This window comes from Erysipelatoclostridium sp. An173 (assembly GCF_002160495.1).
Classification (GTDB): domain Bacteria; phylum Bacillota_I; class Bacilli_A; order Erysipelotrichales; family Coprobacillaceae; genus Thomasclavelia; species Thomasclavelia merdavium.
Window position 1 is genome coordinate 1 of sequence record NZ_NFKR01000011.1, and the last position, 52,207, is coordinate 52,207.

The 52,207-nt window shown below is 30.2% G+C and carries 88 protein-coding genes and 1 tRNA gene (1 of these 89 cut by a window edge); 75 read left to right on the plus strand and 14 right to left on the minus strand.

Features of this window, described 5'->3' with window-relative positions:
• Positions 1–227: aldo/keto reductase (locus B5F09_RS06405; protein WP_204215244.1), on the plus strand; the 227-nt coding region annotated here is incomplete at its 5' end.
• Positions 228–246: 19 nt separating this feature from the next.
• Positions 247–1,221, plus strand: coding sequence for an aldo/keto reductase (locus tag B5F09_RS06410; RefSeq protein WP_087372801.1), 975 nt, complete (start codon positions 247–249; stop codon positions 1,219–1,221).
• 29 nt (positions 1,222–1,250) lie between these two features.
• On the opposite strand, the gene B5F09_RS06415 is transcribed toward B5F09_RS06410, so the two are convergent.
• Entirely contained in the window at positions 1,251–1,637 is a 387-nt protein-coding gene (locus B5F09_RS06415; RefSeq protein ID WP_087372804.1) for a DUF3783 domain-containing protein, read from the minus strand.
• A 223-nt stretch (positions 1,638–1,860) separates the two neighbouring features.
• Here B5F09_RS06415 and B5F09_RS06420 point away from each other — a divergent pair, with 223 nt between their 5' ends.
• The 6 genes from B5F09_RS06420 to B5F09_RS06445 are packed head-to-tail and all read left to right on the plus strand — an operon-like array spanning position 1,861 to position 8,468.
• On the plus strand, positions 1,861–2,682 hold the full coding sequence (locus B5F09_RS06420; protein WP_087372808.1) for an ABC transporter permease: 822 nt from the start codon (positions 1,861–1,863) through the stop codon (positions 2,680–2,682).
• An 8-nt stretch (positions 2,683–2,690) separates the two neighbouring features.
• Positions 2,691–3,518, plus strand: a complete 828-nt coding sequence (locus tag B5F09_RS06425; RefSeq protein WP_087372811.1) for an ABC transporter ATP-binding protein — start codon at positions 2,691–2,693, stop codon at positions 3,516–3,518.
• 10 nt (positions 3,519–3,528) lie between these two features.
• Positions 3,529–3,915 carry a glycerol-3-phosphate cytidylyltransferase gene (tagD, locus tag B5F09_RS06430; protein ID WP_087302917.1) on the plus strand — a complete coding sequence of 129 codons (387 nt, stop codon included), beginning with the start codon at positions 3,529–3,531 and terminating at the stop codon, positions 3,913–3,915.
• Positions 3,916–3,923: 8 nt separating this feature from the next.
• A complete protein-coding gene (locus B5F09_RS06435) occupies positions 3,924–6,140 on the plus strand; it encodes a bifunctional glycosyltransferase family 2 protein/CDP-glycerol:glycerophosphate glycerophosphotransferase (RefSeq protein ID WP_087372814.1) in 2,217 nt (738 codons plus the stop codon).
• Between the two features lie 34 nt (positions 6,141–6,174).
• Positions 6,175–7,353 (plus strand): CDP-glycerol glycerophosphotransferase family protein, encoded by a 1,179-nt coding sequence (locus B5F09_RS06440; protein WP_087372817.1) that lies wholly within the window; start codon positions 6,175–6,177, stop codon positions 7,351–7,353.
• 8 nt (positions 7,354–7,361) lie between these two features.
• Positions 7,362–8,468, plus strand: coding sequence for a CDP-glycerol glycerophosphotransferase family protein (locus tag B5F09_RS06445; RefSeq protein ID WP_087372820.1), 1,107 nt, complete (start codon positions 7,362–7,364; stop codon positions 8,466–8,468).
• A gap of 160 nt (positions 8,469–8,628) precedes the next feature.
• Here the strand turns inward: B5F09_RS06445 and B5F09_RS06450 are convergent, their stop codons facing one another.
• The gene (locus tag B5F09_RS06450) at positions 8,629–9,285 is read right to left on the minus strand and encodes an HAD family phosphatase (protein WP_087372823.1); all 657 of its coding nucleotides are present in this window, start codon (positions 9,283–9,285) and stop codon (positions 8,629–8,631) included.
• A gap of 102 nt (positions 9,286–9,387) precedes the next feature.
• Here B5F09_RS06450 and B5F09_RS06455 point away from each other — a divergent pair, with 102 nt between their 5' ends.
• From B5F09_RS06455 to B5F09_RS06465, 3 genes are read left to right on the plus strand one after another with little or no spacing between them, the layout of a single operon-like run.
• Positions 9,388–9,723, plus strand: a complete 336-nt coding sequence (locus B5F09_RS06455; RefSeq protein ID WP_087302926.1) for a type II toxin-antitoxin system PemK/MazF family toxin — start codon at positions 9,388–9,390, stop codon at positions 9,721–9,723.
• Positions 9,724–9,772: 49 nt separating this feature from the next.
• Positions 9,773–10,624: a DUF975 family protein gene (locus B5F09_RS06460; RefSeq protein ID WP_087372826.1), complete on the plus strand. Its 852-nt coding sequence runs from the start codon at positions 9,773–9,775 to the stop codon at positions 10,622–10,624.
• 12 nt (positions 10,625–10,636) lie between these two features.
• A complete protein-coding gene (locus tag B5F09_RS06465; protein ID WP_087302930.1) occupies positions 10,637–11,371 on the plus strand; it encodes a CPBP family intramembrane glutamic endopeptidase in 735 nt (244 codons plus the stop codon).
• A 22-nt stretch (positions 11,372–11,393) separates the two neighbouring features.
• On the opposite strand, the gene B5F09_RS06470 is transcribed toward B5F09_RS06465, so the two are convergent.
• A complete protein-coding gene (locus B5F09_RS06470; protein WP_087372830.1) occupies positions 11,394–11,912 on the minus strand; it encodes a phosphatase PAP2 family protein in 519 nt (172 codons plus the stop codon).
• A complete protein-coding gene (locus tag B5F09_RS06475) occupies positions 11,899–13,362 on the minus strand; it encodes an HAD family phosphatase (protein ID WP_087372833.1) in 1,464 nt (487 codons plus the stop codon). Before B5F09_RS06475 ends, B5F09_RS06470 begins: the two co-directional genes overlap by 14 nt.
• Before the next feature lie 106 nt (positions 13,363–13,468).
• Between B5F09_RS06475 and B5F09_RS06480 the strand changes: the two genes are divergently transcribed.
• Positions 13,469–13,544 (plus strand) — tRNA-Lys (locus B5F09_RS06480).
• Positions 13,545–13,690: 146 nt separating this feature from the next.
• On the opposite strand, the gene B5F09_RS06485 is transcribed toward B5F09_RS06480, so the two are convergent.
• The 3 genes from B5F09_RS06485 to B5F09_RS06495 form a co-directional block, all read right to left on the minus strand.
• Entirely contained in the window at positions 13,691–14,830 is a 1,140-nt protein-coding gene (locus B5F09_RS06485; protein WP_087372836.1) for a site-specific integrase, read from the minus strand.
• Positions 14,831–14,968: 138 nt separating this feature from the next.
• The gene (locus B5F09_RS06490; RefSeq protein WP_087372840.1) at positions 14,969–15,208 is read right to left on the minus strand and encodes a helix-turn-helix domain-containing protein; all 240 of its coding nucleotides are present in this window, start codon (positions 15,206–15,208) and stop codon (positions 14,969–14,971) included.
• Positions 15,205–15,441, minus strand: coding sequence for a helix-turn-helix domain-containing protein (locus B5F09_RS06495; protein ID WP_087372844.1), 237 nt, complete (start codon positions 15,439–15,441; stop codon positions 15,205–15,207). Before B5F09_RS06495 ends, B5F09_RS06490 begins: the two co-directional genes overlap by 4 nt.
• Before the next feature lie 150 nt (positions 15,442–15,591).
• Between B5F09_RS06495 and B5F09_RS06500 the strand changes: the two genes are divergently transcribed.
• From B5F09_RS06500 to B5F09_RS06510, 4 genes are all read left to right on the plus strand, one after another.
• Positions 15,592–15,777 carry a helix-turn-helix transcriptional regulator gene (locus B5F09_RS06500; protein WP_087372847.1) on the plus strand — a complete coding sequence of 62 codons (186 nt, stop codon included), beginning with the start codon at positions 15,592–15,594 and terminating at the stop codon, positions 15,775–15,777.
• A gap of 56 nt (positions 15,778–15,833) precedes the next feature.
• The gene (locus B5F09_RS06505) at positions 15,834–16,190 is read left to right on the plus strand and encodes a hypothetical protein (RefSeq protein WP_087372850.1); all 357 of its coding nucleotides are present in this window, start codon (positions 15,834–15,836) and stop codon (positions 16,188–16,190) included.
• Positions 16,191–16,284: 94 nt separating this feature from the next.
• Positions 16,285–16,449, plus strand: coding sequence for a hypothetical protein (locus B5F09_RS14830; RefSeq protein ID WP_158095810.1), 165 nt, complete (start codon positions 16,285–16,287; stop codon positions 16,447–16,449).
• Positions 16,450–16,462: 13 nt separating this feature from the next.
• Positions 16,463–16,705: a hypothetical protein gene (locus tag B5F09_RS06510; RefSeq protein WP_087372853.1), complete on the plus strand. Its 243-nt coding sequence runs from the start codon at positions 16,463–16,465 to the stop codon at positions 16,703–16,705.
• On the opposite strand, the gene B5F09_RS06515 is transcribed toward B5F09_RS06510, so the two are convergent.
• Positions 16,686–17,150 (minus strand): hypothetical protein, encoded by a 465-nt coding sequence (locus B5F09_RS06515; protein WP_087372856.1) that lies wholly within the window; start codon positions 17,148–17,150, stop codon positions 16,686–16,688. The genes B5F09_RS06510 and B5F09_RS06515 overlap by 20 nt on opposite strands.
• Before the next feature lie 96 nt (positions 17,151–17,246).
• On the opposite strand from B5F09_RS06515, the gene B5F09_RS14835 reads away from it, so the two are divergent.
• From B5F09_RS14835 to B5F09_RS06540, 6 genes are all read left to right on the plus strand, one after another.
• Positions 17,247–17,384, plus strand: a complete 138-nt coding sequence (locus B5F09_RS14835) for a hypothetical protein (RefSeq protein ID WP_158095811.1) — start codon at positions 17,247–17,249, stop codon at positions 17,382–17,384.
• A gap of 3 nt (positions 17,385–17,387) precedes the next feature.
• The gene (locus B5F09_RS06520) at positions 17,388–18,089 is read left to right on the plus strand and encodes a BRO family protein (RefSeq protein ID WP_087372859.1); all 702 of its coding nucleotides are present in this window, start codon (positions 17,388–17,390) and stop codon (positions 18,087–18,089) included.
• A 2-nt stretch (positions 18,090–18,091) separates the two neighbouring features.
• Complete coding sequence (locus B5F09_RS06525) at positions 18,092–18,289, plus strand: hypothetical protein (RefSeq protein WP_087372860.1); 198 nt, start codon at positions 18,092–18,094, stop codon at positions 18,287–18,289.
• An 82-nt stretch (positions 18,290–18,371) separates the two neighbouring features.
• Positions 18,372–18,572 carry a hypothetical protein gene (locus tag B5F09_RS06530; RefSeq protein WP_087372863.1) on the plus strand — a complete coding sequence of 67 codons (201 nt, stop codon included), beginning with the start codon at positions 18,372–18,374 and terminating at the stop codon, positions 18,570–18,572.
• Positions 18,573–18,893: 321 nt separating this feature from the next.
• Positions 18,894–19,403 (plus strand): HNH endonuclease, encoded by a 510-nt coding sequence (locus B5F09_RS06535; RefSeq protein WP_087372865.1) that lies wholly within the window; start codon positions 18,894–18,896, stop codon positions 19,401–19,403.
• Between the two features lie 2 nt (positions 19,404–19,405).
• Positions 19,406–19,594: a hypothetical protein gene (locus tag B5F09_RS06540; protein ID WP_087372868.1), complete on the plus strand. Its 189-nt coding sequence runs from the start codon at positions 19,406–19,408 to the stop codon at positions 19,592–19,594.
• A 20-nt stretch (positions 19,595–19,614) separates the two neighbouring features.
• On the opposite strand, the gene B5F09_RS06545 is transcribed toward B5F09_RS06540, so the two are convergent.
• Complete coding sequence (locus tag B5F09_RS06545; protein ID WP_087372870.1) at positions 19,615–19,944, minus strand: hypothetical protein; 330 nt, start codon at positions 19,942–19,944, stop codon at positions 19,615–19,617.
• Between the two features lie 52 nt (positions 19,945–19,996).
• Between B5F09_RS06545 and B5F09_RS06550 the strand changes: the two genes are divergently transcribed.
• The 46 genes from B5F09_RS06550 to B5F09_RS14850 all read left to right on the plus strand — a co-directional run bounded on the left by B5F09_RS06550 (position 19,997) and on the right by B5F09_RS14850 (position 46,731).
• A complete protein-coding gene (locus B5F09_RS06550; RefSeq protein ID WP_239404273.1) occupies positions 19,997–20,647 on the plus strand; it encodes a tyrosine-type recombinase/integrase in 651 nt (216 codons plus the stop codon).
• A 93-nt stretch (positions 20,648–20,740) separates the two neighbouring features.
• Positions 20,741–20,902, plus strand: coding sequence for a hypothetical protein (locus tag B5F09_RS14840; RefSeq protein ID WP_158095812.1), 162 nt, complete (start codon positions 20,741–20,743; stop codon positions 20,900–20,902).
• Positions 20,871–21,320 (plus strand): hypothetical protein, encoded by a 450-nt coding sequence (locus B5F09_RS15005; RefSeq protein ID WP_204215245.1) that lies wholly within the window; start codon positions 20,871–20,873, stop codon positions 21,318–21,320. Before B5F09_RS14840 ends, B5F09_RS15005 begins: the two co-directional genes overlap by 32 nt.
• A gap of 284 nt (positions 21,321–21,604) precedes the next feature.
• Positions 21,605–21,964: a hypothetical protein gene (locus tag B5F09_RS06560; protein WP_087372875.1), complete on the plus strand. Its 360-nt coding sequence runs from the start codon at positions 21,605–21,607 to the stop codon at positions 21,962–21,964.
• Positions 21,965–22,128: 164 nt separating this feature from the next.
• Positions 22,129–22,440 carry a hypothetical protein gene (locus B5F09_RS06570; protein WP_087372881.1) on the plus strand — a complete coding sequence of 104 codons (312 nt, stop codon included), beginning with the start codon at positions 22,129–22,131 and terminating at the stop codon, positions 22,438–22,440.
• On the plus strand, positions 22,437–22,640 hold the full coding sequence (locus tag B5F09_RS06575) for a Lar family restriction alleviation protein (protein WP_087372884.1): 204 nt from the start codon (positions 22,437–22,439) through the stop codon (positions 22,638–22,640). Before B5F09_RS06570 ends, B5F09_RS06575 begins: the two co-directional genes overlap by 4 nt.
• Positions 22,630–23,088, plus strand: coding sequence for a hypothetical protein (locus B5F09_RS06580; RefSeq protein WP_087372888.1), 459 nt, complete (start codon positions 22,630–22,632; stop codon positions 23,086–23,088). The genes B5F09_RS06575 and B5F09_RS06580 overlap by 11 nt, the downstream gene beginning before the upstream one ends.
• Positions 23,085–23,249 (plus strand): hypothetical protein, encoded by a 165-nt coding sequence (locus B5F09_RS14845; RefSeq protein WP_158095813.1) that lies wholly within the window; start codon positions 23,085–23,087, stop codon positions 23,247–23,249. The genes B5F09_RS06580 and B5F09_RS14845 overlap by 4 nt, the downstream gene beginning before the upstream one ends.
• Positions 23,250–23,492: 243 nt before the next feature.
• Entirely contained in the window at positions 23,493–23,795 is a 303-nt protein-coding gene (locus B5F09_RS06585) for a hypothetical protein (protein WP_087372892.1), read from the plus strand.
• Between the two features lie 200 nt (positions 23,796–23,995).
• Entirely contained in the window at positions 23,996–24,301 is a 306-nt protein-coding gene (locus B5F09_RS06590; protein ID WP_087372895.1) for a MazG nucleotide pyrophosphohydrolase domain-containing protein, read from the plus strand.
• 96 nt (positions 24,302–24,397) lie between these two features.
• Positions 24,398–25,099 carry a helix-turn-helix domain-containing protein gene (locus tag B5F09_RS06595; RefSeq protein WP_087372898.1) on the plus strand — a complete coding sequence of 234 codons (702 nt, stop codon included), beginning with the start codon at positions 24,398–24,400 and terminating at the stop codon, positions 25,097–25,099.
• Positions 25,092–25,316 carry a replicative helicase loader/inhibitor gene (locus B5F09_RS06600; RefSeq protein WP_158095814.1) on the plus strand — a complete coding sequence of 75 codons (225 nt, stop codon included), beginning with the start codon at positions 25,092–25,094 and terminating at the stop codon, positions 25,314–25,316. The genes B5F09_RS06595 and B5F09_RS06600 overlap by 8 nt, the downstream gene beginning before the upstream one ends.
• The gene (locus B5F09_RS06605) at positions 25,309–26,496 is read left to right on the plus strand and encodes a DnaB-like helicase C-terminal domain-containing protein (protein ID WP_158095815.1); all 1,188 of its coding nucleotides are present in this window, start codon (positions 25,309–25,311) and stop codon (positions 26,494–26,496) included. Before B5F09_RS06600 ends, B5F09_RS06605 begins: the two co-directional genes overlap by 8 nt.
• A gap of 2 nt (positions 26,497–26,498) precedes the next feature.
• Positions 26,499–26,852: a hypothetical protein gene (locus B5F09_RS06610; RefSeq protein ID WP_087372908.1), complete on the plus strand. Its 354-nt coding sequence runs from the start codon at positions 26,499–26,501 to the stop codon at positions 26,850–26,852.
• Complete coding sequence (locus B5F09_RS06615) at positions 26,839–27,078, plus strand: hypothetical protein (RefSeq protein ID WP_087372911.1); 240 nt, start codon at positions 26,839–26,841, stop codon at positions 27,076–27,078. Before B5F09_RS06610 ends, B5F09_RS06615 begins: the two co-directional genes overlap by 14 nt.
• On the plus strand, positions 27,042–27,467 hold the full coding sequence (locus B5F09_RS06620) for a hypothetical protein (protein WP_087372913.1): 426 nt from the start codon (positions 27,042–27,044) through the stop codon (positions 27,465–27,467). The genes B5F09_RS06615 and B5F09_RS06620 overlap by 37 nt, the downstream gene beginning before the upstream one ends.
• 335 nt (positions 27,468–27,802) lie before the next feature.
• Positions 27,803–28,315: a TetR/AcrR family transcriptional regulator gene (locus B5F09_RS06625; RefSeq protein ID WP_087372916.1), complete on the plus strand. Its 513-nt coding sequence runs from the start codon at positions 27,803–27,805 to the stop codon at positions 28,313–28,315.
• On the plus strand, positions 28,305–30,269 hold the full coding sequence (locus B5F09_RS06630; protein ID WP_158095816.1) for a terminase large subunit domain-containing protein: 1,965 nt from the start codon (positions 28,305–28,307) through the stop codon (positions 30,267–30,269). Before B5F09_RS06625 ends, B5F09_RS06630 begins: the two co-directional genes overlap by 11 nt.
• Positions 30,205–30,531 carry an HNH endonuclease gene (locus B5F09_RS06635; RefSeq protein WP_087372922.1) on the plus strand — a complete coding sequence of 109 codons (327 nt, stop codon included), beginning with the start codon at positions 30,205–30,207 and terminating at the stop codon, positions 30,529–30,531. The genes B5F09_RS06630 and B5F09_RS06635 overlap by 65 nt, the downstream gene beginning before the upstream one ends.
• A 38-nt stretch (positions 30,532–30,569) precedes the next feature.
• The gene (locus tag B5F09_RS06640; RefSeq protein ID WP_158095817.1) at positions 30,570–31,757 is read left to right on the plus strand and encodes a phage portal protein; all 1,188 of its coding nucleotides are present in this window, start codon (positions 30,570–30,572) and stop codon (positions 31,755–31,757) included.
• Positions 31,750–32,361, plus strand: a complete 612-nt coding sequence (locus B5F09_RS06645; protein ID WP_087372927.1) for an HK97 family phage prohead protease — start codon at positions 31,750–31,752, stop codon at positions 32,359–32,361. Before B5F09_RS06640 ends, B5F09_RS06645 begins: the two co-directional genes overlap by 8 nt.
• Positions 32,354–33,532: a phage major capsid protein gene (locus B5F09_RS06650; RefSeq protein WP_158095818.1), complete on the plus strand. Its 1,179-nt coding sequence runs from the start codon at positions 32,354–32,356 to the stop codon at positions 33,530–33,532. Before B5F09_RS06645 ends, B5F09_RS06650 begins: the two co-directional genes overlap by 8 nt.
• A 13-nt stretch (positions 33,533–33,545) precedes the next feature.
• Positions 33,546–33,842, plus strand: a complete 297-nt coding sequence (locus B5F09_RS06655; protein ID WP_087372934.1) for a hypothetical protein — start codon at positions 33,546–33,548, stop codon at positions 33,840–33,842.
• The gene (locus B5F09_RS06660; protein ID WP_087372938.1) at positions 33,832–34,143 is read left to right on the plus strand and encodes a hypothetical protein; all 312 of its coding nucleotides are present in this window, start codon (positions 33,832–33,834) and stop codon (positions 34,141–34,143) included. Before B5F09_RS06655 ends, B5F09_RS06660 begins: the two co-directional genes overlap by 11 nt.
• Positions 34,140–34,478, plus strand: a complete 339-nt coding sequence (locus tag B5F09_RS06665) for a hypothetical protein (RefSeq protein ID WP_087372941.1) — start codon at positions 34,140–34,142, stop codon at positions 34,476–34,478. Before B5F09_RS06660 ends, B5F09_RS06665 begins: the two co-directional genes overlap by 4 nt.
• Positions 34,465–34,785 carry a hypothetical protein gene (locus B5F09_RS06670; RefSeq protein ID WP_087372944.1) on the plus strand — a complete coding sequence of 107 codons (321 nt, stop codon included), beginning with the start codon at positions 34,465–34,467 and terminating at the stop codon, positions 34,783–34,785. Before B5F09_RS06665 ends, B5F09_RS06670 begins: the two co-directional genes overlap by 14 nt.
• Before the next feature lie 9 nt (positions 34,786–34,794).
• Positions 34,795–35,406: a major tail protein gene (locus tag B5F09_RS06675; RefSeq protein ID WP_087372947.1), complete on the plus strand. Its 612-nt coding sequence runs from the start codon at positions 34,795–34,797 to the stop codon at positions 35,404–35,406.
• A gap of 1 nt (position 35,407) precedes the next feature.
• Positions 35,408–35,872: a hypothetical protein gene (locus B5F09_RS06680; protein WP_087372949.1), complete on the plus strand. Its 465-nt coding sequence runs from the start codon at positions 35,408–35,410 to the stop codon at positions 35,870–35,872.
• A gap of 187 nt (positions 35,873–36,059) precedes the next feature.
• Positions 36,060–38,057: a hypothetical protein gene (locus B5F09_RS06685; RefSeq protein ID WP_087372952.1), complete on the plus strand. Its 1,998-nt coding sequence runs from the start codon at positions 36,060–36,062 to the stop codon at positions 38,055–38,057.
• Positions 38,058–38,059: 2 nt separating this feature from the next.
• Entirely contained in the window at positions 38,060–38,944 is an 885-nt protein-coding gene (locus B5F09_RS06690; protein ID WP_087372955.1) for a phage distal tail protein domain-containing protein, read from the plus strand.
• Positions 38,931–39,992 (plus strand): hypothetical protein, encoded by a 1,062-nt coding sequence (locus B5F09_RS06695; RefSeq protein WP_087372958.1) that lies wholly within the window; start codon positions 38,931–38,933, stop codon positions 39,990–39,992. The genes B5F09_RS06690 and B5F09_RS06695 overlap by 14 nt, the downstream gene beginning before the upstream one ends.
• Before the next feature lie 38 nt (positions 39,993–40,030).
• Entirely contained in the window at positions 40,031–40,444 is a 414-nt protein-coding gene (locus B5F09_RS06700; RefSeq protein WP_158095819.1) for a peptidoglycan recognition family protein, read from the plus strand.
• Positions 40,434–40,883, plus strand: coding sequence for a hypothetical protein (locus tag B5F09_RS06705; protein WP_087372964.1), 450 nt, complete (start codon positions 40,434–40,436; stop codon positions 40,881–40,883). Before B5F09_RS06700 ends, B5F09_RS06705 begins: the two co-directional genes overlap by 11 nt.
• 14 nt (positions 40,884–40,897) lie before the next feature.
• Entirely contained in the window at positions 40,898–41,788 is an 891-nt protein-coding gene (locus tag B5F09_RS06710; protein ID WP_087372967.1) for an Ig-like domain-containing protein, read from the plus strand.
• A 2-nt stretch (positions 41,789–41,790) separates the two neighbouring features.
• On the plus strand, positions 41,791–42,108 hold the full coding sequence (locus B5F09_RS06715) for a PF13754 domain-containing protein (protein ID WP_087372970.1): 318 nt from the start codon (positions 41,791–41,793) through the stop codon (positions 42,106–42,108).
• Positions 42,093–42,377: a hypothetical protein gene (locus B5F09_RS06720; RefSeq protein WP_087372973.1), complete on the plus strand. Its 285-nt coding sequence runs from the start codon at positions 42,093–42,095 to the stop codon at positions 42,375–42,377. Before B5F09_RS06715 ends, B5F09_RS06720 begins: the two co-directional genes overlap by 16 nt.
• A 169-nt stretch (positions 42,378–42,546) precedes the next feature.
• Positions 42,547–42,729, plus strand: coding sequence for a hypothetical protein (locus B5F09_RS06730; RefSeq protein WP_087372977.1), 183 nt, complete (start codon positions 42,547–42,549; stop codon positions 42,727–42,729).
• 155 nt (positions 42,730–42,884) lie between these two features.
• Complete coding sequence (locus tag B5F09_RS06735) at positions 42,885–43,205, plus strand: hypothetical protein (protein WP_087372980.1); 321 nt, start codon at positions 42,885–42,887, stop codon at positions 43,203–43,205.
• 20 nt (positions 43,206–43,225) lie between these two features.
• Positions 43,226–43,576, plus strand: a complete 351-nt coding sequence (locus B5F09_RS06740) for a hypothetical protein (protein WP_087372983.1) — start codon at positions 43,226–43,228, stop codon at positions 43,574–43,576.
• Between the two features lie 176 nt (positions 43,577–43,752).
• A complete protein-coding gene (locus tag B5F09_RS06745; protein ID WP_087372986.1) occupies positions 43,753–44,046 on the plus strand; it encodes a hypothetical protein in 294 nt (97 codons plus the stop codon).
• A 24-nt stretch (positions 44,047–44,070) separates the two neighbouring features.
• Positions 44,071–44,388 (plus strand): hypothetical protein, encoded by a 318-nt coding sequence (locus B5F09_RS06750; protein ID WP_087372989.1) that lies wholly within the window; start codon positions 44,071–44,073, stop codon positions 44,386–44,388.
• A gap of 19 nt (positions 44,389–44,407) precedes the next feature.
• The gene (locus tag B5F09_RS06755) at positions 44,408–44,764 is read left to right on the plus strand and encodes a hypothetical protein (RefSeq protein ID WP_087372992.1); all 357 of its coding nucleotides are present in this window, start codon (positions 44,408–44,410) and stop codon (positions 44,762–44,764) included.
• A 47-nt stretch (positions 44,765–44,811) separates the two neighbouring features.
• Positions 44,812–45,291: a phage holin family protein gene (locus B5F09_RS06760; protein ID WP_087372995.1), complete on the plus strand. Its 480-nt coding sequence runs from the start codon at positions 44,812–44,814 to the stop codon at positions 45,289–45,291.
• 1 nt (position 45,292) lies between these two features.
• Positions 45,293–46,276, plus strand: coding sequence for an N-acetylmuramoyl-L-alanine amidase (locus B5F09_RS15010; RefSeq protein ID WP_204215247.1), 984 nt, complete (start codon positions 45,293–45,295; stop codon positions 46,274–46,276).
• Positions 46,277–46,283: 7 nt separating this feature from the next.
• Positions 46,284–46,565 carry a hypothetical protein gene (locus B5F09_RS06770; RefSeq protein WP_087372998.1) on the plus strand — a complete coding sequence of 94 codons (282 nt, stop codon included), beginning with the start codon at positions 46,284–46,286 and terminating at the stop codon, positions 46,563–46,565.
• Positions 46,558–46,731, plus strand: a complete 174-nt coding sequence (locus B5F09_RS14850; RefSeq protein ID WP_158095820.1) for a hypothetical protein — start codon at positions 46,558–46,560, stop codon at positions 46,729–46,731. The genes B5F09_RS06770 and B5F09_RS14850 overlap by 8 nt, the downstream gene beginning before the upstream one ends.
• Here B5F09_RS14850 and B5F09_RS06775 read toward each other — a convergent pair.
• Both B5F09_RS06775 and B5F09_RS06780 read right to left on the minus strand, forming a co-directional pair.
• A complete protein-coding gene (locus tag B5F09_RS06775; protein ID WP_087373001.1) occupies positions 46,728–47,024 on the minus strand; it encodes a hypothetical protein in 297 nt (98 codons plus the stop codon). The genes B5F09_RS14850 and B5F09_RS06775 overlap by 4 nt on opposite strands.
• A 103-nt stretch (positions 47,025–47,127) precedes the next feature.
• Positions 47,128–47,385: a hypothetical protein gene (locus B5F09_RS06780; protein ID WP_087373004.1), complete on the minus strand. Its 258-nt coding sequence runs from the start codon at positions 47,383–47,385 to the stop codon at positions 47,128–47,130.
• Positions 47,386–47,583: 198 nt separating this feature from the next.
• Between B5F09_RS06780 and B5F09_RS06785 the strand changes: the two genes are divergently transcribed.
• On the plus strand, positions 47,584–47,820 hold the full coding sequence (locus tag B5F09_RS06785; RefSeq protein ID WP_087373007.1) for a hypothetical protein: 237 nt from the start codon (positions 47,584–47,586) through the stop codon (positions 47,818–47,820).
• A 242-nt stretch (positions 47,821–48,062) separates the two neighbouring features.
• On the opposite strand, the gene B5F09_RS15415 is transcribed toward B5F09_RS06785, so the two are convergent.
• A complete protein-coding gene (locus B5F09_RS15415) occupies positions 48,063–48,230 on the minus strand; it encodes a tyrosine-type recombinase/integrase (RefSeq protein ID WP_158095821.1) in 168 nt (55 codons plus the stop codon).
• 503 nt (positions 48,231–48,733) lie between these two features.
• On the opposite strand from B5F09_RS15415, the gene B5F09_RS15300 reads away from it, so the two are divergent.
• Together B5F09_RS15300 and B5F09_RS14855 are read left to right on the plus strand one after the other, a co-directional pair.
• Positions 48,734–48,862 carry a hypothetical protein gene (locus tag B5F09_RS15300; RefSeq protein WP_255375664.1) on the plus strand — a complete coding sequence of 43 codons (129 nt, stop codon included), beginning with the start codon at positions 48,734–48,736 and terminating at the stop codon, positions 48,860–48,862.
• A 124-nt stretch (positions 48,863–48,986) separates the two neighbouring features.
• On the plus strand, positions 48,987–49,139 hold the full coding sequence (locus B5F09_RS14855; RefSeq protein WP_158095822.1) for a hypothetical protein: 153 nt from the start codon (positions 48,987–48,989) through the stop codon (positions 49,137–49,139).
• 368 nt (positions 49,140–49,507) lie between these two features.
• Here the strand turns inward: B5F09_RS14855 and B5F09_RS15420 are convergent, their stop codons facing one another.
• The gene (locus B5F09_RS15420; RefSeq protein WP_394335296.1) at positions 49,508–49,969 is read right to left on the minus strand and encodes a site-specific integrase; all 462 of its coding nucleotides are present in this window, start codon (positions 49,967–49,969) and stop codon (positions 49,508–49,510) included.
• Positions 49,970–49,975: 6 nt separating this feature from the next.
• Positions 49,976–50,440 carry a hypothetical protein gene (locus B5F09_RS06800; RefSeq protein ID WP_087373016.1) on the minus strand — a complete coding sequence of 155 codons (465 nt, stop codon included), beginning with the start codon at positions 50,438–50,440 and terminating at the stop codon, positions 49,976–49,978.
• 198 nt (positions 50,441–50,638) lie between these two features.
• Here B5F09_RS06800 and B5F09_RS06805 point away from each other — a divergent pair, with 198 nt between their 5' ends.
• The 4 genes from B5F09_RS06805 to B5F09_RS06815 all read left to right on the plus strand — a co-directional run.
• Complete coding sequence (locus tag B5F09_RS06805; RefSeq protein WP_087373019.1) at positions 50,639–51,142, plus strand: transcription termination/antitermination NusG family protein; 504 nt, start codon at positions 50,639–50,641, stop codon at positions 51,140–51,142.
• A 13-nt stretch (positions 51,143–51,155) separates the two neighbouring features.
• Positions 51,156–51,329, plus strand: coding sequence for a hypothetical protein (locus B5F09_RS14860; RefSeq protein WP_158095823.1), 174 nt, complete (start codon positions 51,156–51,158; stop codon positions 51,327–51,329).
• Positions 51,330–51,388: 59 nt separating this feature from the next.
• Positions 51,389–51,889 carry a transcription termination/antitermination NusG family protein gene (locus B5F09_RS06810; protein ID WP_087373022.1) on the plus strand — a complete coding sequence of 167 codons (501 nt, stop codon included), beginning with the start codon at positions 51,389–51,391 and terminating at the stop codon, positions 51,887–51,889.
• A 261-nt stretch (positions 51,890–52,150) separates the two neighbouring features.
• A protein-coding gene (locus tag B5F09_RS06815) for a polysaccharide biosynthesis protein (protein WP_394335295.1) crosses the window boundary here: on the plus strand, positions 52,151–52,207 show its beginning. Its footprint extends 1,758 nt past the window's final position; only the first 57 of its 1,815 coding nucleotides appear in the window; its start codon is at positions 52,151–52,153; its stop codon lies beyond the right edge, outside the window.

Consider the following 52,207-nt stretch of genomic DNA (forward strand, 5'->3'; position numbering starts at 1 on the left):
GTAAATCTATTGCGCAAGTAATTTTAAGATGGTTAGTACAAAGAGGAATTGTACCACTAGCAAAATCAGTTAAAAAAGAAAGAATGCAAGAAAATATTAATATCTTTGATTTTGAATTAAATTATGAAGATATGGAAATAATTGAAAGTATGAATCGTAATAAAAGCTGTTTCTTTGATCATTATAATGCAGCAACTGTAGAAATGATTGCTGGACTAGATCGTTAATTATAAAAGGAGAATTTTAATGAGAAAACAAAAATTAGGTAAAGATTTAGAAGTGTCTGCAGTTGGTTTAGGATGTATGGGAATGACTCATGCATATGGTAAACCAGCCAACAAAGAGGAAATGAAAAAATTAATTATTCAAGCAGTTGAACAAGGATGTAATTTCTTTGATACTGCTGAATGTTATGTAGCAGAAAATGAAGATGGTACTATTGAATATAATGAAGAATTAGTTGGTGAAGCATTAGCACCTTATCGTGATCAAGTTATTATTGCAACAAAATGTGGGGTTCATCATCAAGGTACAAATCTTGTAATGGATGCTCGTCCAGAAACAATAAAAAAAGCAATTGAAGGAAGTTTGAAACGATTAAAAACTGATTATATTGATTTATATTATTTACATCGTATTGATCCTAATGTACCAATTGAAACAGTAGCTAAAACAATGAAAGAGCTAATGGAAGCTGGAAAAATTAGATATTGGGGTATTTCTGAAGCTGATGAAGATACAATTAGAAGAGCTCATGCAATTTGTCCATTAACAGCAATTCAAAACCGTTATTCTATGATGTATCGTGATTATGAAACACTATTCCCAGTTCTTGAAGAATTAAATATTTCTTTAGTTGCTTTTTCACCACTAGCCAATGGTTTATTATCTGATGCTTATAATAAAGATGTTAAATTTACTGATAAAGATGACTTTAGAACAAGAATGCCTCAATTTACACCTGAAGCATATGATGCTAATCAAGAATTAATGGAAATGATTAGAGCAATTTCTAAAGAAAAAAATTGTACCCCAGCTCAACTTTCATTAGCATGGATGATCAATAAAAAACCATATATTATCCCAATTCCAGGGACTCGTAAAAGTAACCGTTTAAAAGAAAACTTAGAATCAGCTAATGTTTATTTAACTGAAGAAGAAGTTGCTAAAATTGATTCTCTATTAGATAAAGTGCCAATGTCTGATTTATATGGACGTTAAAAAAAGCCAAAATAATTTTGGCTTTTTTGTTAATTAGTTTGTTTCATACCTGTAAATTCTAAATATTCTTTTTTAACATTTTCTAAAAGCTGTTTAAAAGTCCAGTCTATATTAGTTTTTGTAACAATAGCCTTTAAAGGAATAAATGGAATATTTGCTTCTTTGAAGATTTGTAATAAAATATCAACTTGCCCATCTTCAAAACCAGCTAAAACCATCATATCATCATGAGGAATAGACGTTAAAGCTTCAGTTCCTCGCTGGTAATCTTCAATACCTAAAATATAACCAATAGGACTCATTAAATCACTAGTTTTAACAATTATTACTTCAACATTTAATTTTTCTAATATTGAAATAATGGCTTTTCCCGCTTCAGTCTTATCAATATTATATAATAATACAGTTTCTTGCATAATTATTGCCTCTCTTTCGTAAATAAGATTATCATATTTTATTTATAGATTCAACTAAGATGATTTATTTGCAAAATAGTGCTAATAAAAGTAATGATTTCAATGCAAAAAATCTGAAAATATCTTTTATTTTTGTAAAAAATTATGTTATTTTATATTGTAATATAATTGTGCTATAATTATAATGATATTGTTGTAAATTAAAGTAGCTTGGAGGTATAAGATGCTAAAAAGTATAAAATATGTTCTAAAAGAGAATTTTAGTAATTTATTTAGAATATATTCTATTTCTAAATATGAACTACTATCAGATATGCGAGATTCAAAACTTGGAATCTTTTGGAATTTTGCAAATCCTTTTATTCAAATTTTAACTTATTATTTTGTTTTTGGATTTGTAATGAATCGAAATGCTGTTGATGGCTTTCCATTTATTCAATGGATGTTAGCCGGGATGGTAGTCTGGTTTTTTATTAATCCATGCATAACTCATGGAGCTAATGCGATTTTTTCAAAAATTGGAGTTATTACTAAAATGAAATTTCCAGTTAGCGTTTTGCCGGCTACTGTGGTCTTAAAAGAATTATTTAATCATGCTTGTATCTTGATTTTATTAGTATTGTTTTATTTTACACAAGGTATATATCCTTCTATACACTGGTTGGGTTTAATATATTATTGTTTTGCAGCATGTTGTTTTGCAATCAGTCTAGCAATGGTAACATCGGTTTTAAATATGATTGCTCGTGATACTAGAAAGTTAATTCTTGCTTGTATGCGTTTGATTTTATATTTAACACCAATCTTGTGGCCAATTTCTCGTTTTAGTGGACAAACACCTTTATTTAATTTTATTCGTTTTATAATGAATATTAATCCAATCTATTATATTGTTTGTGGATATCGTGATTGCTTTTTATATCATTATGGATTTATGCATTATTGGAAACAAATGGGTGTGTTCTGGTTGATTACAATTGTTTTATTTGTAATTGGATGCATGATGATGTATAAATTTAAACATAAGATTATTGATTTGATTTAGGTGATAAAATGGAAAATTATGCTATTAAATTTGAACATGTTTCAAAAATATATAAATTAAAAAAGAAAAATACTGGTAAAGGGAAAAGTAATGAAGCAAAACGCTTCTATGCTTTAAAAGATATTAGTTTTGAAATTCCTAAAGGTGAGGTTGTTGGGATTTTAGGAACTAATGGTTCTGGAAAGTCAACTTTATCACTTATTTTAGCTGGTATTAGTGAGATAGATGAGGGTGTTATGCATATAAATGGTGAACAGTCTTTAGTTGCAATCAATACTGGTTTAAATAAGCAGCTTACTGGTTTGGAAAATATTAATGTTAAAGGTGCTTTATTAGGACTTTCGAAAAAGAAAATTCAAGAAATCATCGATGGTGTTATTGAATTTGCAGAACTTGGTGATTTTTTGTATCAGCCTGTAAAGAAATATTCTAGTGGTATGAAATCCCGACTTGGATTTTCTATTTCAATTTATTTGGATCCTGATATTATTATTGTTGATGAGGCTTTATCAGTAGGTGATAAAGGTTTTGCTCAAAAATGTTTGAATAAAATGAATGAGCTAAAAGATAAGGGAAAAACAATTATATTTATTTCCCATTCATTACCTCAAGTAAGAAAGTTTTGCCAAAGTGCCATGTGGATAGAAGGTGGCATGCTTAAAGAATATGGGGAAGTTAACGAAGTATGTGATCATTATGGTGAATATGTAGACTATTACAATAGTCTTTCTAATAAAGAAAAAGCAAAAATCAGAGATAAAAAATTTGAAAAAAGAATTGTCCAAAACCCACAGATTAGTTTTTGGGAAAAAGTTATAGATCGCATAAAAGGATAGGTGAATTAAAATGAAGAAGGTAATTACATATGGAACATTTGATCTATTTCATGTAGGTCATTTGAATATTTTAAAAAGAGCTAAAGAGTTAGGTGATTATTTAATTGTTGCTGTAAGCAGTGATGCATTTAACGCTCAAAAAGGAAAAAAAGCATATCATAGTGAACAAGATCGTAAGTTAATTTTAGAGGCTATTAGATATGTTGATGAAGTAATTCTTGAAGAATCTTGGGATCAAAAGATAAGAGATATTCAAGAACATGATGTTGATGTATTTGTTATGGGTGACGATTGGAAAGGAAAATTTGATTTCTTAAAAGATTATTGTGAAGTTGTTTATTTACCACGTACAGAAGGTATTTCTACAACTAAAATAAAAGATGATTTACATAAGTAGGTAAAAAGATGAAGTTAAGTATAATTATTCCTTACGATCGTTATGAACAATATTTATATGATTGTTTAGAAAGTATTAGTGAACAAAATCTAGATGATTTTGAAACATTATTAATAGCTAGTAAAAGCGCTAAAATTGATCAACAAATTCAAGAATATCCTGTTAATTTAAAAATTATTACGGTAGAAGATGGCTTAAATGTCGCTAAAAAACGTAATATTGGATTAGAAAATGCTTGTGGTGAATATATTTATTTTATTGATTGGGATGATTATTTAATGCCAGGATCATTAAATACTTTATTAACACGAGCAAGTCAGGATAATTTAGATTTAGTTGCTGGAATTCGAAAAGTTACCTGGTTTAAAAAGAAAGTTTTTGAAACTATGGGTGATGAAAAGAACAATGAGTTGAATCTAAAAGATAAAGATCATGATCTTGATAATAAATTTCTTGAAAAGGAATATAATGAAGATAATTATAGTGAATATGCTACTGATATTTTAATAAGAACTAGACATGCAATTAGAAATATATCAGTTTTGAATATTTTAATTAAAGCACAATTAATCAAAGAACATCAATTGCGATTCAATGAAGATTTTAATTATTATTGTGATGCACCATTTGTAGTGCAGTTATTAAATTTTGCTCGCAGTTTTGATCGTGTTGATCAAGCTATTTATGTAAAAAGAAAGCACAATGATCCAATTAATAATCCAGCATTATCTCAGATAAAAGATTCAGAAAATAAATTTGATGAATTTATAGCTGCTTATCGTTATTGTGCGGCTATTATTCCACCAGAAAGCTATATTCGTTATTATCTGGATTCAAAAATGTTGCGTTATTATACTAAATTTTTTGCTCGAAAGATTCGTCGTAGTAAAAATGATTTATGGCGCACAGAGCGTTTTGAAGTGATGTCTGAAGTTCTAAAGAATATTCAACCAAGACTATTGTCTAGATGCTCTCGTTACAGTAAAAAAATTGTTAATGCTTGTATCAATAAAGATTTAGCGACTGTAAAAAGAGCGGTGAATCGTCATCTTGCAAAAATCAAATTTAAGAAAATTCTTAAAAATAAAAACGAGATGAACAAATATCTTTATCAACATAAATATATTAATAAACCAATTAAAGAAAATTTAATTATGTTTGAAACATTTATGGGAAAAAGTTATGCTGATTCACCTAAATATATCTATGAATATCTAGGGAAAAATTATCCAGGTAAATATGAATTTGTTTGGGTTTTAAATGATCCTCATGAAAAATTACCATATGGTGGTAAAATTGTAAAAAGATTTACACGTGAATATGCTTATTATTTAGGGGTTAGTAAATATTTTGTTTTTAATATTCGTCAGCCATTATGGTTTAGAAAACGTGAAGAACAAGTATTTTTAGAAACCTGGCATGGAACACCGCTAAAACGATTAGCATTTGATCAAGAAGAAGTAACTGCTGCTTCACCAACTTATAAAGCACAGTTTTATCGTCAAAAGAAAGAATGGGATTATTTGATTGCCCCAAATAAATTTTCTAGTGATATTTTTAAAAGCTGTTTTATGTACGATGGTAATATGTTAGAAACTGGATATCCTCGTAATGATTTATTATCTGCTAGTAATCGTGATGAAATAGCATTAAATTTAAAGAAAAAACTTGGAATTCCTTTAGATAAGAAAACTATTTTATATGCACCAACCTGGCGTGACGATGAATATTATGGAAATGGTAGATATAAGTTTAAATTGAAGTTAGATTTAGATTTATTGAAAAAAGAATTAGGAGATCAATATGTTGTGTTGTTAAGAACACATCATTACATTGCTGATAATTTAGATGTAACAGGTTTAGAAGATTTTGCATTTAATTTAAGTAAATATGATGATATTACTGAAATATATTTAATTAGTGATATTTGTATTACTGATTATTCTAGTGTTTTCTTTGATTATGCTAATTTAAAAAGACCGTTATTATTTTATACCTATGATTTAGATAAATATCGTGATGTATTACGAGGTTTTTATATTGATATGGAAACTGAATTACCAGGTCCATTAGTATTTTCTAGTGAAGAAGTGGTTGACAAAATTAAAAATATTGATCAGTTAAATGCTGATTATCAAGAAAAATATCAACAATTTTATCAACGCTTTTGTTCATGGGAAGATGGCAATGCTAGTAAACGTGTTGTTGAAGAAGTGTTTAAATAAGGGGCAATACCCCTTATTTTTATAGGAGGAAAAAATGAAGCTGATAAAAAAATTTTTAGGAAAAATGATACGTATAATTTATCGCTTAGGATATCGTTTTATTCCTTGTGATAAAAACACGATTTTGTTTATTTCTTTTCATGGTCGTGGTTATTCTGATAATCCGATGGCCTTACATCAATATATGACGGCACATCAAGAATATCAAAAATATCGTTGCATTTTTGCAATAAAACATCATCGAAAAAAGAATATCCAGATACCAAATGCTAAGATTATTGAATATTTTAGTATACCATATTTCTTTTATTTAGCCCGCAGTAAATATTGGATTTCTAATTGTAAATTACCAAAGTATGTCTTAAAGAAAAAAAATCAAATATATTTACAAACTTGGCATGGTACACCGCTAAAAAAATTAGCTCATGATATTGAAGTTCCTGAAGGAACAACTTTTTATCGTAGTGAAATGTCAGTTGAAGAAATGCGTTCAACTTATGATAATGATGTAAGTAAATATAATTATATGATTAGCCCTAGTAGTTTTACTACTGAAGTATTTCAAAGTGCGTTTGCTATTAATAAAGAAAGATTAATTGAAACAGGCTATCCTCGTAATGATATTTTATCTAATTATACTGAGGATGATGTTATGAAAATTAAAGCTAAATTGAACTTGCCTAAAGATAAAAAAATTATTTTATATGCGCCAACCTGGCGTGATAATTCATATAATTTAAAAGGTTATACTTTTAAGCTTGAAGTTGATTTTAAAAAATGGCAGCAAGTTTTACAAGATGAATATATTGTATTATTTAAGCCGCATTATTTAATTGTAAATGATTTTGATTTAGAAGCCGTTAAGGATTTTGTTTATTTTATCGATCCTCAATCAGATATTAGTTCATTATATCTAATTGCTGATGTTTTAATAACTGATTATTCAAGTGTTTTCTTTGATTATGCAATTTTAAAAAGACCAATTTATTTCTATATGTATGATTTAGATAGTTATCGTGATGAATTAAGAGGTTTTTATTTAGATATTTATAATGATCTTCCTGGTGAAGTTATTGAAAATGAAGATGATCTTTTATATAAAGTTGCCAATCATTGTTATGATTATTCAAAACTAGAAGTATTTAACCAGCGGTTTAATAATCATGAAGATGGAAATGCAAGTAAACGTGTTGTTGAAATATTATTTAAGTAGGTGAGAAAATGGGAATAAAAAAGATTATAATTTATATTATTCTTAAAATAAGTAATATTTTTGTAAGTCGTTTTTCTATTAAGCAAAATCAAATTGCATTTGTTTCGCTAGAATCTAATCATTTAGAAAGTGATTTAAAGATTATTTATGATGGTCTTAAAAATAAAAAAGATTATGATTTAAAAACAGTATTAATAAATTATAATAAGAAATCATTGATAAATAATTTTTTGTACATGTTGAATTGTATTAAACAAATATATGTTATAAACACTTCAAAATTAGTTTTAATTACTGATAATAATTATGTTATAAGTAATTTTAAACGAGAAGGGGTAACTGTTGTTCAAGTCTGGCATGCAACAGGAGCAATTAAAAAATTTGGAAATGCGATTAAGCGTGAATATCCAATTAGAAATTACGATTATGTCATAAGTAATAGTGATTATTGGAAAGAACCATATCATGAAGCTTTTGCGGTAAGCAAAGATCATGTAATTACTACGGGGATGCCGCGTGTTGATCATTTAAATGATGATAATTATTTAAATACTACTAAACAAAAACTGATTAGTAAGTACCCTGTTTTAGAAAATAAAAAGATAATTTTATATGCACCAACATTTAGAGGAAATATTTATCAAGGTTTTAAAGCAGTAGATTTTGATGCTACAAAAGTTTTAAATGCTTTAGGTGATGATTATGTTTTAATTTATAAATTCCACCCTTTATTGTTAAAAGCAAAATTACAAGATGATAAACGGATCATAAATTTAAATCATGAAGATACTCATGATTTATTTACAGTTAGTGATATGCTGATCTCTGATTTTTCTTCGATAATCTTTGATTATTCTTTATTAAATAAACCGATGTATTTTTATGTTCCGGATTTAGATGAATATTTGAAGACATTAGGATGTTTTGTTGATTATAGTCAAGTGATGCCAGGGGCAATTTGTAAAAATGAAACTGAAGTAATTGATGCTATTAAGGAAAATAAAAGCTATGATATTAAAGAATTTAGTCAAATGTTTTTTAAATATCAAGATGGAAAAAATAGCGAACGAGTTATTCAATTAATTGATCAGATAATGAATGATGTAGTAAAATAATTTAAGATTATTAATTTATAAGTGTTGATAAAAAGATTAGGATTTGTAGACATACAGTATGCTAATCTTTTTTTAGTTAGTATCAAAAAAGGAATCGATTATGAAATGAACTCAATTATTTGGGTATCCAAATAATTGAGTTCACTTCATTAATTCCTCCTTATTTATTGTTTTCTTCTAAAAAATCTTTTACCTGGAATAAGTTATCCATGATCTTATAAGTCATTTTAACATATTTTTCTTCAGGATATTTCATATCAGGAATCCCGATTACTTTTATCTCAGCATTATAAGCGGCATTGATACCTGATTCAGAGTCTTCTAAAACTAAGGCATCTTGTGGTGATACTTGTAGTTTTTGACAAGCTTTTAAGAATACTTCAGGATTTGGTTTTCCTTTTGTTACTTCATCACCGCAAATAGAATCATCAAAATATTGATCGATTTGGGCTTGTTTAACAATTAAGTCAACTCGATTACGATGAGAACTTGTTGCAATAATTGTTTTATAATTATTTTCTTTTAAATATTTTAATAATTCAACTAATCCTGGTTTTAAAGGTACGCCCTCAGTTTCAAAACGTTTAGCAATATAAGCATGAACATCTTTAATAATTTGGTCAACATCATATTGTGGACCATAATCTTCTTTAAATAAATCATGAACAGCTTTTACTGGTTTTCCTAAAAGCGTTTTGTATTTTTCTTCACTCATTGTTAGGTTTTCTTTAGCTAAAACATGTTGATACCCCTCAAAGGTTACACGTTCGCTGTCAATCATTAAACCATCCATATCAAAAATTACTGCTTTTATCATTTTTGTTTACCTCCATATTGATAAGATAATCATACCATATAACTCTTTTATTGGGTATAAAATTTATCTTTAATCATATATTGCAATAAAGGAGTTGTTGTTATGATACATAGAGGGGAAATCTATTATGCTGATTTATCACCAGTTGTAGGAAGTGAACAAGGTGGATATCGACCAGTAATAATATTACAAAACAATAAAGGTAATCGTTATTCAACAACAGTTATTATTGCACCGATATCATCAAGGTTAACTAAAAATCCTTTGCCAACCCATGTTATGTTAGAGACGGGGTCATTAGAAAAAAAGAGTGTTGTATTATTAGAACAGATTAGAACGATTGATAAAAAGCGTATTAAAGAAAAGGTTGGAAAAATTGATAATCGAATTATGAAACAGATTAATCAAGCTATAAAAACTAGTTTAGACATCAAATAATTCCCTTTAATGCTATTATTTGATATAATAATAACATGGAGGGATTAGTATGAATGTTCGTGATATAAAGACCAAGGCTAGAAGTATGATTGCTACTAATCGTAGTAGTATTGTAATGATATTTTTATTTATTGGTATCATGATGGTTGCTATAAATTATTTAATTCAATTAATTGGAAGTAGTATTCCGTTTTTGATAACTATATTGGGTTTTTTGGTTTTACCGTTTTCACATGGTAAAGTAGTAACTGCTTTAAAAACAGTTAATGAACGAAGTGATGAATTATCAATAGAACAAGATGGTTTAGTTGGGATAAAAAGGTATAAAGATTTATTTTTTACTTATTTTATTAAAGAATTATTGTTGTTATTTTTATTGATGTTAGTTCTTTTAATTATTGCTCTGGTTTCAAAGTTAATAATTGGCGATGCTGCCTTTAATAGTATTATATCGTTTATTATGCAATCAGGATTTGAAACAACAGATATTAGTACTATTTTAAATGATCCAAAAATGGTTACAGTGATAGAAAATATTGGTAATATCTTTTTTTGGGGTAGTATTGTGTTGATAGTTGTTTTAATAATGTATTCATTATATTTTGCTTTAACACCATATTTATTAGAAAAATACAATATAAAGGGTGCTAAGGCGATGAGTGAATCAGCTCGGTTAATGAAAGGGCATAAATCAACTTTAGTAGTACTATATCTTTCTTATATTGGCTGGTATTTTTTAGCGGTACTTATTATGACTGTTGTTACAATGATTATTCCAGTACCAATTATTGTAGATGTACTTACGACAATTGTGGGTGTTTATTTATTTACAGCTGAACTAGAAGTATGTAAAGCAGTATTTTTTGAAGAAATTGATTTAGAAGATAAAAACCAGATTTAGCGGGGTGTTAATTTGAATTTGATTGAAACAGTGAAGTTAAATAATCGGCAAAAAGCAATTGGGGTAATTCTTCTTTTTCCCTGGTATTTGTATTTTGCACCGACAATTTTGAATTTTTTAATAAATCTTTATTTAATGTATATTAGCAATGCTTATTCAGCTGATTTTGTAAATATTATTTATAATATGTTAATAGGGATTGCTTCGGCTATACCGATAATATTTGTTTTAAAAGATTTCTTAATTGAAAATTGGAAAATTTTTAAAGATAAATTTTTAGAAAATATTATTTGGGTACTTACAATCGGTTTAGTTGTATCTTATGGGTTAGCTTTCGTTGGTACAGCTATTGAAACTTTGATTTTAGGATCTCAGGCTTCTGATGCTACTAATCAAGTATTTGTAGAATCATTAGTGAAATCTAATCTGCCATTAATGTTTATCCAAAGTGTTATTTTAGCTCCTTTTGTTGAAGAAATGTTATTTAGAGGGGTTATTTTCAATACATTAAGGCAAAAAAATAAAGTTTTAGCGCATATACTTTCAGCATTTTTGTTTGGTTTATTACATGTTTATACTTACATTCTTGCAGGGGACATGACTGAATGGATTAAGCTGATTCCATATATGGCAACAGGGTTATCACTTTCTTATGTATATGAAAAAAGACAGACGATTTTTGCGTCTATCTTGTTACATATGGCAAAGAACTTGATTGCGGTTTTAAGTATTGGATTATTAATTTAGTGCCAGTTTTTGGCACTTTTTTTTATATTAACATAACAATTACTCCTACTAAAATACCTAAAATCATTCCAAAAGTAACATCACTTAAATAATGGACAAACAGATATAATCTAGAAAATGCCATTATAAAAGCGAAGATCATAAAAATTACCCCTGCTTTAGGAAATAAAAAACATACTGTCGTTGCACAAGCAAAGCTTGAAGTAGTATGTCCAGATGGAAATGAATAGTCATTAGGAATAGCTATTAACATGTTTACATCTGTAAATGTATGACAAGGACGTTTTCTTTTTACAAGTGATTTAATAGTTACTTGACCAATGATTGTTGAAGCAAGTAGGGCTGTTAACATTCTTTGGGCAAGAAAACGAGTTTGACTATGAAGACTCAATATTAAAATTAAGCCAAGCCAAATCATTCCAAAATCACCAATTCCAGTGATCAGTATCATGATCTTATTTAGAAAATGGTGATGATAGTATTTTAAAAAATAGTGTGATGTTTTTACATCTATTTCTTTAATTTTATTAATTATCTTCATTTTCGACTCCGATGTTTTTAATTAATCGATAAACTAATTTACATATATAAATAATGATAATATTAAATATAATGGCAAAAAGAAGTTCTATCGCTAAAGTTGATAAAAACTGATTTCCAGCAGTTATTGTTGAATAATCAGGAACTAGGCTAATTAAGCTATTTAAACCGTTAAAAATCAATTTAAATGGTGCTAAGGCAATAGTAATATATAATTCAATGATTTTACTTACAATACTAGCACCAATACCAGGACCATTAATAAAATCTTCAAAACCAACATAAAGTAATAATGCTATAAATGATACTAAGGCATCAATAATTAAAGTATAGCCAAAATCAGCAAGTTTTGATCCGATAGTTTTTTCTTTTTCTATTTGTAGTTTTTCTTGTTTGTTTTCTTCAATATTTTCGTTAGAAACATTTCCATTGATCTGGTCAATTAAATTATTGACTTCATTTAAATCAGTACCAATAGAAGTTTTTGTATTTTTTTGATTTTTTAATAATGATGATAAATCATTGTTTTTTTTATTTATAGAAGAATCTTTGTTGGATTCGTTATTTGAATATTCTTTAAAAAAACTAGGTTCTATTATTGGATAATTATCTTCACTTACAATTTGTCCTAAAAAATAATGATATGTATCGCGTACTAATTCAATTAATTGTTCATCATTTTTATATTCTTCTAATAAATGATGATAGGTTTGATTTAAGGTTTCTAAATCCATATCTTTAGACATGCCAAGTAATGGTGAATAAATTTCCATAGTATCATATGGTGAAAACAAAAAGACATTAATAACGTCAAAGTTGTTTTTAGCAATTTTAAAAACACGAGGAATTACTGTTTCATTGGCACTGCATAAATCATTAAGATAGATTACATTCATTAATATTTGATTTCCAGCTGATAATAAACTTGGGAAATTGGCAACTAACATTGCTTCGCTAGGTTGACAATCTAATTGTTCTAAAGTGGTTGTTAAAACAGCTGGATCAGGTAAGCCAGGTAATTCACTATCGCCACCAATGATAAAATCAATTTGATTATATAATTTTGTTAATTGTAAATATCTAATAGCACTTTTTATTTTATGGGTTGATAAAACAGCAACTTTTATTTTTCTTTGATTAAAGAAATGTAATAATTCTTCAGTACCTTCCTTTTTTATAGCATCAGGTTTTAATTTTGCGTATTCAAATAAATCACGTTCAATAACATTATTAATTTCTTCACTGCTATAATTATTACTAATAGGGAATTGTTGATACATTGTTTTCATATTACCTAAAGAATCTTCAAATTCTTTTTTAGTAATATTATAATTATGTTTTTTACATATTCTTTTGAAATAGTTAAAACGAAGCCGATTTAAATCTAATAAACCGCCATCTAGTGGAATTATAACTACTTTTATATTATTAACCGTTTGTTTGTAAAACATTGCCAAGTCACCCCATTCATTGATTAATTATATCATAGCTATTTAGTTTTTTCATTATTTTTCACTTGCTTTTCTTATAAGGTTGATGTATTATAATATTTGTCATCTCTCCTTAGCTCAGCTGGCAGAGCAACTGACTCTTAATCAGTGGGTCTAGGGTTCGAATCCCTAAGGGGAGACCAGAGAAAAAATCGGCTAAAATCCTTGATTTTACTAGGGTTTAGCCGTTTTTTATTTTTGTTATTGACTTTGTTATTACATCTAATTTAATCGGATTTAATTGAATTGTTAGTAGTCAAAAAGTAGTCAAAATAATAGAGAAAAAAAGTTACTTTGTTTCAAGTAACTTTTTATTAAAAAATTTTTTTGTATTATTTAATTTATTTTCTATATATTGATCCATTACGTTATTGTTTCTTAATTTTTCTTTATCCAAGTGAATATATACATCATTTAACATTTTGCTATCACTATGCCCCATATAATATTCAGCATCTTTTAATTTTATTCCAGAATAATACAAAAGTGTTGCATAAGTATGTCTAAAAATATAAGGTGTAAATCCATCTGGATTAAATTGAATATCCAGTTCCAATGCTTTAGCAGTTATTTTATCAATTATTTTTTTAAATAGCCATTTATAACCTTGGTAGGTTAAATAATCGTTACCATCGCTTAAATTTGTAAATAGCTTATCATATTTTAAGGTACTAAGATAATACTCTATAAAAGGAATTGTATTAGTAAATAAAGGTACCTCTCTATTGCTGCTATTATTTTTTGTAAACTTTTGAAAAATTGCTTTGTTTGAAACATATACAACAGTCTTATTAACAATTACATATCCGTAATCATTATTAATTATAAAATCTTTTTTAGTTAACGCTCGTGTTTCTTCTGGTCTAAGTCCACAATACTTGCTCATAATAACAAACATTTTCTCACGATCAGTAAAATCAGCAACTTCAGTTAGATAGAATTCTTCATTTGTTAATATTCTTTTCTTTTTAGCTTCTAATTTGGGCTTTTTTATTCGTCTACATGGATTTTTAAGAATGATTTCATCATCAATAGCATTTTCCATTATTTGATTTACAGTCATATAAACCTTGTTTGCGGTATTAGGTTTATCAATTAAGTCATTAATAAGCATTTGTATATCAGTTTTTTTTATATCACTAACTTTTTTATAATCAATTCTACTAAAATGATTATTTAATAAAGATTTATAACTATGCTGTGATTTAATGTTTATCGATGGTTTCTTACTATCAAACCAAATCCATTTGTAATCTATAAATTTAATATCATTAGTTCTTAATGATTTACCCTGTTTATAATTAACTAGCATGTCTATTTTCTTTTTATCCAATTCTTTAACAGATTTAGCATATAATACATATCTTTTGCCATCCAGCGTTAATGATGTACTATATCTGCCATCTTTTCTTTTTTTATATTTGGCCATATAAACACGTCCTTTCTTGTTTGCCTTGAACGTGCTGAAATGATATAATTAAACACGTAAAAGGACTTTCGTAGGTTATTTTACATTAGTGCATTGCCAGTGCACTTAAGACTTCACTGTTGCCAGCAGTGAAGTTTTTTATTTTTCTCGATCCTTTAAGTCATCAACAATTTCTTGTAACAAATCAATATAATTATAATTCATTGCATCACAAATACTTTTTAAAACATGAACACTTATCGATATCTTTCCTTTTTCGTAAGCGTGTATTGTATTTCTAGCTTTCCCAACTTTAGTACCAACATCATTCAGTGATAGATTTTTAGATTCTCTTAATTTTTTTAATTTTATGCCAATTCTAACATCAATATCACTCATAATTTTTCTTGTAACTCATCAATTTTAAGTGATATTTCATCTAAAGTAATATTATATAAAGAACATAAAATTTTCATATCATCAAAATAAATTCTATTCCTACCACTTTCAATATCCCCTAGCCATCCTACAGATTTTCCGCATTTTTTTGCCACTTCAGTCAATGTTAAATTTTGCTTTTTTCGTGCTTCTTTTAAAAGAGAACCGTTTATTTTATTAAAATCATTTTGCATAGATTTCACCTCACATATATAATATCACATATCGTTACGTTTGTAACGTGAAAAAATAAAAAAATGTGCTCAAATTCGTTGACAACGTAAATATATAGTGTTATATTTGATTTGTAAGTTCGTTAACAACGTAAAATCAAGGAGGAATATATGGAAAAAATATCAATAAAAGCTATTAGAATTAATTTAGAAATGACACAAAAGGAAATGGCAGATTATTTGAATATATCATTAAGAGCATATGTTGATAAAGAAAATGGTGTTAACAAATTTTACTTTGATGAAGTAAAAAAAATTGCTGATTTAGGTAAAGTTAGTTTAGATATTATTAGATAATTTTTTTACAAAAAAATTACGTTGATAACGAAAATATAAAATAAGGAGGGTAATTAATGTTTAACAAATTGTTTTGCAATCATGAATTTGTATATGTTGATAAAGAGCTCATTACTCATTTCCCCGAAGAAGATGAATATTTATTTAAATTCATGTGCAAGAAATGCAAAAAGAAAAAATATATTTCTTCTTCATTTGTGGAAAAAATATATCGTCGTTTTGTTCGTGATTTAAATGAAATGGTTGTTATTGATGGATTTATTGATACTTCTGAACCGGCTTTTGTTTTACCAACAAGATGTGGAAGTTTTCATATAGATACAAGGCTTACTGGTTATGCAGCCGACAAAACAATTGAGTATTTTAAAAATAAATATTCTGTTGACATAACACAAATCAGAAGTGGTTTTTAATGTTTAAATAATATCATTGGTCTCGATGAAACATCAAACACAGAAGTGTGATTAGAAGTCATAAAAATGGATTTAAAATTTATGAGGTGAGAAGATGGGATTAATTCTTAGTTGTATATGTAGCATCGTAATTTCAATTGCGATTGGTAATATTGTTGGAATTTATTATTTAGAAAAAAATGATAAAGACTGGCAAAGAATTTTCGATGAAGCAACCAAATTTGTATTAGAAGAAATTAAAAATTCAAAAAAAAATTAGGGGAGTAATATTAATGAAAAGGTTTTATGAAGATGGCACCGGTAAAATAAAAATGGAGCAAAAGGAAAAGCACCCTGCTCGAAAAATTTTAGAGCAAGGTGGTTGGATAGATGAAGATAGTTTTGAACTCATGCTAAGAGAAGAAGCAGAAGATAATAGAATGAGCACATTAGAATCAATCGAGGAAAATCTTATACAAGTAAATAAAACTTTATATGCGATCTTAAAATATATTTCTAATAATCCACAAGATTAAAATCTTCTTCATCTATTAATGCATATTCTCTATAAGTATTTAGTTCAAGTCTGAATGTATAGAGTTTATTTGTTAATGTATCACGATATTTTACTGAAATCCAATGATTGTTATTTAAGTATTTATTATTAATTAAGGCAATTTTTGAAGTTTTGGGTGCTAAATAGATATTTTTTAATCCAACTAAAGGAAATGGGAGTTTATCAGATGTGTTAGCTTTGTTTACATTTATATCTGTTTCAAATGTGAGTAATAAAGCATCAAAATTTCCAAAGTTTTTAATCTTGATATAAGTACCCTTTTTTGAAGAGATAAGGTACATAGAAACCATTGCACGATTTGAAAGTTTTATAGTTCTAGATGTTTGATAACAAGCAAAAATTGCAGTTGCTAAAGATAGGATAGAAATAAAAGTTGAATAGATATCAAAATTTATATTATTCATGATTTCACCTCGCTTTCATTAAAATTTCGACATGGTGGTGTCGATATTTAAATTATAGCATTGGTGAAAAATAAATCAAAAAAAGGAGATTGAACAATGGAATATATATTTTCGATACTGACAAGTGTATGTATTTCATACATAATTGCCAGTCAATTGTTTCAAAAATATATGTTAGAGATCGAAAGGATACTTGATGAAACATTTAAAGAAATAAAAAGAAAGGAACGTTAAAAAATGAATGAATTACAAGTATTTAAAAACGAAGAATTTGGAGAAGTAAGAAGTTTAAAGATTGGAGATGAGCCTTGGTTTGTTGGTAAAGATGTAGCGGACATCTTAGGTTATACAAACAGTAGAAAAGCAATTAGTGATCATGTTGATGATGAAGATAAGGGAGTAACGAAATGTGACACCCTTGGAGGTAAACAGGATTTAACTATTATCAACGAATCAGGCTTATACAGTTTGATCTTATCCAGCAAATTACCAACTGCTAAGAAATTCAAACGCTGGGTAACAAGTGAAGTGTTGCCGGCAATCAGAAAAACAGGAAGTTATCAGATTCCAGATAATCCCATGGATGCTCTTAAGTTGATGTTTGAAGCTCAAACTCAAACAAATGATAAAGTCGAACACATCCAGGAAGATGTAAAAGAATTAAAGGATAACAAACTATTAAATCCTGGTCAGTATAACTATTTAGGTACACAAATCAGGAAAAGAGTTAGAGCAATCAAAGAAGTTAGAAAATTAAATCTTACAACAAAGCAAAATAGTAAATTATACAGCTTTATTAATCGGGACCTTAACAAATATGTAGGAATTCGTACTAGAAGTCAGTTCAAAGAAAAAGACTTTGAAAAAGCATTGAATTTTATCAGTGAATGGGATTTAAGCTATACAGACTTAAAAATTATTGAAGAAATGGAGAGTTAAGTATGAGAACCATGAATATGTATCCAAAACGATACATGACAATTAAAGAATTAGTACCATATGGGTTTACTAAATATGAATTAGAAAAGTATGTAAAAATTAGAGGATTTCCAGCATATAAGGCTCCAGGAACTACAAGCCCATGGAAAATTGATACTGCTAAATTAGACTCATGGTTAAAAAGAAATTTTGGAGCATAAAGAAAAATAGCCGTTGCGCCAACAACGACTAATTAAACAAAAAAGCAATTAGATTATAAAGGATAAAACGGAGGTTGTCAAAATGAAAAAGAAAGCAATTATTAAAGAATTAGAAAATATTAGAAAAATCTCAAAGATGAATCGCAAAGAACTTTATGAAAATTATCCTTTTACTCGTGAATTTATAAGTGAAGATGATTCTATTTATCCTGCATTAACAGGACTTATTGAAAGTGAATTAGAACATTTGATCAGGAGGATTGAACGAAATGGACTTAAATAAATTGAGTGCTAGAGGCACTTTAACAATAACAGTTATATTAATCCTAGCTACTTTTACAGTAGCAGGAATTATAGAAAAAATACTATAAAGAAATATTAGGATTTGTTCCCTCAAGGCAGTGCATCTAAAAGGCATGCTTACTGCATGCCTAAGAGTTTTAAAATCAGACTAACTATAATTGAAACAATTATTTCTTTAACAAGAACTGGCATTTCTTGTTTGAATGATTTGAAAATTTTACCCCTTTCGTTAAAAAAGTATGTCATATGGTGCACTGCCTTGAGGGAACAAAGAAGCTAAACAAGGAGTTGATAGATTTTGATGTCTGTTAAAAAAATTGAAAATCTTAAAGGTGAGATTTGGAAGCAATATGAGGATACCGGTTATTATTTTTCAAATTTTGGACGTGCAAAAAGAAAATATAAATGTGGTAATGAAAGGTTGTTGCGTCCTTATAAGGTTGTTCCCAAAAAAGGCTCATGGAGATATGTAATTAAAATTTATGGTAAAGAAAAGACTTTTGCACCTATTATTTACAAACTTTTCAATGGTGAAATACCTGATGATCATGTTGTAGTGCATAGAAATAAAGTTCTTAGTGATAATAGTGCTATTAACCTTAAAGCGATGCCACGTACGATGTTAGGGACCTTATATGGTGGCAGGACATCTAAACGGAAACTTATTTATTGTTTTGATAATAAGAAGATTTATAAAGGCACACGAGAAGCTGCTAAAGATTTGCATATCAATCGTCAGTCTGTCTGTGATTACTGCAATAATAAAGTGAAAAATCCTCTATATCGGCTTAAATGGTTTGAAGAAAGATAATCATGTATAAATTTACAGTATTTGTCGAAGCAGAAAGCTTTGTTTTACCACTTGTTGTTTATGCAGATAATAAAAAAGATGCTGGTAAAAAGGGAATAAGACTGTTTAACAAAACATTCAAAAACAAAAAAAGAATTGTTTCAGTGACTGTGCATAAGGATAAATATTACTTTGGTTGGTATATATACTAAAAATGTTAGAGATTTTCTGATTAATATAAAGAAATGATTAGAGAAATGATAGAAATGATAAGAGCTAAAAGTCCTATCCAGTTGTCTTTGAAGTAATTGATTTTATTAATTCTATTGAATTCCTTTTGGTGTTTGCTGGTATGTGATAAGCCAAAACATACAACGCCAGGTGAATATCTAGATTTTCTTAAATAATTTTTTTCGGTTAGATACTTTATACATGATATGACATCATCTGATTTAATATTCAATTCGTTAGCAGCTTTAGCTATGTCTGGATTAGTGTAAGGTAATTTCTGATTAGGTAATTGTTTAATATAGTCTAATAATTTTTTACTTGTTTTATCCATATTTTTTCCTCCTTTTCGACATTATAACACAAAAAATAAAAGAGGTGATAGCTTGGCAAGAAGAATTAAGCGTTTTGGTGGACAACATGAAACCCTGCCGATTAAAGATCCACGTCAATTGAATGAGTTTATGTTTAATCTTTTGAGAAAAAGGGATAGAGCAAAAACTCCAGTAAAGCGATACCAGGCAGACAGAAACTGGATGTTATGTATGCTGGGATTTAATACAGCTTTTAGAGCAGAGGATTTACTGCAATTAAGAGTTATCGATGTAAAAAAAGGTTACGTTCATATCAAAGAAAATAAAACATCAAAAATGCAGAATTTTAGAATGAACAAGAAGCTGCATAAAGATGTTTTAGATTATATTAAACGTAACAAATTAACAGATTACGATTATCTGTTTATGGGACAAAAAAAGATTCAAAACGGCAAAAAATACGTCTATCCGATCACTCGACAGAGAGCTCATAAAATAGTAAGTCAAAATGCTAAAGAAATAGGTATAGATTTTGTGTTTGGAATGCATAGTCTGCGAAAGACATTTGGTTATCAATATTATAAAAATGGTGGTAACCTGCTAACGCTAATGAAGATGTATAACCACGATGAGCCGAACGTCACTTTATTATACATTTGTTGGGGAAAAGAAGATGCTGAAAATGATAGAGAAGCGGTATATTTAGGAGGTGTACATAAATGAGCCAGTTTATATTAGGAATCGCAGTAACAATATTAATAGAAGTTTTAGTAGTGGTTGTTCTTATTGATTTGTGTGATAGAAAGGATGATGAAGATGTGTAATACAGGAATGTATCTTAAACTGAAAAACAATGGAGCAGTATTTAAGTTTACAAACGGTACATCAGTTTTTGTTAAGAAAAAAGGAGACCGTTATGAGATTAAGAAAAAAAGGAGCGGAAAACATGATCGAAAAGAAAACATGGAAAGAATTTAGAGATAGTGGTTTATTGTGGTTTGTGAATACAATATTACATTTATTTGGTTGGGCTATTGCTGTTGAAATTGAAAAAGGAAAAACAATAAATGTATATCCGGTTAGAACAAAGTTTAGAGGATTCGATGTAAAAACTAATGATGAAGGTTATATAAAAGTTACAGAGTATTTAAAAGAAAATATAGATGATTTAACAAAGGAAGTGAAAGATGAAGTTTTTAATAACTCTAAATCTTGTTCAATATTTATTCCTAAAAATAAAAAAAATATTGAAAAGGACAAAATAGTATATTTATGTGATCATCGAGCATGTAAAGAATGTGGTAGTGGTCTTTATTGTAATCACACTCATAAAATTGAACATGCTAAAAATTTTATAAAAATAGGAGATACATATTTTGAAGATGAAAAAGAATAGAGCATATTTAAAACCGTATATAAGAAGAGCTAAAAAGAAAGATTTTGAACCTCAAAAAGCAAGTAGTTTAAGAACTTGTATAAGAGCAGCATTTTTTTGAAGATATGCCTAAGTGCTATGTATTAGTTCAAAGAGGAAGCAATAAAGTTATAGACTATGGTTTATCAAAAGATGAATTAAAATCTTCAATCCTTTTCTGTCAAGGAAAACATAGAAATAAAAAGTTTAATCAATGGACAAACGTGGTTAAAAATTATGCACAAAATCATTAGCAGGAGAAGAACATGGATAATTTAGAAGATATTAAAACATATTTAGATAATTGTATAAGATATTGGAGAAGTAAAAGAGATAAAGAAAACTGTGAATATGCTATTTATTACATAGATTGTTTTCAATCAGTTAGGAGTTCTATTTTTGGGGAATGTTTGCCAGTTGAAGAAAAGGAAGTGACGGTAAAAGAAGCGATAGCAAGTTACCATATCGTTAAACAATTAATTGAATTAGGGTATCCACATAATTTTCAACATGAAAATAAATGGGTAGTTGATTATTGTTACAAAATTTCTGAAATTGTCAAACAAGCAATAGAAATTAAAAAATACCAAGAAGAATTTAAAAAAGAAGGTGAAAATGATGTATAGACATTGCTTAAATTGTAAGCATTGCGAAGAATTAAGATTTCAGCATAGAAATATTGTTACTGGTGGTCGTAATAATGCACATTGTAAATTAAAACATAAATATTTTTTTGCAAGTAGAATAAGAGCTTTATTTTGTTTGAAATTTAAAAAAAGGAGTGTACACAATGGATAAATTTGTTGAAAAAATATTAAATCAAAAGTTAATGGAAGGTAAATTATCATTAACAGAATTTAATTGCATTGTAAATTATATTGAAAAACTAATTGATAAGGAAATAGCTAAGAAACCAGTCTTAAATAAAAATTGGGCAGATAAAGATCAAAAAGATATATATGATGAAAATGGATATATTGATCCTGATGTATGTGTCTGTCCTAGATGTAAAGAGCCTGCAATTTATGGTTTTAAATATGGTGCTAAGTTTGATTATTGCACAGATTGTGGTCAAAGAAAAGATTGGAGTGATGAAGAATGATTGAACTTAAACCATGTCCTTTCTGTGGAGGGCAAGCAAGACTTTATGTAAATGGTGGAGTACGTGTTATATGTAATAATTATAATTGCAACTGTCAAACACCTATTATAAGAGATGGAGAATATTCAACAGGAGTTGGTGATACTGCTGTAAGTAGAGTAATTGAAAAATGGAATAGGAGAGTAAAAGATGATGACTAATGAAGAAAGATTATTACATGCATTATATAGTATCAAAAAGGTACTTAATGATTTTGGATTAGAAGCTATCAAAAATGAAGTACAATTTAAAAATGGAAACACTGAAACAATTGACTGCATAAGTGTTTTACAAGAATTTGTTGTCAATTATGTAAATAGTTCCCAGTTATATAAATTTGAAGAACTTCATAAGGTAAATGAATGGATACTTTTTAAAAAAAGAGAAGCCACAAAAGAAGAAAAAGAAATGTACCAATGGGATTATGTTCTTGATTGTGAAATTCCTAATGATGGACAAGAAATACTTGTGTCAGATGGTGAAGTGGTATGGTCAGATGTGTTTATTAATTTTGGTGATTGTTATGGTTTGGAATCGAATACTGAATTAACTGGATTAGCATGGATGCCATTACCTGAACCGTACAAAAGGAAGATTAGTAAACAATGAAGCAATATTACATATTATTAGCAAAGTTGTATAAATGTTGTGAGATACCTACAGAGTACCCATTAGCACCAGTATTAATAGATGTAGATGAAATTAGCGAATTACTAGAAGAAGAATTTATTAAAGCTGGATTATTAGAAAATGAAGAAAGTGAAGGTTAGCAAACAATGAAGAAAAGAATAAAATCAAATATATTAGGGATATTATTATTTATTATTACTGCCCTAGGAGTTATTGGCTCATGGTCATTGTTTAATCCGGTTTTAGGTACGTTGATATATATTTTATTAATAATAGCTATCTGTCTTGTTTAAGTGATAATAAATGAAAAATTGTCAAAAAGGCTGTGAAAATTGTTATGCAAAAAAATGCAAATTTAGAATAAAAGAAAGGATTAGCAAACAATGAAAAAAATAATAGGTAATTTATTATATGACACTGAAAAAGCTGAAAAAATATACAGTTATCGAAGCAAAAGAAAAACAGGAAGTTTTGGAGCTGTTAATTTTTATAGCTGGTTTGATATAGATGTTTATAAAACTAAAAAAGATAACTATTTTATCTACGGATGTCCAAGTGATGAGTATAAGTATTCTCTTAAACCTTTTATCGAAGAATTCAGTGAACCTGAATTTAAAGAAATTCTAAAAAAAATAGATCCTGATAGGTATACAGAATTTGGATTTGATGATATCGAAGAAGCTTAAACAGCACCTACAAAAAGCACCCTCAAAGTGTGATTTTACGTATTTAGAAGACATGGTAACTTTTTTTGAAAATCTTAAATAATAAAAATCTCTAAAAGTGTTGATATATCTAGAGTTTATAGAAATTTATATCTCTCTGGAAAAAATTTACACTCTTAGGGATTATGTAACATTTTTTAGTAGAGTTAGGAGGACACAAAATGGAAATGGAAAAAGTTATTAATTTTTATGGTAAAAAAGCTCAATGTAATCAAGCAATGGAAGAATGTGCTGAATTAATCGTAGCAATAAATAAATGTTTACGTTATCCACATGATGATCAACGAATTAATAATTTAATTGAGGAAATAGCAGATGTCATAATTATGATTTGTCAGCTTAAAGTTATATTTCAAATCCCTAACAGTGAAGTTGAGTCAATGATTAAATTTAAAGAAGATAGAATTATTAAACGTTTTGAGCAAGAAAAAAAGAAAAGAGAGAAATCGCAACAATATGGGAGCTAAAGAAATGGCTTTTATATTATTTCTGATGATGCTGATTTTGTTTATATTGTCATTGATCATTGGAATAAGGATTTTAAAAAAAATGTGGAGGTAATTATGGAAACCAAGGTTAATAATAACAATTTTATAACTGTCCAAGGATGGATGGCCAATGATTTAAATCTAAAAGGTAACAGTCTTTTAATATATGCTATTATCTATGGATTTTCACAAGTAGAGGGTCAAACATATAATGGTAGTTATCAATATCTTGCAGACTGGTGTGGCACCTCAAAACGGCAAGTAATTAGAATTTTAAATACATTAGTTGAAGATGGCCTGATTTCAAAAAAAGAGAAAGAGATTAATGGTGTAAAATTCAATGAGTATTCTACTATGTCAAAAATGTCACTAGGGGTGACAAAATGTCATGGGGCAGTGACAAAATGTCACGGGGGTAGTGACAAAATGTCACCCAATAATATAGATAATAATATAGATAATAATATAGATAATATATATAGTGCGAATAGTGCGAATTTTGACAAAAATGATGCATTTGAAAGATTCTGGAGTGCATACCCTAGAAAGACTAACAAGAAAAAAGCTAAAGATGCTTTTATAAAAAAATGCACAGATGAAATTATGTTTCAAAAGATGCTGAGTGCACTAGTAGACCAGAAACGATCTGAACAATGGCAAAATCCTAAATTTATACCTCATGCCAGCACATGGTTAAATGGCGAAAGATGGAATGATGTTTTAAATGTACACAATAATAGAAATTCTAATAGGGATTGGAGCTGGTTTAATGAATAAAGAAGATGTTAAAGAATTAATCTGCATCATTGATGGTACATATCCGAATTTTTTAAATGGCCGTGATTTGAAAACAGTATTCAATGCATGGTATCGCTTTTTTAATGGGAAAGACAAGAAGAAGGTATTTAGAAAGCTTGATGAATGGATAGCTAATAACAGTTATCCACCAACGCCGCACAATTTAAATGTGGCAGACTGGAGCAAATATGAATAATTATCAAGACGATTTACTTGGCATGTTTCTTACAAAACCGGAGCTGTTAGATATAACGATTTTGAAACCTCAATTTTTTGATAAAAAACATAGAATTATATTTAATGCAGTAAAAAAATCATATCATGAAAATAAAACAATTATTTTAGAAGATATTATTGCTCAAAAAGATGTAGATATGGATTTAGTTGTAGCATGTGCATCCAGCACTGCTACAACTGCATATTTTGAATATTATCAGGATTATGCAATAAGGGAATTTAAAAAGAAAGCTGTTATCGCTACATCAAAACGTTTAAAAGACGGTGAAATAGATTTAGATGAATATTATAAAACGGTCAATGATTATTCAGTATTAGGAGCTTCATCATCAACAAAATTGAGTAAAGATATTCTAATTGAATCGATTTCAAAACATAAAAAGAACATCAAGTTTGATAAATTTACTATTTTAGAGAAGAAATTAAATCTAAAAGAAAATGATTTTGTGATACTTGCGGGAGGTACAGGAGTTGGTAAAAGTGCTTTAGCATTAAACCTTATGGATGATCTATCAAAAAATTATCCATGTGTTTATTTTAACCTGGAAATGGTAAGCGAGGAATTATATCAAAGATTGATATCTATTAATTCAACATTTGCTGCTAAGACATTAGAACAGTATGAAACACTACCGCAAATTAAATTAGAGCAGGTAAACAATGCGATTGATTCTATTGCAAGCAGAAAGATAGATATTGTTAATAATTCGATTACTCTTGATAAACTAAGAAGTTTTATTATGACCTATAAAAGTGATAAGCATTTCATAGTGTTTGTTGATCATATCGGTCTAATAGGTGTAAGAGCTAAGGGAAGTTATGAAAGAATGACAGAAATAGCCAAAGAGTTAAGAAAGATATCATTAGATAATAACTGTACCATAATCGGTTTATGTCAATTAAACCGTGATGCTACAAAGTCTAATTCAAAGCCTAACTTGGCAATGCTAAGAGATAGTGGAGAGATCGAGCAAAGTGCTAGTAAAGTAATGTTCATCTGGAGAGAAGAAGATGATGATTACAGTATCATTATCGAAAAAAACAGAAGCGGAGCTAAAGCAAGGATTCCAATCGGTTATAATAAACAGAATCAAATTATGTATGAACTTAGTGATAAAAGAGATTTAAGAGGAGGGTAACTATGATTAATGATTATAAATTATATAAAGCTCGAAAGAGCGATAGAGATATGATTGAAAAAGCTAATAAAAATGATGCAATTATTATTTGCGTTAACGAAAACAGAAGATATGAAATAATGTATAGTGCTAAAGTATTTAATATTGATATTCATAAACCTTTAATTATTGATGAAGTAATTAGTTATAACTTTACAAAAGGTAATTATATTATTGATCATATAGATGATATAGCACAAATGATTATCTATCGATATATCTTAAAACCGCTATGGCAAAAAGGAACTATCTGTTTTGCTACAACAAGTAAGATTTATTTGCCAGACGTTTTAGAGGCTGAATATGATACTAGATAATATTCCAATTGCTGAACTCGAAAGAATATTAGAAGCTTTCGAATATGCAAGAGATTATAGTTTTGATAGTCATACAAGTCAGCAACCAGCACTTTATGCGATTAAAAGACAGAAAATAAGCGGTCTTGATATTAATACATATATCTATGTCGCAGATAATTATAAAGAATTGAAGGAGAAAGTTAGAAGATGGAAATCACGAACGCAGACATCAAACAGTTTATAAGAGATGTTACTTCATGCGGTTATTATAATCGCAAGATAATAGGCATCAACAATGATCTAGAAAACATCAGAAACGAAATGACCGGTATTAAATCATTAGCACCAAAGAATTATGTTATAGAGAATAAAAGGCCATTCAGTTTGCAAAAGCTTAACAGTCTTATTGTTGATGAAGAAAAACTGATAATTAGTAGAGATTACTATCAGCAAAGAATATTAGAAGTTGATTATTATTTTAGTAAGTTGCCGTTAGAAATACAGGAAATAATGATAAAGATATATATCGTAGGCATGAATCATGAAAGGACAGCAAGAATATATCATTTAGATAGAAGTACTTTGTATCGAAATATCAATAAAGAAATTAAAAAAATATTAGCAGAAAAGTAAAGTTGCAACAATGTTCACGAAAAAATGTGTTATTATGATATTGTCGAAAAGTTAGGAACGACGAAACAACCTTGAAATTTATCCAGCAGGCAGGAGAAACTGTATTGAATATAGTTTCTCTTGTCTTTTTTTGTAAAGTTTACACATTATTTTATTTTTTTATTCAAAAAGTTTTACATTTAAAAATCCCCCCGGGTTTGCTCAAAATCAAGGTGCCATGGGGAAAACGGTGAATGGGGGGCAATCTTTTGAGAATTGAAATCAAAAAAAGGGCTTTACATCTAGTATAGAAGTTTACAGAACATGTGTAAATGTCCAGGAAAGGAGGTACAAAGTTGACGATAACTAAATTAGCAAAATTAGCCGGGACCACAAGACCAACTATTTATAAATATTTTGAAAAAATGGGTTTTGATAAAAAGAATATAACCCCGGAAGTTGAAAAGAATGTTATCGACCATTTTTCAAAAAGAATAAAAAGCAACAGTAAAATAAAAGCCTCCAGTAAGAAAAGTATTATCAAACCTAAATTTAAAGCAAAAAAACTTACAACTGATGTAGTTGAAACCGTTGAAGAAAGACTTCTAAATGCCAAAAGTGATTATAACTTTAATGTTACGATGATTTCTAAATTTAAAAATGAAATTGATTTATATATTGAAGAAAACGGTTGTACAACTTATGAAAATTCATCTGGCGGGACATCTGCAATCCCGCAGATCAAGCAGTTGGAAAATTATATCAAGATGAACATTGCTTTGAATAAAACTATCCAGGAACTGGAACAGACACTGGACATTATAAGATTAAATGGAAACAGTTCGGAGGATAATCCATTTGCAAACTAATCCGTTTTTAGAGTTTATCGAAAGAACAAAAAAATTCCCTGATGAATATTCGCAAAAGATTCATCAGCAGGTTGAATTACAGGAAGAAATGCTGAAGATATATGATTTCGATGAAGAAAGAGGAAGAAAATGTGTAGACTGGATTGAAAAATTCTGTATCCTGACAGAAGGTGAAAATGCAGGTCAAAAAGTAAAACTGCTTTTGTGGCAGAAATGGTGGTATTACTCTATTTTCTGTTTTTATGGAGAATTCGAGGAACCTGACTATGATACAGATGGAAATTACATTGGAACCAAGATCAAATACTCAAGGGTTGTAAATGATGTCCTGCTGGTCATTGCATCAGGAAATGCAAAGACCACGACGATAGCTTTTTTGAATGCATATATTTTATACAGCAGTGCGTTTAAAGCACCGAACATTTTTATTGGTGCTAATTCACATCAGCAGGCAAGACTATGTTTTGACTGTACCATGGAGATTATCAAGAAGAACCGCAATTTAAAAAAATATGCAAGGATAGTTGACAGTAAATCAAGAATAAGCGTAGAGAAAACAAATTCTCTGCTGGTTGCAGTATCCAGCGATGGGGATAACCAGGAAGGTATTATTCCAGCAGTAATTGAATTAGATGAGATCCATGTTATGAAGGATTCAAGTTATGCGGACAATTTAAGAAAGTCTACTAAAAGAAGTGATATGCTCATTGTTGAGAGTTCTACGCATGGAACCGTGCGTGGAGGATATCTTGATAACAGATATGATTTTGCTACAAAAGTACTGACTAAAGAAACTGCAAAAAGACAGTATCGAAGCTTTTTTGCTGTTTTTGAACAGGATAGCGAAAATGAAGTATTTGATGCTTACCGTCTTAAAAAATATGATGTATATAAAAAATCAAATCCTTCTTTAGGTTTTGCAGTAGATACAACTATGCTTATAAAAAAAGTAGAAGAAATGATAGAAGATGCATCCAAAAGAGTTGTAATTCTGACAAAGAATTTTAATATTCCTCAAAACGGTGAATCCAGCTTTTTTACTAAAAACGAATGTATAACAAAAACATACAATGAAGAAATATTTAAAGGGGCACCGATATTCGTTGGTCTGGACATGGCCTGGACGAGGTCACCGACTGCCGATTTAACCTGTCTTTCATTGCTGATAGTAAATCCGTTTACAGAAGAACGGTATTTTAAAGATATTTATTTTCTGCCTAAATACTATGATTATCAGGAAATGATAAACGGTTCGCTGAATTCAAAACTTTTAGATATGATTGAATTAAAAAGCAAGGAAGATTCAAATATTCTTTACAACAAAAAAAAGAAAAAATACGGTTATCAGCTGTATGCCAACCGTGGTGATGTAGTTATCATCAACGAAGATTTATGTAACAGGATAACCGAAAAATATGGAACTGGTGCAAAGCCGGATATGACAGGGATAACAGAAGATTTTGTTATCTATTTTTTAGCTTATCTGGAACTTAATTTAAATATACAGATATGTAAATTCGGTCTTGATCCAAACAAAGCCAGCAAGATAGAAAGTTATTTTAATGGCAATGTTAAAAGCGTTGATGGGCGTGATATCTGTGTAAAATTCCAGATGGAAAAGTCGGCATTATCAAATCCGATATTAGAGAAGATGAAAGATATAAGGGCCCAGAATAAAGTTTTCAATAACAACAAATTAACAGAGCTGCATTTTGCCGAGGCACAAAGAAAAGATACAGCAACAGGATTTAAGCTTGTTAATCCAAACGCTAAGAAAAAAGATGGTGTTATTGCTGAAGCAGCAGCCGAGAGTGCTTACAACGTTTTTACTACAAATAAATATACCGGAGTTCAAAATCTTGAACTTTTAAAACAATGGTGGAGTGCAAATGAAACAAGAATCAATGCCCTATTGGAAAAAGGCAGTTTATCAATCACGGCTCTGGAAAAATGAAGTAAGACCAGCAGTGATAAGACGTGATAAAGCAATCTGTTATTTTTGCGGAAAACTTATAAAGGGAAGATTAGATGTACATCATCTAATCGAATTAACTGAAAAGAATTATCAGGATCCTCATATAGCATTTGGACTTGATAACTTAGTATGTGCACATAAAAAATGTCATGACATCCATCATCATCGTTTTTCTGCAGTATTAGAAAAAGAAACAATTGTTGATGATGAACTGAATATTGATTATGAAAGGAGGATGTGATGAATTTAATAAATCGAGTTAGATTTGCCTGGAATCTTGTGAGGCGGGGAATTAATTTTGTTGACAGCAATGGCAACAGATTAAGCTGGGCTGACTGGTCTACAAAATTCATTCAAACAAAGCATAGTCCAATCACCGAGACCACATATACTGCATTTGCTAATGAATTCTCTAAACTGGATTTTTATGCTTACAGAGAGTATACAGATAAAGATGGCAAACCGCAGTATGATGATTTGAATAAAGATCGTCTTAATCAGTTGCTGGGACTTAGACCAAATCCGCTTCTAACAGCTCATGATTTCAAATTTATAATGGCATATCAGTATGCAAAATACGGCAATGCCATTGCAGTAATAAATCGTGATGTAAATGGAAATGTATTTGATTATACACCGCTGGACATGGCAAATTATGAATTCGGTCATGGATACCAGCTGGACAATGGAAAAATCTTATTGAAAGTAAGAAATAAAACGAGCTCTAAAATAGAGCTTTTTGTTTATGATGATCTGCTGTTTTTAAGACAGAATCCTAATCAGATTTTTCAAGGCGATAAAAGCAACAATGATAATGCAACAGATACATTAACAAGATTATATGATACACAGCTGAATGTACTTCTTAATGAAATGATGCAGAGCGGTGAAATCCGTGGAATCGTAGAAGTGGGGTCATCGGCTGTCGGTGGTCTTAACCAGGCACTTATGGGAACAAATGAAAAAAACAGCAAGCAGGACGAAATAACTGAACGTATCAAAAAGGCCAATGGCGGAGTACTTGTATTAGATGCCGGTGAAAAATGGATAGATATGAAAGCACCATTCAGAACGTTAAGTGTTGATGAACAGAATACTTTGACTAAGATGATTTATTCGTTTAAAGGCATAAATGAAAAAGTTGTAAATGGTACTGCAAATGAAGATGAGATGGAAATTTATTTCAACAAGATAATTGCTCCTTTTGCTGAGCAGTTTACTGAAGAAATAAATTATAAATCATTGACACCTACTGCTCGAACACAAGGTAAAAAAATTGATTTTAGAAGAAATCCATTTGAATATGTATCGATTACAAAAGCTATTGACTGCGCATATAAAGGTGCAATGTATGCGACTAAGAATGAAATGAGAAAGATGTTATTTAAATTCGGTCCGCTTGAAGGCGGTGACGAACTGCTTGACAATTTAAATTTTACGACAAAGGAGGGAAATAAAGATGAGTGATCTGATTAGACGTTCGTTCAATGTTGAGATGCGAGCTGTTGAAAGTGATGACAATCAGGAGATGATCGTTGAAGGATATGCGATACGTTTCAATGAAGATACGGTAATCGGGCAAGCTCCATGGGGATTTATTGAAAGCATTAGCCCTGAAGCTATGAGTACAGCAAAACTTGATGATGTTGTATTTAATCTAAACCACGATGATTCTAAGATTGCTGCTAGAACATCAAACGGTTCTCTCGAGCTTACTGTCGATGACAAAGGATTAAAGATTAGAGCAAAATTAGCTAATACTCAAATTGGACGAGATATCTATGAGATGATCAGAGCCGGTTTAATAACAACGATGTCATTCTGTGCATATGTAATTAAATCGCAGTGGACAGAAACAAACGATGAAGAAATGGATCGTCGTAAAATCGTTGAATTTGGCCGTTTTTTTGATGTAAGTGCGGTTACGTTTGCAGCTTATGAGCAGACAGAAATTGCAGTTGCAAGAAGCAGTAAATTTATTGATGAAGATGTAAAAAAACATTTTGAAGAAAAAGAATACAGAAAACAGATAAAAGAACTAGATAAAATAATGGAGGATGTATATGAATAAAGAAGAAATTTTAAAACTGATCAAACAGAAAGAAACAGAAGCCAGAAGCAAGGATATTACACCTGAACAAAGAGCACAGCTTATTAGTGAAATTGAAAATCTTAAAAGAGATTTAAAAAACTTTGAACCTGATCCACAGCCACAGCCAAATTACCGAGGTATGGATGTATTTCATGATATGGAAGGAAATGAAGTAGATAATATTTATGATAGCCGTGAATATCGAAATGCATGGTTTGAATCTGTAAGAAGACAGGATAGTGGCGATTATGTAAGAAGATTTATTTCTACAAATGACAGCGGAACTTCTCAAGGAGGTTCTGTTTTAGTACCGACTATGCTTGAAAGTGCAATTGAACATGCAGTAAGACATGGCGGTTCTATTATTTCTTTATGTAACATTACTACATATCCTGGCTTGGTGTCTGTACCATATGAAAAAGATTCCGGTGAAGAAGGACAAACAAGAACTGAAGGCGGTAATGCACCAGAAGAATCTGAAATTACATTAGGTGAAGCTTCATTACAGCCGGAAACAATTGTAAAATGGATCTCAATTACTAAGGAAATGGAAGTAATGGCAATCGATGCATTCGCTGATTATGTAACTGAATTGCTTGTTGATAAAATTCTTGGTGCATGTGATACAAAAGTTCTAACCGGGACAAAAGCAACAAAAGGGTTAAACGGTATTACAACTGTTGCAGATAAAACCATCGTAGCCGAACTTGAAACGGATACATTAGGACCAGCTACTGGTTTTTCTGCTCAGGCTGAACTTGATGACAATGTTGAACCTGTTGTTGTTATGAACAAAAAAACATTGTTCAATTCAATTATGGGCATGAAAGATAAAAATGACCGGCCAATTTTTACGTCTATGATTGACCCTACGACTGGTAAAGCAGTTTATTATTATAATGGAATGCGTGTTGAAACCTCAAATAAGATCAAGGATTTTGATAGTGCAGCAGCTGGTGAAGTATTTATGGTAGTCGGTGATTTTAAAGGATATCGTGCTAATTTCCCAAATGGATTTGCATGTTCTTTATTAAGAGATCCATATACAAAATCACCAGATGGACAAGTAAGATATATCGCCGATATCATGGCCGGAGGACGTCCAACAAAAATTCTTCACTTCTGTGTTGTTAAAAAACCGGCAGCTTAAAATGGTGTAATTAATGGATCAGAAAAACAAGTCATTTTATCTTGAGAAAATAAAAATTCTGCTTGATATTGATGATACTGATATTTATGATTCAAAAATAGAAATTCTGCTTAGCGGGGCCATAAATACCTTAAAAAAAGCCGGGATACCGGAAATAGAAAAAGATAGCGAGTTGGCAACCAACTACGCTATCTGCCTTGCTTTGGAAACATCTAAACTCATGGATATGGATTTTAACAGCGACATTTTACAAAGACTGTATATAACTTCTGTAGTAACATTAAGGACAGAATTTACAGATGAAAAGTGAATGCAAGCTGGTATATGTAATCGAAGATTATGATGACAGTGGAAATCCGGTCAATGATGAGTTCAGAATATCTGTTAAATGTGATGATCTGGGACAGTGGAGCAGCGGTTATTATGAAGATCGTAACCGTTCTATGATGAAATCAATAAATTTCAGGATTGGTAGAAACTATCTGAATTCATGTAGAGGTGAACTTAGATATGTTGACTACAAAGGAATAAGATATGAAATCAAGCAGGTTTTAAAAGATAATCAAAGAAAACTTAAATGTATTCTCGACTGTGAGGAGTTTATAGTATGATTGGGTTTGTTAAACAGAAAGAGCTGCTTGATCTTTTAGAAGAAAATAGTGAAAATACAAAATGTTATTTTGAAGAGGTTAAAAATAAAAATGAAGATTATATCTATGTAAGAAGAATAGAGGATGCATCTATTCCGGCAGATAACACTAATTTTTTTATTTATAATCGTATAGAAATAACTGTATACAGTAAAACGGTATTAAAAAGGACGAATCTATGCAGATACATAATTTCTGTTTTTGATACCGTTTTTAGTTTTGCAAGAGCAAATGATATATATACTGCTACATGTACTGTTAATTTAAAGGTGGATGAGTGGAATGCCGGTCCATGATTTTGATGTCGAACTGGATCTTGATGATTTTTTAAAAGCTCTTGCAGAAGATGCCCGTGAAACTGCTGAAAGAAACAGTCCGCAAAGAAAAGGCAATTATGCAAAAGGATGGAAAACAAAAAAAGTAAAAGGCGGTTATATAGTCTACAACGAAAACTATAGACTGCCTCATCTTTTAGAAAATGGTCATCTTAGTAAAAATTTAGGATGGGTCAAAGGAAAAAAACACATCATTATTGCAGAAGATGCTGTTAAAAACAGCATTTCAAAACGGGCAGACAAAATAAAAATAAATATCAAAAGTTAGGAGGATAGTATGGAAAAAAAGATTATATACGGTAATGATAATTTCGGCTATGCTTTGATCGATACCAGTGAAGAAACACCTGAATTTTCTGCACCAGTTTTAATGCCAGGGATGAAATCAAGTACTATTGAAGTTGAGGAAAACAGTACAAAAATTCATGCAGATAATACTACGTTTGCTATTATTACCGGTGAAAAAGTAAGAACATGTGAGGCTACTGTTACATATATTCCGGAAAGTTATTATACGAACTGTTTAGGATATAAAGCAAATACAAATGGAATGTTAACTGACACTGGTACTAAAAAACCGCACTGTTTCTTTTTTACTACAAATGAGCTGAATGCCGTAACCGGTGAAGAAACACAAACATTGCATTATGTTTATGACGTTACAGCTAAAGAGCCGAATTTAGAAACAAGTACGGTCGAAGATGAAATTGAAGCTGCTGATCTTGTGATCAGCTATGAATCAAAACGAAGTGATTTTGTAAAAGATACTGACGGGAAACTGGTAGGCTATGCTAGAATTACCAGAACAGAAGAAAATAAAACATGGTTCGATACTTTTAAAACTAAGGTATTATTACCTACAGATGAAGTTGCTGGAGCAGGAGGATAATATGAAGATATTTAAATACAGTTTTATTCCTGAAAAGATAGTTATCGATAAGAAAAACGGTGAGCCAAAAGTTATAAGAGGAAAAGAGCGCAAGCTCTTTTTTGCTTATACTCACGAATCGAGCGGTATTTTTGAAGAATTATTTGAACAGCCGCTTTTAACGGTACTTGATGTAAAAGACAAAGAAAATAAAACACAGAAATATCTGAAGATTATCACTGATAAAAAATTTATACTGTGTCTTGCCGCAAGTTCTTATCTGGAAATAAACGACGGCAAGTACTGCAACAGCATATTCAATGCAGATAAGTTTATCGAAACAGATGGTATTGAAGTTTTAGCTAATGATATGAACTTTATCACCGGCCTTTTAGACTGCGTTTTTGATTCTCTGCCATCATCATCAAACAAAAAAGCAAATAGAAAAAAGTCTAATACTGTTTCTTCAAAAAAAAAGCGGTATTAAGTTACAGTTATATAACTGCTCTATTAATAAAATTAAACATTGATCTTACATGGGCCGGACAGCAAACATGGAAAACTCTGTTTAATTTAATGGAATCTATCAGCAGTTTAAGTTTAAATTCTAAAAAAGTAAGAAAGAAAGCAACCCCTCAGCAGGTTGCTTCTTTTGTCAGAAAGGATGGTGACACATGTCAGGGACAACAAAAGTCAAAGGCTTAACAATTCAAATTTATGGCGATGATAAAGAGTTTCAGGATACTGTCACCGGTACAAAAAAGGCATTAAATGAACTGCAAAAAGAGTCAATGACCCTTAATTCGCATCTTAAATTTGACCCTAAAAATGTCGATAAATTAAATCAGCGTTTAAAATCACTTCAGCAGCAGGTCAAATTGAATGAATCGCTGATTGAAAAATACAATGCTGAACTTAGTAAAATGGATAAAGCAGATATTGGTTCTGATCAGTGGCTTACTTTACAGAAAAATATTGCAACAGCTGAAAAAAATATAGCTCAATGTAATAGATATATAAAAGATACTGAAGATGCTTTAAAAAAAGTTGATAATCAGAATTTAAGCAAAGTAAGAAAAGCAATAAACGGTCTTGCAGACAATGCTGAAAAAATCGGTAATACGCTGACTGATAAACTGACTAAACCGATTGCAGCAATTGCAACTGCTACCGCTGCAACTACTCAGGCAACTAAAGAATACCGTGAAGATGTGGCAAAGCTTGAAACAAATGCTTTGACAGCAGGCGCTAATCTTGAAATTACCAATCAGGCATTAAAAGATTTGAATGCAATCACCGGTGAAAGCGACAGTAACGTTGAAGGATTATCAAATCTATTGCAGGCTGGTTTTAAAGATAACAACCTTACAAGGGTCGTTGAAGAATTAAGCGGGGCGGTTATCAAGTTTCCGGATACTTTAAAAATAGAAAGTTTAGCAGACGGTTTGCAGGAAACATTAGCAACCGGTGAAGCAACTGGGCAGTTTGGAGAATTATTAGACCGTTTAGGAATAGGTGCAGATAATTTCACTGAAAAACTGAAAAAATGTAAGACCGAAGCTGAAAAACAGCAGCTTGTCTTAGATACGCTTGCCAGTGCTGGACTTGCAGATGTTAATAAGGCGTATAGAGAAAACAATAAAAGTCTTATTGAAAACAGTGATGCACAATACGATCTTAATGAAGCGATTTCTGATTTAGGAAAAACAATGGAACCGGTCGTAGCGAAGGTCACTCAATTTGTAGCCGATCTTTTAAAATGGTTCAATGATCTTGACCCTAAGATAAAAGTAATAATTGCAGCAGTAGCAGGAATTGCAGCTGCAATTGGTCCAGTGATAACTATTGTAACGAAACTGAAAGGAGCAGTAAGTGCACTAGAAGGAGTTTTTGGAAAACTGAATTCCAGGTTTGCGATCATAGCCGGGGTGATAGCTGGTGTGATTGCACTTTTTGTATATCTGTATAACACAAACGAAAATTTTAGAAATCTTATTAATACTATTGCAGCAGAGGTATTACCCGCATTGCAGACTGCATTCGAGACGATATCAACGTTTATCAGTGAAACTGTGATACCAATCTTACAAAAATTATGGGACTGGTTCAATACGTACATAATGCCTGTTATCGGGGCCGTAGCTACATTTTTAGTAGAAAAATTATGGAATGCATTTAAAGAGGTAGCAGATATTGTAAGTATGGTCTTACAGCCTATTTTAGATGGATTGATAGATGTTTTTGAAGGACTATACAACTTTATGGTCGATGTTAAAGATGCATTCAATAATGCATATGATGCTTTTTCTAAAACAAAAGCATTCGAAGTGATTCGAGATATAATTATTGCTATCGCAGATGGTGTAAATGAAATCATCGAGGGATTTAAATGGATTATTGAACACATTGATGATTTAACAAGTGTTGATGATAAAATTGAAGAGATAGCTAAAAAATCATCTGAAGCTTCAAACATATTAGGCTCAGCTTCAGGTCTTTTTGATAGTGGTGGATTTGGCAATAGTGTAAATGGCGGAGATACTACTTTATATTTAAGTACAAATTTTAATGTGACTAATAACGGTACCCCAATTTCAGTTCAAACGTTGAGAAAATGGGGAAATGTTATTACAGATATAGTAGATGAAAATCTAGGAAGGCGAGGGCGATAAAGATGGCTGTTAGAAAATTCTGGCTTATCAACGGAAATGGACAGAAATTTGATCTTACTGATTTTAAAGACGGTTTTCTTAATAATCCTGCCGGATTAGGATTTACAGCTACTGTAACTTTAACAAGATTAGGCAATGCTCAAAAACTTAACAGTATCACCGATGATTTGAATAATATCAGCGGTGAACTGCTTTTGAAAAACAATGATGATAATGCACTTGCATATGATGCTTATACAGAGTTTATTAAATTTGCTAGTGTACTGCCGTTGTTTCTGCATTATCAGACCCCGGCAATGTCTAATTATTCTTTTTATAGAGAAATAGTATTAAGCAGTATCGAAAAAGGTGAAGTTGATTATGAAACGAATATGTTGCGATGCAATGTAGTATTCACACCGCTGACAATGTGGAGAAACAATAGTTTAAAAACTGTTGTTGCAACAGCAAAAAAGAATACTGGAAAAAAATACAATCTAAACCGGCCATATGCGTATGCAAGTGCCGGCTATGAAAATATAACGTTAAATAACAACAGTCCATCAAGTGTTCCTTTGATAATTGAAATCGAAGGAGAATGCAGTAATCCGGCTTTTTCATTATATGATCAAAACGGTGATGTATATGGTATCTGTCGTATAAACGGAGAATTCGATTATGTATATATCAATTCTGATGATTTAGAAGAAGAAATAAAATTAAGCAAAGATGGTGCATGGCTTAATAATGCTGTTAACTATCAGGATTTTTCTATTGCGATGCCTAATAAGGCTTATTTAACTTTCTGCTATCTAAGGCCTGGAAAATCAGGAATGAAATTTACTTTTGCAGACGAATTTGATGGAAAAATAAGTGTAAGCTGGAGAGATGAATATGCATCAGTCTAGAAAAGGTTATTTTCGTTTGTATTTTAAAGGACGTTTTGCATTAAATGAAAAAGCATACGGTTATGCCAGAGTTCTTTCATTTAATGTAAGAGAGGATTTGCTTACTTCTCAAAACAGCAGTTTTAAACTCGAAACAGTTCCAAACGCCGCTGTAGAAGGTGATATTGTAATTTTAATCGATGCATACGGTAAAAAACTGTACACTGGTGTTATTAAACAGATAGAAGATATTCAGATTGATGCAAATGGAATTTTAACTCTATTTGATGATAATGATTTTTATCAAATCGGTTCTTACAGCAATTCAAACTGCAATGAAAGAACAGAATATATATTAAATCATTATAAAAACAATAACAGTGATGATCCTAAAATTTCAGAGCTGATTGAGCAGTTTGAAATTTCACATGATGATGAATGTCCACGGGGATGGCAATATGATTATACAGAAGTACATACGCTTAATGTTTATGAACAGTTGCTTAAAATGTTTGATGATTATAGTGTAAAAATAACGGTCGACATTCCGCTTAATGAAGGACAGAGTACAATATTTACCGGTCCAGTAAATACTGGAGTGCATAAATTTATAGATAATACTGTGGTGTTGACAAGTATTACTCCAACCATAGAAGTGCAGTCAACAAATAAACTTGTTATCTATAATCAGGACGGTACTCAAAAAAGAGGTATTTACTATCTGACAGAAAACGGAGTTACTCAGGATGCAAATGATCTTACCCGTTTAAATATAGTTAATACAAATATCGTTAATTCTGATGAAGAACTGTCTACAGTCGTAGCGAACAATCTTGAAAAAGAAATGTATAATCATAAAATTGTCGTTAATATGATGCTTGATAATAAATTATATGATTATTACACTTTTGAATTAGGCGGTAATTTTATTATCAGCGTCAAGGCAAAATATTATGAAACTATTTGGACTGCTTATGAACTTGATTTAGAAGAAAAAGGCGATTTAGATATAGTCACAATGACTTTTGGGAAAGTAAGGACTAAAGCAAGCGAGAGGTATTTTCAATGATAGATGAAAATAAAAAATTGCAGTTTAGCGGAGGGTCAATGACCGCTCTAGGTATTACTATTCATAACACAAATAATCAGTATTCAGCCGAAGAAAATTATCAGCTCATGCTGAATTCATCAATGAGCTATTCAGCTCATTTTTTTGTTGATAAAGATATTGCAATTCAGGCAATGCCCCTTGATGTCCAGGCATTTCACACAGGGAAAGCGTATGACAACGGTAATAAATATACTATTGCTATTGAAATATGTTCAAAGGGCAATGATGAAGAATTTAACAAAGCAGTTGAAAATACAATTCTTCTGATACAGATGATAAGAAATGAATTAGGCAATCTGCCGATTTATTTCCACAATGATTTCGATAGAACAAAATACTGTCCGCATCGACTTCTTGATCAGTATCAGAATAAAGAAAATTTTATCAGGAGGTGGAACCTTGTCAATTAAAGTGATGGCAGATAATGATGCTGATATTTCAGCAAAGCAGGATGCTGCCTTATATTATTTTTTGAGCGGATATAAAAAACATTCTATTTTTAAAGATTACGAAAGCGAAATGGAAGTTTCTATATCAAATCTGCAAGCCACTTTAAAAGCCGGTGGAGCAATGGTATATGGGCATCATATATATTGTGATGGAACAGATACATTGACATTACCATCAAACAGCGAATGTTATATCGTTGTTCGAATTGATATGACCCAGCCGGCAACCCATGAAGGTGAATTTACAACTGTAACACTGTTAAAAGAAGAAAATATTTTAGCTGATGGAAACATCTATGATATTCCTTTGTATAAGATTACTACTGGAGTTAACAGTGTTACAGAAACAGAAGATATAAGAAATATTGATGAAAACATGATTGTTTTTTTCGATGAATAAAGAAAGGAGAATATATGGCAATAAAAAGTGTAAAAGCGACAATAAACGGACAGGAGTATACATTAACTCTTAATTCTGGAACTGGTAAGTATGAAGCTACAATTACAGCTCCGGCGACTTCCAGCTTTAACAACAATGATGATCATTATTATCCAGTTGAAGTTAAAGTAACAGATATGGCTGATAATGTTACAACAAAAAATGATACTGATCCTAATTTGGGAGATAATTTGAAATTAGTTGTAAAAGAAAAAGTTGCACCTATTATTGAGATTATTAGTCCTACGCAAGGGCAGTTAACACCACAAAATAAACCACAAGTAACATTTAAAGTTACTGACAATGATTCCGGTGTAAGCTTAACATCTGTTAAGTTAAAAATTGATAACGTAGAAGTGTCAGGGTTACAAAATTCCAGCATTGAAGACGGATATCAGTTTACATATACACCTTCAGAACCGTTGGACGATGGTGAACATACTGTTACTGTTAATGCATCAGATAATGACGGAAACGCTGCTGAGCCTGAAACAGTTACATTTAATGTCTTGGCTACTGCACCAAATCTATCTGTTGATGCTCCAACGAACAATATTTGGACAAACAACACAACAGTTGCTTACAGTGGTACTACAGACGGGGCTAGTTTGACTGTTAAAATCAATAACGGGCAAGCACAAAGCGTTGACATTTCAGGAGGCTCATTTAGCGGAAACGTTACATTGACAAAGGAAGGTGCAAACACATTAACGTTTGTTGCTACTTCTGCAGCAGGTATCGAAACTACAGTTACTCGAACGGTTAACTTAGATACAAAACCGCCTGTTATTACAGAAGTTAGTATCACTCCAAATCCAGTTGATGCCGGTAGCACATATGTTCTAGCGGTAAAAATTACGGATTAATTATGGTTAATCGAGTAATAGCTAAAAATCCTCAATTCGAGGTTATTTTAGAATTAGATGAAAACGATGGACTATGGAAAGGCTCTATGCCTTCCGTAGCTATCGGTGAATATTATGTTGATATATATGCATGGGATTTAGCAGGAAATCAAGCATATATGTCTAAAGCTTTATTTGTTGTAGATACGAACGGTATACATATAATGCCTTTAATATCTAATTTTTATTGTCGTATCAAAGATAATTTTCATGTTCAAATGTATGAAAATACCAGATTTAATTTAAGCGTAAAGGATGTGTGCAAATGCAATGCAGTGTAGATAAATTAAAATTTTATAAGGGTGAAATTAGAAAAGTAACTCTAGAAGTTAAAAGCTGTCTAGATGAAGAATTCTCTATCCTAAGAGCAAATGTAGAGATAAAACAATATGCTACAGTTGCATTAGAGATAACTCCGTCTATTAACGAACATGATATCATTTTTACAATTGATACGACAAAATTAGAAAAGGCAAAATATAAAGTTTACTGCGAGTATGTAATTGCTGATGAAACACTTATTGATGTCTTAGATTTGGAGGTAAGATAAATGGCACAAAGCGAATATCTAATTCTAAATGTAGAATTAACTAAGAATATAGTTAATGTTAATGAAAATTTTATTATAAGAGTTTCTATCAACACATGGGATTTCTTAGCAAAAAATTACACGTGGCAATCACTTTACAACAATTACGAGAAATGGAGTGATCTAATAAATGGCAGTTGAGATTCCTACTAAATTAACTGTTCCAAAAGATATTGACATGTCAAATCCTGCGGATATTAGAGAAATCTGGAATGAAATACAGGTTATTGTACCGAAAATAAACGAAGTAATAGATGTATTATCAGAACATGATACATCTTTAAATGATGCAGTATATTATCAGGAGGATTAAATATGATTGAGAAATTAAAACGCTCGGGTGCGTTGTACACACACACACACACACGGGTATACAAATTTATACTATTAAAGAGGTACTTTTTAAGTGCCTTTTTAATTGTAAAAGAAAGTGTGGTGACAAGCATTTAGACTTGTCACGGTGGTTATATGACTAGGCTTTACAATAAAGAAGGAAATTTACTTCCAGAAAAATTTGTTCAATTAGGTACTAATCAAGGTACCTATACCATTGACAACCTGAATAAATACAAAGAAATTGTTGCTTTTGGCTGGGGATATGGATGGATTACAATTGGGAGATTAAATTTAACACTCATTCAAAATCCGCATTTTCCAACTGAATCTACAGTATATGAAGCAGGGGCTGCTGATGGTTATGAAATCTATTTTCAAAAAATGGGAGATAATCAAATTCGAGTTGGACACGGTGGAAATATTTCTAACATTGTTGTTGGTCTAGTCTATTAATTACAAGTTTAAATGCCTACATGGGTAGATTTACAGATAAAAATGGAAACAAAATATTAGCTGGGACTGTTTTATACGATGGCGATACTACCAGTGATTTTATTTTGAATGATGAATATGACAATTATGATTATATAGAAGTTATCTATCGTCCGCATCCTAGCTTAGGTCAGTGTAGTGATAAAATGATTACTTCAAAATCTGCTAGAATGCACTTAAGCAGTGCACAAACAATCAATGGCGTAACTACAATTTATCGCTGTCAAATGGATTTTGAAGGTAAAAATGTGCGATTGACAGGAACTAGTCAGGCTATAGGCGGAGCAAGTGCAGGAAATGAAGTAACTATATATAGAGTAATTGGTTATTAAAAGGCACTAAAAAAGACCTCTCTAAAATAAAGAAAGAGAGGTAAAAAATAATGATAAAATCAGTAAAAATTCTTTCGGGGGGGGGTACTGTTTACTAACACAGTATCTTATACCCCTGCTACTAACCAAAGAGGAGGTGCAGCTAAATAGCTACACACCTTTTTGGAGGTGGGTATATGACTAAATTCAAAAATTCTACAAATCAAACGATACTAGAAACAGGTACTACAACTTTATTTTATCAAGATGCTAGTACATTATCTCAAGCAGTTACTTTAGAAAAAGAAGTAGAAAATATTATATTTTCACTAAGAGGAACTGCAACAAATCCACGTGATCAAATAGATAGATATTATGCCCAGCTTAACTGGAACAACGATCCTAAGACTGTTTGTTTTATCGCTAAAGGCAGTGGATTTGTAAATGGCCACGCTATGCCGTTGGATTTTATAGTTAAATATAAGAATTAGTCATATAAGCTATTTGCTAAAAATATGAGCAAATTTAGAGATAAAAATGGAAACGTTTTGTTAGATACGGTTAGACTTCTTCTTTATAAGAAGAAAGTTAATAATGTTCAATACGATACTTTTGAAACTGGGTTATACGCTTATGGAAGCTATGCTACAGGAGCACCGACGGATTGGGCAGGTACAGTATTGAATATTTACAAACCAACCGAGTTTAGAAATGATAGTGATAATGATACTTCTATTTTTAAAATCGCATTCGATCGAACCGGGATTTATGCAATGCGATTTAATGAAGAAGGAGTATCACAAACCAGCTGGGTTCAAATCGTTTCCTTTTAGTGTTAGTAAATGGGCGATTATGCCAAATACAAATGGAAAATTAGTAGATAAAAATGGAAATGAAATTTTTCCTATTGAACGTGGCACTGTAGAAAGTGCGGTTGGATCAATTACATATGTAAAACGTGGGAAAATTGTAATATATACAATAGATTTTGTAACTTCATCTATAAGCGCAGCAACAAGTGAATTAGCTACTGCCCCATATTTTAATAAAAATATGGAATTTGAAGGTGGAGCAATATTAAGAGTAGCTAACACACCAGTTGGATACGCTTGTTGTTCAGTTACAGAGGAAGGTAGAATAAAAGCAATACACTCTGCATATGATAATCAGGTTCAATTTATCGGCAGTGTAACAGTCATATTAGAGTAAAGGCATCTAAAAAATGCCTTTTTTTATATTATATGAAGGTGAGGAAAATGAAAAAAATGGTCTTAAATAATTTGAATTATATGGATGCTTATAATGCGATAGTTGGAGGCATTATTGCTTTTTTTAGTTTTATTTTTGGTGAGCACTGGTTGTTATTTGCGGTATTTTTACTTCTAAATGTAATCGACTGGATTACCGGGTGGATGAAATCACGGATTGCTAAACAAGAAAATAGTGTAAAAGGATGGCAGGGTGTCCTAAAAAAAATTGGATACTGGCTAATGATCATGGTTTCTTTTGCGTTATCTGCGATTTTTATTGAATTAGGAGATACGTTAGGAATTGATCTAGGTGTGACAACGCTATTAGGATGGTTTGTTTTAGCAAGTTTGCTGGTCAATGAAGCAAGAAGTATTGTTGAAAATTTTGTTGAAGCTGGGTTTAATGTACCAGCTATTTTGATAAATGGTTTAGAAGTAGCAGACAAAATTATTAATAAAGAAAACGAAAATGAGGAGGAAGAATAATATGAAATTCGGGATTAATTGTGGACATACAAAATCAGGACCAGGTAGTGGGGCAGTTGGACGTATTGTTGAAAGTGACGAAACAAGAAATGTTGGATATAAATTAATGGATAAATTTAGAGCAAATGGGCATACAGTTGTAGATTGTACAATTAATAGTGCTAGTTCTCAAAATGCTTATCTATCTCAAGCTGTAAATTTAGCAAATCGACAGGATTTAGATTATTTTATTAGTATTCATTTCAATGCTGGAGGCGGACGAGGTGTAGAAACTTATACATACGAAGGACGTCAATTTGCAGATGCGCTAGAAACTTGTGCGAATATTGCAGCTTTAGGTTTCAGAAATAGAGGTGTTAAAGCAGGTACAGGTCTTTATGTTATTAGAAAAACAAAAGCAAAATCAATGCTGATCGAAGTTTGTTTTGTTGATACAGATGATGCAAATTATTATTTAACAGTAGGTGCTGATGCTGTTGCACAAGCAATTTATAATGCAGTAGTTGATGTTAATAACGGTACTGCGAGCGAGGGAAATACAGCTGTAGATAATGTAAATAATGGAGTAGCAAATGCTTCTAAAGATATTATCAAAGCAGGACAGCAACATTCAATTAATTTCACTGGTCGAAGTATTGCAGTGGATGGTATTTACGGTACTAACACAAAGAAAAATGGTATCCGTTGTGTTCAAAATGCTTGCAATTTAGATTATGGAAGTGGATTAGCAGTAGATGGTGCTTATGGAACTAAAACAAAAACAGCTTTAGGTTCTCATTATGTAAAAAAAGGTGAAACTCAATATATGGTCACTGCGGTTGAAATTTTATTAATGTTAAGAGGTTATAACCCAAACGGTGTCGAATGTCCTGGTATCTTTGCTAGTGGATTAGAGACTGCTGTTAGACAATATCAAAAAGATGCAGGGTTGAAAGTTGATGGTATTGCCGGTAAAAACACAATTAAATCATTAATGAATATTTAATATTATTATGAAAAAATCAAATATTAAAAGTTTTCTCAAAATATTTATTTGTATTTCATTGTTAGCTAATTTATTTTTTGCTATTCGTTTGGTTCAAGTAGAAAAAAATTACAATAGCAATATTTCTGCAAAACAAGAGGAAATAAACGAATTAAAAAAAGATAAAAAAAGATTAGAAAGTAACAATGATACATTATTAGATGATAATGATATTTTTAAGGAACAATACAAAAAATACTTTGAACTCTGCGAAGAACTAGAAAATCAGATGGGCGTTTACTATGAATGATACAGTTTATTTAAAACGAGGTGCACAAGATATCTACGGTAATTATTTAAATATCAGATTAGAATATTTTATAAGACACCGTGGCGATATATACAGTGTAATTTCAAACGGTTATTGTGATATTGTCATAAATAATAAATATATAAAAAAATTTCCTAGAGCTTAATGCTCTAGGATTTTTTTATTATAATAATCGATATCTGTTATTTTAATAATGGTATCTAAAACTTCATCTTCATCTTCTTTTTTTTCTAGAATTTCCCAAATATAATTGATCCATTGATTATCAGCGATTGGATAACTGTAACTTCCTTCTTCAGGTTCGATATATTGAGCTCCGTCCCAAACATCATTGAAGGTACAAACATCTCCAACTTCTAAATCTGGAAGATTAGTTTTATATATATCATAATCTTCATTTTTCATTATTTCATATGCTTTTTCAACTGTCTTATTCATTATTTTTTACCTCTCTTTATTATATTTTATACTATGCGGTTAAATTTATAAATAGTGTTTTAAATGTTGCGCTTCATTTTGCTTAATTTTTTTCTTTCTTAAATTAAAATTCAACAAAATTATTTCTTTTGCTATTCCAATATTTGCTCATTCCATTAGTAGTATAGTAAGCACGTCTCTTACCATAACCGCTCCACAATTTGAATTCAAAATTATATGTATTATCTATATCATAATAATTTCTTACTGAGGCTTCACGTTTAATGCAAGCCCACGCCATTTTCAAACCCGTTGAAATATTTACTTTAAATTTTCTAACACATTGCCATGCAATTTTAAATAATTTACTTCTGTTTAACATTTTTCTTATCTCCTTTACTTTTTTTGTTTTTCTGTTCTACCTATCCCTACCTTACAACTATATTGTACATCTTTTTGATTATATTGTCAACCTTTTTTATAACTTTTTATGTTATTTTATAAATATTTTTAATTTATTATATAATCAAATAGATTTATTTTAAAAAATGTGATAATATAAATATGAAGAGGTGGTATCATGATAAAAAACAAAATAAAAATGTTGTTTAATTATAAGAATGTTAAACAATCAGATTTTATTGAATTGCTGGATATGTCTAGCAGACAAGCTTTAAATAATAAATTTGCAAAAGATCGCTTTACTGTTCAAGATGTTATCAAAATTTGTAATGAATTGGATTGTACTTTGCAAATAGTAGACAATACCAGTAAAAATACAATTGTTTCATTTGATATAGAAGATACAACAATATAAAGTTGTCAAAATAGTTGTCAAATTATTTTTTTAACTGCCAAACCCCTTGATTTTACTAGGGTTTAGCCGTTTTAACATCGTTATCTCTTAATCAGTGGGTCTAGGGTTCGAATCCCTAAGGGGAGACCATTATAAATACTATGGGATTATCAAAATCTCTTTAAGCCCTCATTCTAGAGTATATTCTAGTTGAGGGCTTTTTTATTTTGTTCTTTCATCACATTTTTTATCAAAAATAGTGTTTATTTATGTTTTTCCTGGATATGTGTATAAACGCTCGTAGTAGTATTGATATTACTATGTCTCATTAGATCATGCGAAGTTTCTAAATCAATATTATTGATTGTCGGTATTGTGATACAGGTGTGTCTTATTATATGAAAATTAAATGGAGTAATGATATGTTTCACTAAATTGGAAAATTTTGGGTCATATGCATCGATAATAGCCTATGCCAGTGCAACTTTTTTAGGATTACGTTTTATTCTTGCCATATTCATATATCTCTTCTTTTTTTATTATAACATAGATATAAATAAAAACTGTGAAGCTGAGCCGTACGCTCTCAACTTATACAGTTTATTTTACACTCTCAAAATAACAGATACAATTTTCTTACAGAAATGACATTATAAATCTTTTATATGTTTCTCTTCTCATACTCTTTTGTCCCAGAATGGGGAACTTGGATAGGTTACACTAAATTGTAACAGTTCTCTTAGAAACTGTTACAATTTAGTGTAACCTATCCAAAGTAACTACTGATCCATATGAAAATACTAAAACTGATTGGTCAGCAATGGATTTAAGAAAGAAAATGACTATTGCAAATTACCGTATCAATCTTATTCCAAAAAAGAAGTCTGGTCATAACAGCAAGCTAAAATATAACTATTTTAAATTAGGTGATATCATGCCAGCTATTCTAAAAGTCTGTGCAGAAATGAGAATCTTCCATCGTGCTTTTACTGATGAAAATCAGCTTAAACTTATGATTCAAAACGCAGATAAACTTGATGATGAGTGGTTAGATCTTGTATAAGGTACATCATATAATGATTATCAACAGCCTATGTATAATAATGTAGCTTCTAAATCTATATAGCCACAGAAAATGTCTTCAAAACAGGATGAGCTTATCAAGAAGTTGTTCAAGGTATTGTTCAATGATTCTGAATATAAAGATAGTGTTAAAGTATCAAAGCAAGAAAGCTCATGATAAAGAAGCAGAAGAAAACATTGTAGTAGATAATGAGACCGGTGAAGTTAAGAAAGATGAAGCTAAAACTGTTGCTGAACCAAAGAAAACGGTAGTGTAGGAAGCTGATTCTGATGAAGAAACTGTTGAAGAAATTGAATTAGGTGGCGATAATGAAAATATTGATAACGAAGAAATCACTATTATCGATGTTGATGAAATTGAAGGTATTGAAGCGTTTAATTAAATAAGCTGACATCCTCCCATGGTTTTAACCGTGGGAGGATGTCAGTGAAGTACTTTATTTATTTGCAAAAAATGACTGTTTCTTTATATCATAAAGATGATATAAACGAAACAGTCATTTAGATTGTTCCATAACTTATAATAAAGTATTTAAAACTTTTTAACAAAAAAACGTTAATTTTTTGTGGATATATTTGGGATTTATACAAAAATATGTCATAGAATAATCAATTCTGCGACTCATTATTTAGGAATTTTATTAATCTGTTGAGATTTGAACTCTAATGTAGGATGTACATATAAATTCATTGTAGTTGTTATGTTAGCGTGACCCAACAACTCACTTAAAACTTTTAAATCCATATCATACTTAATGCAGTTAGTTGCAAAAGTATGTCTCAAAATGTGAAAATTAATATCAATATCTAATATATTACAAACTTTTTTAAAATTTCTCTGAATATTCCTTGGTTCTGGGATCGTTATACTGTTGGTAAGAATAAAATGCTCTGAAGAGACAGGGTCGCAGGAATTCTTATAATTATAGAGGTATTCTGCTAAAAAATCTGTCATTACCACTATACGTTTTGATGAGACTGTTTTAGGGGGAAAAATTAGTAACTTGGTTTTACTATTGCTATCACTATCAGATTTAAGTCTCTGAACAGTTCTAAGGACTTCTATTGTTTTATTATCAAAGTTTATATTTTCCTACTTTAATCCACAAATTTCGCCAATTCTCATTCCAGAATACATGCTAATATAAACAGCTATCTGTACCGGTCTGTATCCTGATTGACAAAATTCTGCTAATCTGATACGCTCATTATCATTTAGTACATGTATTTCATGTTTATAAGTCTCTATTTTCAAACATGAAAGGTTGATATGTTCAATATTATAATTACGTTCACCATGGTTAATTATTGATTTCAGTACATATATGATAGTCTTTACCGTAGCAGCAGCCAAACCTTTTTCTGATAGCTCTTTTAATAGACTTTTATAATCAGTTATACTCCAGCTTAATAATTCACTTTGTTCTAATAAATCCGATAAATGAACATCAATTATATTTGAATATTTTGCATATGTAGTCTGTTTTACAGATAACTTTTTCAGTTCTAACCATTCATATGTTAAATGTTTAAATGTAATTTCATTATTGTTTGTCATGATACTTATTCTCCTTTTTATATTAATTTTTTGGTGTTAAAACACTCAATCATTATAATAAACTAAGGATAAATGTCTCAATTATGGCAAATTTGTCATTTTTACTTTTTTTTCTAATTTATTTGTGATATATTTGTTGTCGTAGAATTGATTATTCTGCTATTTTCATTTAATTATGATAAAGAAAGATGTGAAAGAATGTATTGGTATTTTTTACGGTATAAGTCCGATTCTTCGGAAAATTTGATTAATTTCTTCAATAGTCAGCAAAATACTTTTGCTTTTATACCTAAAACTGAAAAATGGTACAGTATAAATGGTGTTAAAAGCTGGGTTGTCAAAAATATGTATCCTGATTATGTATTTGTTAGATGTGATCTTGATGAAATTTCTTTTATGAGAAAATATAAGGAGTTTTTGGAATCTGTTAAAAATTCAGTTACTCTTGTAAATCAGGGAAATTCTTTATCTCTTCAGCAATCTTTATCAGCTATATATGACAAGCTTTTTAATGGCGAAGATACTATAAGGCACTTTGTTGGCAATATTGTCAATTCTAAACTGATTGTTGATACTGGACCAATAATGGGGCTTGAGGATTATGTTATAAAAATTAATCGCCATCATCGTATTGCTATGCTGGATTTTCGTTTAAATAATTCAGTTATTAAGATACCATTGGAAGTAGTCAGCAAAAGCTGATAGGAGAGTCAAGATGTTTGAAATGAAAAATATTTATGGCAAGATGAATAAAGAGCATCAAAAGCTGATGGAAGATAATCAGACACATATTGAAAATATGCTAGATTATGCCATCATGGAATTAGGAGAGATTGCTAAAAATAATGATATCTTCTTGGTTGATAATCTTAATCTCTGCAATATATGAAGAAGTATTTGAGTGTTTAAAACATCGTTCTCAAAAAAGGATAGATCGAAGCAAATAGAATGAATTATTATGTATTGTACTGTCAGACACTTAAAGCTGAAAAAGTCTGTTCTAGGTTAAACAAAAAAGATGGTATTTATGCTTATATTCCAAAAATGGAATATTATTTTCGATTACATGATGAAATAGTTTTGAAAGTCATGTTTCCTGGATATGTTTTTATTAAGACAAAGCTGAATCAACTTGAATTCGATAATTTATTGTATTCACTAAACGAAGAACGTGATGGGATTATTAAGGAACTTAAGAAGACTGATGTTTCAGCACTTACTAAAGATGAAGTAAATCTGTTTAAAAAACTTCTTGATGACAGAGGAATTCTTAGAATGTCATATGGATATAAAGAAGATGGTAAGACAGTTGTTACAGGTGGACCACTGATTCATTTTGAAAACTGTATCATCAAGAGCGACAAAAGAGATATGATTGCTGTTTTAGATATCAAATTTTTTGACAGGTATATTAAAGCCGGACTTTTTATAAACAAAACAAACAGGTAAAATAAATAAGATAATGCGTGTGGCTGTCTCTGCCATTATCTAAATTATTTGAACATAGTTTTTCTGCTCAAGGTAGATGTTTATCTTGAGTAGGAGGACTATGTTCTTTTTTTGTTTATATTATCACAAATTAATAACAATAATTCTTTTATAGCACATAGAAAGGGGAGAGGGTATTAGAATTGATTGATGATTACAGATTCATTAGTCAACTAAAAAACAATGAATAACCATAAAATAAGAGTCAGACAGATAATTCTAATGATCGTGGATGTTCTGTGTATTATATTTTCGCTTTATGGTTCTTTAATACTTCGA

Bases quoted from the DNA above. Each gene is read 5' to 3' on its own strand.
- B5F09_RS06410 (WP_087372801.1), top strand. From the start codon at position 247: ATGAGAAAACAAAAATTAGGTAAAGATTTAGAAGTGTCTGCAGTTGGT.
- B5F09_RS06415 (WP_087372804.1), bottom strand. From the start codon at position 1,637: ATGCAAGAAACTGTATTATTATATAATATTGATAAGACTGAAGCGGGA.
- B5F09_RS06420 (WP_087372808.1), top strand. From the start codon at position 1,861: ATGCTAAAAAGTATAAAATATGTTCTAAAAGAGAATTTTAGTAATTTA.
- B5F09_RS06425 (WP_087372811.1), top strand. From the start codon at position 2,691: ATGGAAAATTATGCTATTAAATTTGAACATGTTTCAAAAATATATAAA.
- tagD (WP_087302917.1), top strand. From the start codon at position 3,529: ATGAAGAAGGTAATTACATATGGAACATTTGATCTATTTCATGTAGGT.
- B5F09_RS06435 (WP_087372814.1), top strand. From the start codon at position 3,924: ATGAAGTTAAGTATAATTATTCCTTACGATCGTTATGAACAATATTTA.
- B5F09_RS06440 (WP_087372817.1), top strand. From the start codon at position 6,175: ATGAAGCTGATAAAAAAATTTTTAGGAAAAATGATACGTATAATTTAT.
- B5F09_RS06445 (WP_087372820.1), top strand. From the start codon at position 7,362: ATGGGAATAAAAAAGATTATAATTTATATTATTCTTAAAATAAGTAAT.
- B5F09_RS06450 (WP_087372823.1), bottom strand. From the start codon at position 9,285: ATGATAAAAGCAGTAATTTTTGATATGGATGGTTTAATGATTGACAGC.
- B5F09_RS06455 (WP_087302926.1), top strand. From the start codon at position 9,388: ATGATACATAGAGGGGAAATCTATTATGCTGATTTATCACCAGTTGTA.
- B5F09_RS06460 (WP_087372826.1), top strand. From the start codon at position 9,773: ATGAATGTTCGTGATATAAAGACCAAGGCTAGAAGTATGATTGCTACT.
- B5F09_RS06470 (WP_087372830.1), bottom strand. From the start codon at position 11,912: ATGAAGATAATTAATAAAATTAAAGAAATAGATGTAAAAACATCACAC.
- B5F09_RS06475 (WP_087372833.1), bottom strand. From the start codon at position 13,362: ATGTTTTACAAACAAACGGTTAATAATATAAAAGTAGTTATAATTCCA.
- B5F09_RS06485 (WP_087372836.1), bottom strand. From the start codon at position 14,830: ATGGCCAAATATAAAAAAAGAAAAGATGGCAGATATAGTACATCATTA.
- B5F09_RS06490 (WP_087372840.1), bottom strand. From the start codon at position 15,208: ATGAGTGATATTGATGTTAGAATTGGCATAAAATTAAAAAAATTAAGA.
- B5F09_RS06495 (WP_087372844.1), bottom strand. From the start codon at position 15,441: ATGCAAAATGATTTTAATAAAATAAACGGTTCTCTTTTAAAAGAAGCA.
- B5F09_RS06500 (WP_087372847.1), top strand. From the start codon at position 15,592: ATGGAAAAAATATCAATAAAAGCTATTAGAATTAATTTAGAAATGACA.
- B5F09_RS06505 (WP_087372850.1), top strand. From the start codon at position 15,834: ATGTTTAACAAATTGTTTTGCAATCATGAATTTGTATATGTTGATAAA.
- B5F09_RS14830 (WP_158095810.1), top strand. From the start codon at position 16,285: ATGGGATTAATTCTTAGTTGTATATGTAGCATCGTAATTTCAATTGCG.
- B5F09_RS06510 (WP_087372853.1), top strand. From the start codon at position 16,463: ATGAAAAGGTTTTATGAAGATGGCACCGGTAAAATAAAAATGGAGCAA.
- B5F09_RS06515 (WP_087372856.1), bottom strand. From the start codon at position 17,150: ATGAATAATATAAATTTTGATATCTATTCAACTTTTATTTCTATCCTA.
- B5F09_RS14835 (WP_158095811.1), top strand. From the start codon at position 17,247: ATGGAATATATATTTTCGATACTGACAAGTGTATGTATTTCATACATA.
- B5F09_RS06520 (WP_087372859.1), top strand. From the start codon at position 17,388: ATGAATGAATTACAAGTATTTAAAAACGAAGAATTTGGAGAAGTAAGA.
- B5F09_RS06525 (WP_087372860.1), top strand. From the start codon at position 18,092: ATGAGAACCATGAATATGTATCCAAAACGATACATGACAATTAAAGAA.
- B5F09_RS06530 (WP_087372863.1), top strand. From the start codon at position 18,372: ATGAAAAAGAAAGCAATTATTAAAGAATTAGAAAATATTAGAAAAATC.
- B5F09_RS06535 (WP_087372865.1), top strand. From the start codon at position 18,894: ATGTCTGTTAAAAAAATTGAAAATCTTAAAGGTGAGATTTGGAAGCAA.
- B5F09_RS06540 (WP_087372868.1), top strand. From the start codon at position 19,406: ATGTATAAATTTACAGTATTTGTCGAAGCAGAAAGCTTTGTTTTACCA.
- B5F09_RS06545 (WP_087372870.1), bottom strand. From the start codon at position 19,944: ATGGATAAAACAAGTAAAAAATTATTAGACTATATTAAACAATTACCT.
- B5F09_RS14840 (WP_158095812.1), top strand. From the start codon at position 20,741: ATGTGTAATACAGGAATGTATCTTAAACTGAAAAACAATGGAGCAGTA.
- B5F09_RS15005 (WP_204215245.1), top strand. From the start codon at position 20,871: ATGATCGAAAAGAAAACATGGAAAGAATTTAGAGATAGTGGTTTATTG.
- B5F09_RS06560 (WP_087372875.1), top strand. From the start codon at position 21,605: ATGGATAATTTAGAAGATATTAAAACATATTTAGATAATTGTATAAGA.
- B5F09_RS06570 (WP_087372881.1), top strand. From the start codon at position 22,129: ATGGATAAATTTGTTGAAAAAATATTAAATCAAAAGTTAATGGAAGGT.
- B5F09_RS06575 (WP_087372884.1), top strand. From the start codon at position 22,437: ATGATTGAACTTAAACCATGTCCTTTCTGTGGAGGGCAAGCAAGACTT.
- B5F09_RS06580 (WP_087372888.1), top strand. From the start codon at position 22,630: ATGATGACTAATGAAGAAAGATTATTACATGCATTATATAGTATCAAA.
- B5F09_RS14845 (WP_158095813.1), top strand. From the start codon at position 23,085: ATGAAGCAATATTACATATTATTAGCAAAGTTGTATAAATGTTGTGAG.
- B5F09_RS06585 (WP_087372892.1), top strand. From the start codon at position 23,493: ATGAAAAAAATAATAGGTAATTTATTATATGACACTGAAAAAGCTGAA.
- B5F09_RS06590 (WP_087372895.1), top strand. From the start codon at position 23,996: ATGGAAATGGAAAAAGTTATTAATTTTTATGGTAAAAAAGCTCAATGT.
- B5F09_RS06595 (WP_087372898.1), top strand. From the start codon at position 24,398: ATGGAAACCAAGGTTAATAATAACAATTTTATAACTGTCCAAGGATGG.
- B5F09_RS06600 (WP_158095814.1), top strand. From the start codon at position 25,092: ATGAATAAAGAAGATGTTAAAGAATTAATCTGCATCATTGATGGTACA.
- B5F09_RS06605 (WP_158095815.1), top strand. From the start codon at position 25,309: ATGAATAATTATCAAGACGATTTACTTGGCATGTTTCTTACAAAACCG.
- B5F09_RS06610 (WP_087372908.1), top strand. From the start codon at position 26,499: ATGATTAATGATTATAAATTATATAAAGCTCGAAAGAGCGATAGAGAT.
- B5F09_RS06615 (WP_087372911.1), top strand. From the start codon at position 26,839: ATGATACTAGATAATATTCCAATTGCTGAACTCGAAAGAATATTAGAA.
- B5F09_RS06620 (WP_087372913.1), top strand. From the start codon at position 27,042: ATGGAAATCACGAACGCAGACATCAAACAGTTTATAAGAGATGTTACT.
- B5F09_RS06635 (WP_087372922.1), top strand. From the start codon at position 30,205: ATGAAACAAGAATCAATGCCCTATTGGAAAAAGGCAGTTTATCAATCA.
- B5F09_RS06645 (WP_087372927.1), top strand. From the start codon at position 31,750: ATGAGTGATCTGATTAGACGTTCGTTCAATGTTGAGATGCGAGCTGTT.
- B5F09_RS06650 (WP_158095818.1), top strand. From the start codon at position 32,354: ATGAATAAAGAAGAAATTTTAAAACTGATCAAACAGAAAGAAACAGAA.
- B5F09_RS06655 (WP_087372934.1), top strand. From the start codon at position 33,546: ATGGATCAGAAAAACAAGTCATTTTATCTTGAGAAAATAAAAATTCTG.
- B5F09_RS06660 (WP_087372938.1), top strand. From the start codon at position 33,832: ATGAAAAGTGAATGCAAGCTGGTATATGTAATCGAAGATTATGATGAC.
- B5F09_RS06665 (WP_087372941.1), top strand. From the start codon at position 34,140: ATGATTGGGTTTGTTAAACAGAAAGAGCTGCTTGATCTTTTAGAAGAA.
- B5F09_RS06670 (WP_087372944.1), top strand. From the start codon at position 34,465: ATGCCGGTCCATGATTTTGATGTCGAACTGGATCTTGATGATTTTTTA.
- B5F09_RS06675 (WP_087372947.1), top strand. From the start codon at position 34,795: ATGGAAAAAAAGATTATATACGGTAATGATAATTTCGGCTATGCTTTG.
- B5F09_RS06680 (WP_087372949.1), top strand. From the start codon at position 35,408: ATGAAGATATTTAAATACAGTTTTATTCCTGAAAAGATAGTTATCGAT.
- B5F09_RS06685 (WP_087372952.1), top strand. From the start codon at position 36,060: ATGTCAGGGACAACAAAAGTCAAAGGCTTAACAATTCAAATTTATGGC.
- B5F09_RS06690 (WP_087372955.1), top strand. From the start codon at position 38,060: ATGGCTGTTAGAAAATTCTGGCTTATCAACGGAAATGGACAGAAATTT.
- B5F09_RS06695 (WP_087372958.1), top strand. From the start codon at position 38,931: ATGCATCAGTCTAGAAAAGGTTATTTTCGTTTGTATTTTAAAGGACGT.
- B5F09_RS06700 (WP_158095819.1), top strand. From the start codon at position 40,031: ATGACCGCTCTAGGTATTACTATTCATAACACAAATAATCAGTATTCA.
- B5F09_RS06710 (WP_087372967.1), top strand. From the start codon at position 40,898: ATGGCAATAAAAAGTGTAAAAGCGACAATAAACGGACAGGAGTATACA.
- B5F09_RS06715 (WP_087372970.1), top strand. From the start codon at position 41,791: ATGGTTAATCGAGTAATAGCTAAAAATCCTCAATTCGAGGTTATTTTA.
- B5F09_RS06720 (WP_087372973.1), top strand. From the start codon at position 42,093: ATGCAATGCAGTGTAGATAAATTAAAATTTTATAAGGGTGAAATTAGA.
- B5F09_RS06730 (WP_087372977.1), top strand. From the start codon at position 42,547: ATGGCAGTTGAGATTCCTACTAAATTAACTGTTCCAAAAGATATTGAC.
- B5F09_RS06735 (WP_087372980.1), top strand. From the start codon at position 42,885: ATGACTAGGCTTTACAATAAAGAAGGAAATTTACTTCCAGAAAAATTT.
- B5F09_RS06740 (WP_087372983.1), top strand. From the start codon at position 43,226: ATGGGTAGATTTACAGATAAAAATGGAAACAAAATATTAGCTGGGACT.
- B5F09_RS06745 (WP_087372986.1), top strand. From the start codon at position 43,753: ATGACTAAATTCAAAAATTCTACAAATCAAACGATACTAGAAACAGGT.
- B5F09_RS06750 (WP_087372989.1), top strand. From the start codon at position 44,071: ATGAGCAAATTTAGAGATAAAAATGGAAACGTTTTGTTAGATACGGTT.
- B5F09_RS06755 (WP_087372992.1), top strand. From the start codon at position 44,408: ATGCCAAATACAAATGGAAAATTAGTAGATAAAAATGGAAATGAAATT.
- B5F09_RS06760 (WP_087372995.1), top strand. From the start codon at position 44,812: ATGAAAAAAATGGTCTTAAATAATTTGAATTATATGGATGCTTATAAT.
- B5F09_RS15010 (WP_204215247.1), top strand. From the start codon at position 45,293: ATGAAATTCGGGATTAATTGTGGACATACAAAATCAGGACCAGGTAGT.
- B5F09_RS06770 (WP_087372998.1), top strand. From the start codon at position 46,284: ATGAAAAAATCAAATATTAAAAGTTTTCTCAAAATATTTATTTGTATT.
- B5F09_RS14850 (WP_158095820.1), top strand. From the start codon at position 46,558: ATGAATGATACAGTTTATTTAAAACGAGGTGCACAAGATATCTACGGT.
- B5F09_RS06775 (WP_087373001.1), bottom strand. From the start codon at position 47,024: ATGAATAAGACAGTTGAAAAAGCATATGAAATAATGAAAAATGAAGAT.
- B5F09_RS06780 (WP_087373004.1), bottom strand. From the start codon at position 47,385: ATGTTAAACAGAAGTAAATTATTTAAAATTGCATGGCAATGTGTTAGA.
- B5F09_RS06785 (WP_087373007.1), top strand. From the start codon at position 47,584: ATGATAAAAAACAAAATAAAAATGTTGTTTAATTATAAGAATGTTAAA.
- B5F09_RS15300 (WP_255375664.1), top strand. From the start codon at position 48,734: ATGCCAGCTATTCTAAAAGTCTGTGCAGAAATGAGAATCTTCCATCGT.
- B5F09_RS14855 (WP_158095822.1), top strand. From the start codon at position 48,987: ATGATTCTGAATATAAAGATAGTGTTAAAGTATCAAAGCAAGAAAGCT.
- B5F09_RS06800 (WP_087373016.1), bottom strand. From the start codon at position 50,440: ATGACAAACAATAATGAAATTACATTTAAACATTTAACATATGAATGG.
- B5F09_RS06805 (WP_087373019.1), top strand. From the start codon at position 50,639: ATGTATTGGTATTTTTTACGGTATAAGTCCGATTCTTCGGAAAATTTG.
- B5F09_RS14860 (WP_158095823.1), top strand. From the start codon at position 51,156: ATGTTTGAAATGAAAAATATTTATGGCAAGATGAATAAAGAGCATCAA.
- B5F09_RS06810 (WP_087373022.1), top strand. From the start codon at position 51,389: ATGAATTATTATGTATTGTACTGTCAGACACTTAAAGCTGAAAAAGTC.